Consider the following 57172-nt stretch of genomic DNA (forward strand, 5'->3'; position numbering starts at 1 on the left):
TCGGTGAAGTTTCGCAACTCCAGCCGTACCCCAACCAAGGGCGGCATGACCACGCTCATTTCATGGCCTACTGTCAGATGATAACCATCTCAGCACACTAAGCAGCCACCCCACCCCGCGCAACTGGGCCCGCCGTCCTGCACCAGCCGATTCCGCCCGCGTTGCTTGGCCTCGTACAGGGCCGTGTCCGCGCGTTCGATGAGCTGGGCGGGGGTGGCCAGGCCGCCAGGGTGGGTGGCGCAGCCGATGCTCACGGTGCAGGCGATGCGGGCCTCGCCCGTGTCGAGGATGTCCGTCTCCACGCGGCGGCGGATGCGTTCGGCGATGTCCCGGGCTGCCTCGGCCTGCGTGCCGGGCAACAGCACGGCGAACTCGTCGCCCCCGAACCGGGCAAGGCTGTCGCCCCGGCGCAGGCAGACCCGGCTGACCCCGGTGACGCGGCCCAGCGCGGCCAGCAGGTCGTGGACCCCGTCGGGCCAGCCCTTGCCCGAGGCCAGTTCCTCGGCGCTCTGGGCGATGGCCGCAAGCAGAGCGGCGTTGGTGCCGGTCTCGTAGTCCCGGCCCAATTCGTGAAACTTCCCGGTACGAATATTCATACGCCTATCGTGTCCTGAAGAAGGAACGGAAAGTCAAGGAACGAAAAATCACCCGGCCGATCAGCGTTTGCTCACCAGGGTTTCCACGCGGATGCCGTATTTGTCGATGCGCGCCAGGAGCGTGGGCCGCGACACGCCGAGCAGCCGCGCCGCGTGGGTGCGGTTGCCGCCCGTGAGCTGCAGGGCCTCCTCGATGGCCCGGGCCGCGAAGTGGTCCACGATGTCGTCCAGGGCCCCCTCCCCGCCCTCGCCCAGGCGGCGGCGGATGAAGCGGCCCACCTGGTCCTCGAAGCCGCCGCCCTCGGCCTCGTCCTCCATGCGCTCGCCGTGGATGGCGGCCAGGGCCTCGTCCGGGCCGATGGACGCCCCGCGCGAAAAGATCAACGCCTTGTGCATGGTGTTGGCCAGCTCGCGCACGTTGCCCGGCCAGGCGTGCCCGGCCAGCACGTCCCGCGCCCCGTCCGTAAGCGCGGGCGGCTCCAGGCCCATGTTCCGGGCGTGGCGGGCCAGGAAATGCTCGGCCAGGAGCACGGCGTCGCCCTCGCGCTCGCACAGCGGAGGCAGCCACACCGAGACCACGTCCAGGCGGTAGTAGAGGTCCCGCCGGAAGCGGCCCTCGGCCACGGCGGCCTCCAGGTCGCGGTTGGTGGCCGCCAGGATGCGCACGTCCACGGGGTTGGGCCGCCCGCCGCCCAGGCGCTCCACGCTCTTCTCCTCCAGCAGGCGCAAAAGTTTGGCCTGGATGGAGAGCGGCATGTCCCCGATCTCGTCCAGGAACACGGTGCCGCCGTCGGCCTGCTCGATCTTGCCCATACGGCTGGCCGCCGCGCCCGTGAAGGCCCCCTTCTCGTAGCCGAACAGCTCGCTCTCCAGGAGCGTCTCCGGGATGGCCACGCAGTTGATGACCACGAAGGGGCCGCCCGCGCGCGCGCTGTACTGGTAGATGGAGCGGGCCACCAGCTCCTTGCCCGTGCCCGAGTCCCCGCGCACCAACACCGTGGCCTCGGTGGCGGCCACGCGGCCGATGGCCTTGTACACGTCCTGCATGGCCGGGCTGCGCCCCACCAGGGCGTCCTCGCTGCCCGTCTCGGGCTCGGCGTCCACGTCCACCCGGCTGCGCATGGCCCGGCCCGCGTCCAGGGCCTGGTTGATGAGCGCCAGCACGTCGGGGATGTCGAAGGGCTTGAGCACGTAGTCGAAGGCCCCCAGGCGCGTGGCCTCGATGGCCGTCTCCGTGGTGCCGAAGGCCGTCATGATGATCACGGGCAGGCGCGGCTCGATGCCGTGCATGATCTTGAAGCCCTCCAGGCCGTCCATGCCCGGCAGGCGCACGTCCATGATCACCAGGTCCGGCAGGGCCTCGCGCACCGCGTCCACCCCGTCCTCGGCGGAGCTGGCCGTGTGCACCTCGTGGCCCTCCTGGGCCAGAAGCTTGCGGAAGCTGCGCCGAAGCTGCGCGTCGTCGTCCACGATCAGGATCTGCGCCACTCGCCGTCCTCCTTGCCCGGAAGGGTGATGACGAAGGTCGCGCCCTCGCCCTCCTGGGACTTCACGGTGATCCAGCCGCCGTGCTCCTCAACGATGCGCCAGGCGATGGACAGGCCCAGGCCCGTGCCCTCCTCCTTGGAGCTGAAGAAGGGCTGGAAGACCTCGTCCTTCATGGAGCGGGGGATGCCCGGGCCGTTGTCGGCCACGCGGATCACCGCCACCACCCCGGGGGGATTGATGAACCCGCCCTCCAGGGAGATGGTGATGCGCCCGCCCCCGGGCATGGCCTCGCAGGCGTTGACCAACAGGTTCACCAGAACCTCCTTCAACTGCTCGGGATCGGCGAGCACCCGGGGGAGCTGCGGGCCGCGCACCACCCGCGCCTCGACCCCGTAGGAATCCAGGCGGTGGCGCACCAGGGTCAGGGCGTTGTCCACCACGTCCCCGGGGTCCGTGTCCTGCATCTTGAGCTTGGGCGGCCGCGAAAATTCCAGGAAGTTGCGCGAGATGGCGTCGATGTGCGTGATCTCCTCGGTGATGACCTCGAAGTCCTCGCGCTGCTCGTCGTTCAGGCGCAGGCTGCGCCCCAGGGAAAAGAGCCGGATCTTCACCGAGGTCAGCGGGTTGCGGATGCTGTGGGCCACGCCCGCCGCCAGCTTGCCCGTGAGCGCCCATTTCTCGGACTGCTCCAGGTGTTCGCGGCTCTTCTGCAATTTGCTCTGGGCGAAGTCCACGTCCTCCAGCAGCGAATTCACGCGGCGGCCCAGGTTGCGCATCTCGTCGGCCAGCCAAAGCTCGCCGCCGTCCCCGAAATCGCCCTCCTCGGTCATGCGCCGGATGGGCGTGAGCACGTGGCGCACGAAGACCCAGGCCAACAGCCCGGAGAAGCCCAACACCAGGGGAACCAGCAGCACCGCCGCCGCGCCCACCATCTGCAGCCAGCGGTGGGCCTCGTCGCGGGACTCCTGGATGCGGGCCTCGTGCAGGGTCTTGTATTGGCGGCAGAGGTCGTAGAGCCGGGTGAAGGCCTCGCGCACCCGGCGGTGCAGCTCCAAGCCCTGCTCACGGTCCCCGCGCCGGTAGCGGTCGATGACCAGGGCGCGGTCGTGCACGTAGCCCCGGTACGCGCCCTCGATCCGGCCCAGGATTTCCCTGGACGCGGCCCCGTCCGCCGAGCCCCGGGCCCGCACCAGCCAGAGGCTGAACTCGGCCTCGCGCTCGGCCAGCTGCGCCAGCCACCCCGGGTCGCCGTCCTCCATGAAATAGGTGGTCAGGCCCTTCTGCTCCATGAGGGCGGAAGAGAGGTTCTCCGCGGCCTCGTAGGCCTTGAAATCGCCGTCCACCACCGTGGTCAGCAGATCGCCCACCCGGTACGAATACCACAGCACCACCGCGCCGCCCAAAAGGATGGTCAGGGTGGTGGCCGCCAGCAGCGTGAACACGTAGCCCTTGAGGGAAAGCCGTTTGAACATCGAGGTCCGATTCCCTTGGTTTCCGGTTGGTTGCGCGAGCCTGTACAGCAAACCCTCTGGCGGGAAATTTGGCAAGTGGAATTTTTCGTGAGTGGTCGCGGGGGACTGGCGAAAGTTGTCAAGCAAGGTTGCCGCATTCCCGGGGCCGCGCTATGCCCCGCGATGGAGGACCGACCCATGCATCAGATTCACCGCGAGGACCGCGCCCCCCTGGGGCGGCCCGCGCCCTTCGCGGCGCGCACCAGGCTCGCCGCGCCCCTGTACCTGGCGGCCGTGGCCGCTGGCTTTCCCTCGCCCGCCGACGACTACGTGGACAGGCCCCTGGACCTCAACGAGCACCTGGTGGCCCATCCGGCGGCCACCTTCTTCGTACGCGCCTGCGGGGATTCCATGCTCGGCGCGGGCATCCACCACGGCGACGAGCTGGTGGTGGACCGGGCGCTCACGGCGCGCGACGGCGACGTGGTCATCGCGGCCCTGAACGGCGAACTCACGGTGAAGCGCATCCGCCGCCGGGACGGGGCCGTGTGGCTCTTGCCCGAAAACCCGGCCTACCGCCCCCTGCGCGTGGACGAGGGCGCGGACTTCGAACTCTGGGGCGTGGTCACCTACGTGCTGCACAAGGTGCGGCCGTGAGCGGCGCCCCGGCCACAGCCCCAGGCGTAGCCCCGGGCATAGCCCTGGTGGACTGCAACAACTTCTACGCGTCCTGCGAGGGGGTCTTCGACCCATCGGTGCGCGGCAAGCCCGTGGTGGTGCTGTCCAACAACGACGGCTGCGTCATCGCGCGCTCGCCCGAGGCCAAGGCCCTGGGCATCGCCATGTGCGAGCCCGCGCACCTGCGCGAGGGCTTTTACGCCCGCCACGGGGTGCGGGTCTTCTCGTCCAACTACGCCCTGTACGGCGACATGTCGCGGCGGGTCATGGAGGTGCTCGCGCGCTTCTCGCCGAGCATGGAGGTCTATTCCATCGACGAGGCCTTCCTGCACCTGCCGCCCCGGCCGGGCCGCCCGCCCGAGGCCCAGGCCCGGGAGCTGCGGGCCATGGTGCGCCGCTGGACGGGCATCACCGTGTCCGTGGGCCTGGCCGCCACCAAGACCCTGGCCAAGATCGCCAACCACGAGGCCAAGAAAAGCCCCGCCCACGGCGGGGTCTATGCGCTGGACACGGCGGACGCCGACGCCCTGCTGGCGTCGCTGCCCCCGGGCGAGGTCTGGGGCGTGGGGCACAGGAGCGCACGCAAGCTCGCGGCCCACGGCGTGCGCACGGCCAAGGCCCTGCGCGACATGCCCGACGAATGGGTGCGGCGGCGCATGACCGTCACCGGGCTGATGACCGTGTGGGAGCTTCGCGGACGGCCCTGCATCGCCCTGGACCAGGGCCCGGCCCCGCGCAAGTCCATCGTCACCTCGCGCTGCTTCGGCCGCGCCGTGCGCACTTACGAACACATGGCCGAGGCCGTGGCCGCCTACACGGCCCGCGCCGCCGAGAAGCTGCGCGCCGAGGGCGGGGCCGCCTCGCAGGTCACGGTCTACCTCTTGACCAACCCCCACCACGGGGACCAGCCGCAGTATTCCAACTCCCGCGTGGTGGCGCTGCCCGCGCCCACATCCCAGACCCCGGCGCTCCTGGCCGCCGCGCGCCAGGCGCTTACGGCCATCTACAAGCCGGGGTTCGCCTACAAGAAGACGGGCATCATCCTCGCGGGCATCGAGAACGGCCCGGTGCGGTCCCTGTCCCTGCTGGACGCGCCCGGCCAGGACCCGCGCGGCGAGGCCCTGATGCAGGCCGTGGACGCGGCCAACCGCCGCTTCGGCCGCGACGCCGTGGCCTTCGCGGGCGCGGGCCTGGGCCGCCCCTGGCGGATGCGCCAGTCCCGCGCCTCCCCCCGCTACACCACCTGCTGGGACGAACTCGTCAGCATCGGGTGAAATCGGGGGCTCCCCTCAACCCGGCATCCGTTCACAGGCCAGATCCGGGCAGGGCACATATCCCGAGAGACATACCAGACGGTGAAATTTTCGAATTAAATATTAGAACAATCCGTTCTTATTGTGTTTTACTAATATATCTTGATTGGGATAATCTACGGAGCTATCCTCCCACCGCGCACATTTCATACGCGAAGGAGGAGACATGCTGCGTAATTATGTGGTCGCCTGCCTGCTGGCCATGGGAATGCTGGCCTCAGGCTGTGCAACGATGTCCAAGCCCAAGGTGGAAAAGATCCCCGCGACGGCGCCGGTGGTGAGCAAGACCATCAAGGCGGAACAGTCCCAGAAATATACGGGGCTGAAGCGGAAAGTGGCCATCGCCCGTTTCACCAACGAAACCAAGTACGGGCAGAGCTTCTTCCTGGACAAGGACAACAACCCCGTCGGCAAACAGGCGGTGGACATCCTGTCCCACGCGCTGTTGGCCTCGGAAAAATTCATCCTCTTGGAACGGGCCGACCTGGGCAAGATCGCGGACGAGCTCAAGATGGGGGACGCCTCGCCTCTGAAAAACATGGCCGACTACCTCATCGTGGGTTCAGTGACGGAGTTCGGCAGAAAGGAACAGGGCAAGGTTGGCATCTTCAGCCGTACCAAGGAACAGGTGGCCTTCGCCAAGGTGCACATCCGGCTCATTGATGTAGCCTCTGGCGCCATCCTCTACGCCGAGGAGGGCGAAGGGCTATCCTCATCCGAAGCGGGTAGCGTGTTCGGCGTGGGCGCACGGGCCGGGTACGACTCCACCCTGAACGACAAGGCCCTGGAAGCGGCCATCGTCAACCTGTCCTCCAACATCATCGAAAACCTCATGGACAAGCCTTGGCGGAGCTACATCATCGCCAAGGAGGAAGGAAACTTCATCATCGGGGGCGGTTCATCCCAGGGCATCAAGCCGGGCGACACGTTCGACGTCGTCCGCAAGGGCAAGACCATCGTCAATCCCCAGACCAACATGCCCGTGACCCTGCCGGGCAAGAAGATCGCCTCCCTGCGGGTGCTGGCCTCCGCCGGAGACACACCCCAGAACGAAGTTTCGTTCTGCGAGCTGGACAGCGGCTCCCTAGACGGCGTGACCGACTTCTCCCTGCTGTACATCCAGGAACCCAAATAAGGTGAATGAGTTATGAAAAAACTGGCACTGTTCATCCTGCTGGTCTTGAGTGCGGCCATGCTCAGCCTGGGCGGCTGCGGATACAAGGAAGCGACGCTCAATCCGGACCAGAAAGCCTATCTGTGGTTCTCGGGCAAGACCGAGGGGGTTTCGGCGTTCGTTGACGACCAAGGCCCCATCGACCTCGGTCCCCGGTACTACACAGATTCCATGGGCAACAAACAGGCGAAGACGTCCGAGATTCACTACGAAATCGAGCCCGGCAAGCACAGGGTGAAACTCGTGCGGGACGGGCAGACCATCCTGGATAGGATCTTCCTCATCGGCAACCACATGACCAGGGAGATAGAAGTCCCATGAAAAGCGCACAACAAATGATCTGCCTGGGAGCCGTCCTGTGTCTGCTTTTGCTCTGCGGCTGCCAGAAACAGGGGCTGTACTACTGGGGTGATTATTCCGAGACGTACTACGCCTACGCGCAATCCCCGGGAGAGGAAACCCTGGCGGCGCACTTGGCAAGCCTGGACAAGATCATTGAAATGTCGGGGAAGAAGAACAGGGCAGTTCCTCCCGGGGTATACGGGGAATATGGATATTACATGTTGAAGGCCGGAAAAACCGAACTGGCCGTGAGTATGTTCCGGAAGGAGGAGGCCTTGTATCCCGAATCCCACGTGTTCATGGACAGGCTCATCGCCTCGGCCGAAAGCGACGAGAACACGCCGGACAATCCAGAAAATGCGGCCGAGGTCGCACAAGACGGCACCCGGGCACACGACGAACCCAACACCCCGGCGGCCAACTAGGCTCCCAGGAGAAGCATCATGAAGATGAAGCCTTTCGCCATATTCATGCTGGTCGCGATCCTGTCCTGCGGGCTCGCCGGCTGCGCCAAGCAGGTGACAAAGTTGGAAGAGTTTCCTGGAATGTATGAGGAAGACCCGACTTCGATCCTGATCCTGCCGCCAATGAACGAAAGCACGGCCGCAGACGCCAAGCAATACTATTCCACCACCATCCAGGAACCGCTGGCCCAGAATGGATATTATACATTCCCCATGCCAGTGACAGACGAAATCCTGAGGCGGGAAGGCGTGTATGACACAGAGCTTCTGTACAACATGCCAGTGACAAAGTTCAAAGAATACTTCGGCGCCGACGCCGTACTCTTCACGACAATCAGAAAATGGGATTTGATGTACGCTGTTATCGCAGGAAACTTGACTGTTTCCTTTGACAGCGAAATACGTTCCACAACCAGCGACAGGGTCCTCTGGAAATACAACGGCACGGTGGTCGTGGATTTATCGGGTGGCAGTGGAGGCGGCGGGCTTTTTGGGTTGGTTGTAAAGGCCGTGGTCACGGCGGTGAACTGCGCGGCAGCAGACTACGTGCCCTATGCCAGGATGGCCAACTACCAGTCCTTTGCGGCCATGCCCGCTGGCAAGTACCACACCCGCCACATGCAGGACCAGAACGACAAGATCATCGACCAGACGACAAACACCAACGCGGCTGCGGGCAAGGACCAAGCTGCTGAGCCAAAAACCGCGGTCAACTGACCCGGCACCTCGAACACATGGACAACCAGGCCCGCCCCAGTGGGCGGCTGGTTGTCCATGTGTTCGGCCCCCTGAAACTATACGGCCACACGAGGTCAAAGCTCCCCCGACAGAGAGGCAGAAGGGATTATCCCCTTTGCCCGCCGGAGGCCATCTCCCCGCGCTCCGCGCCCAAGTGCGCCGTCCCGTCCCGGGCGATGCCGAAGCAATTGTCCGCGTCCCCGGCGGCGACCTCCACCACGGCCGCGTCCAGGTCGCTGTCCGCGGCCATCTCGCGCAGGATCCCGAAGACCTCGTCCCGGCCCATGCCCTTGCGGTAGGGGCGGTCCTGCACCAGGGCCTGCAGCACGTCGCACACGGCGATGATCCGGGCGGGCAGGGGCAGGTCGGACAACGCGGGGTGGAACGGATAGCCCGTGCCCGAGCAATTCTCGTGATGATAGGCCGCCCACAGGGCGATCTCGTCCAGGCCGCCGATGCGCCTGAGGATTTCGTATGTCTCGTAGCTGTGCTGGTTGATGACGGAGCGCTCCACCGCCGTCAGGGGCCCCGGCTTGTCCAGTATCCTGTCCGGGATGTGCAGCTTGCCCACGTCGTGCAGGTAGGCGGCCACCTCCACCTTGTCCACCTCCGGCGGGGACAACCCCATGCGCCCGGCCAGATACCGGGCCAGGGCGGCCACGGACCCGGAATGCCGGGCCGTGAAGGGGCTTTTCTGGTCCACGATGAAGGAAAATATCTCGGCCAGGCGCTTGAGGTCGTCCATGCTCAGCTTTTCCTGGTTTCCCGCGGCCATGTCCCAAACGAAATGGGCGATGTGGCGGCCTTCCAAGGCCAGCCAGAAGGCCTCGGGCTCCGAAACCGCCCGAAAGGCGTCGACGACGGCCGGATCGAAACAGTCGTCGCGCCCCTGGAGCACGAGCCTGCGGATGTCGCCCACGTGCAGCAGAATGTCGGGGCCGTAGTAGCGCGCCGCCGTGATGTCCACGCGGTCCACCAGATAGATGATGTTGGCCAGCCGCTTGTCGAGGAACGGAATGTCCAGTTCCTTGAGCTCTGACCAGTGGATGTGGTGGTACAGGATGGGCAGGGCGAGGTTCGCCAGGGGCCGGAAGTCCTTGAGCAGGTCGTGGCCTATGCGGCAATGCGCCTCGGCCCCCTCCCAGTCGAACTGGTTGACGAGATGGGTGTGCACGGAATCCGACGAGACCCCGCAGTCGTGCAGCAGCCCGAGGTCGAAGATGGTCTGCTGCTCCTCCTCGCTGAAACCCAGCTCGTGGGCCACCTGCATGGCCATGAAGCCCACGCGCTTGCCGTGGTTGGTGTCGTTCATGCCCACCAGGCTGACGGCCGTCTCGATGGCCACCACCATCTGCCTGAGGTCGACCAGCATTTCCGCCATGGCACCCCTCCTTCCGAAACTCCACTCCCGGAGCATCCGGCATGGTATCACGGATGCCGTCTCGAGAAAAGGTTGCCTCCTTTTTTACGCCCCCCTAGCCTGCCCGCCGAGGCCTCCCCCCGTGGACAGGCGGGCCACGACAGGGCATGGTGCCCCCCATGGCCGCGAACATCGAGATCAAGGCCCGGGTGCCGCACCTGGGCGAAGTGCGCAGGCTGGCCCAGGCCGTGGCGGGCGCGCCCCCCGAGACCTTGATCCAGCGCGACACCTTCTACCGCTGCCCGCGCGGACGTCTGAAGCTGCGGGAGTTCGGCGGCGGCGCGCGCGCCGAGCTCATCTGGTACGACCGCCCGGACACGGCCGGACCGCGCGCCTCGCGCTGGCTGCGCCTGCCCATGCCCCTGCCGCGCGCGGCGGATTTCCTGCTGGGACTGCTGCTGGGCCGCCGGGGCGTGGTGGCCAAGACCCGCCTCCTGTTCCTGGCCGGGCGCACGCGCATCCACCTGGACGAGGTCCTGGACCTGGGCAGCTTCGTGGAGCTGGAGGTTGTGCTGGCCCCGGGCGAGGACCCGGCAGCGGGCCGGGCCGAGGCCCGGGAGCTCATGCGGCGGCTGGGGTTGGAAGAAAGGGATCTGGTGGACTGCGCCTACGCGGATTTGCTGTTTGCGGAAGATGCGGGGCTCCGCCCCGCGCCCCGCTCAGGGGGATAATCCCCCTGAGAACCCCTCGAGTTGGAGACCCGGATTTGCCCATCCCCGTGGCCCTGACCCGCCAGCCGGATTACGAGCCCGCAGCGCTGCTTGAGGCCGTGGACCGGGCATTTTCCGCCATCGGCTTCGCGCCCTCACGCGGGGAGCGGGTGCTGGTCAAGCCCAACCTGGTGGCCGCGCGCGGGCCGGCCCTGGCCTGCACGGAGCCGGCCATGGCCCGGGCCGCGTGCTCCTGGCTCCTGGACCACGGCTGCGAGGTCGCGGCCGGGGATTCCCCGGCCTTCGGCTCGGCCCGGGGCGTGGCCGCCAAGGTCGGCCTGCTGGACGTGCTGGACGAACTGGGCGTGCCCCTGATGACCCTGGACACGCCCCAGGCCCTGCCCCTGACCCAGGGCGGCGGCGTGGGCCTGTCCTCGTTGGCCCTGGCCTGCGACCGCATCCTGAACCTGCCACGCCTGAAGGCCCACGGCCAGATGCGCGTGAGCGCGGGCGTGAAGAACCTCTTCGGCTGCGTCACGGGCATGCGCAAGGCCCTGGCCCATTCCCGGTTCGGGGACCAGGGCACGCGCTTCGAATCCCTGATCCTGGACGTGGCCATGGCCCTGCCCCCGGTGACCACGCTGCTGGACGCGGTGCGCTGCATGCACCGCGACGGGCCCATAGGGGGCGCGCCCCTGGACCTGGGATTCCTGGCCGCCTCTCCCGACCCCGTGGCCCTGGACACGGCCGTGTACGGGCTGCTCTCCCTGGCCCCCGGCGACGTGGCCCTGTGGCGCGAGGCCCGGGACCGGGACCTCCCCGGGGCCTTTGCCGAAAACCTGGCCTTCCCCCTGGACGCCCCGGACGGCCTGGATGCTTCGGCCTTCCAGGTGCCGCAGGCCCTCAGGCCCGTGACCTTCCACCCCCTGCGCCTGGCCCGGGGGGCCGTGCTGCGCCTGTTCAGCCGCTGACCACGGCGCAAGGGACGACGAACCCGCCCCGGGCATTGATTTTTTCCTCATACCGGGCCACCATCGGCCCTTGCCGCAAAACAGCCGCCCAGGCGCGGCTCCACTTGAGGACGATACGTGACCCGCAAGCGTTTCACCATCACCGGCGCGGTGCAGGGCGTGGGCTTTCGGCCCTTCGTCTACCGCCTGGCCCTGGAGGCCGGGCTCACGGGCAGCGTGCGCAACACGCCCGAGGGCGTGATCATCGAGGTCCAGGGCGGCGAGGGCACGGTGCGCGGCTTCGGCCACGACCTGCACGCCAAGCTGCCGCCCCTGGCGCGCATCGTGACCTGCGAGGAGCGCGGCCTGGACGCGGCCCCGGGCGAGGAGGCCTTCGAAATCGTCGCCAGCACGGGCGGCGAGGGCCACAGCGTGCTCATCAGCCCGGACACGGCCACCTGCGCCGACTGCCTGGCGGACATCATGGACCCGGCCAACCCGCGCCACCTCTACCCCTTCACCAACTGCACCAACTGCGGGCCGCGCTACACCATCACCCGCTCCATCCCCTACGACCGGGACAAGACCTCCATGGCCTGCTTCCCCATGTGCGAGTCCTGCGCCCGGGAGTACGCGGACCCGCTGGACCGCCGCTTCCACGCCCAGCCCAACGCCTGCCCGGACTGCGGGCCCGAGGTCCGGCTCACGGACCCGGCGGGGGCGGAGCTGGCGCGCGGGCCCGAGGCCCTCGTGGCCCTGGCCCGGGAGCTGGCCTCGGGCAAGGTGGCGGCGGTCAAGGGCCTGGGCGGGTTCCACCTGGCCTGCGACGCCACAAACCCCGAGGCCGTGCGCACCCTGCGCCAACGCAAGAACCGCTACGGCAAGCCCCTGGCCGTGATGGTCCCGGACCTGGACGCGGCCCGGGCCCTGGCCGAGATTCCCCCGGAGGAGGAGGCCTGGCTCACGGGATTGCAGAGGCCCATCGTGCTCTGCCCGTCCCTGGCGGGCTCGCCCCTGGCCCCGGAGGTCATGCCGGACACGCCCTTCATCGGGCTCATGCTGCCCTACACTCCCCTGCACCACGTGCTGTTCCTGCACTACGCCGAGGCCCTTGCCGGCTTCCGGGTCCCGGCCCTGGTCATGACCTCGGGCAACCTCTCCAGCGAGCCCATCAGCCTGGGCAACCGCGAGGCCCTGGCGCGGCTCTCCGGCATCGCCGACGTCTTCCTGCTGCACAACCGCGACATCCTCATCCGCTGCGACGACTCGGTGCTGCGCGTGGTGCGCGACGGCGGGGAGCCGAAGCCGCAATTCCTGCGCCGGGCGCGCGGGTTCACGCCCTCGCCCGTGTTCCTCTCCCAAGGCGGCCCCACGGTGCTGGGCACCGGGCCGGAACTGAAGACCACCCTCTGCCTGACCAAGAACGACCAGGCCTTCGTCAGCCAGCACATCGGGACCATGGAGAATCTGGAGACCTTCGGGTTCTACAAGGAGATCGCCGCGCACCTGGCGGACATCCTCCAGGTTGCGCCCAAGGCCGTGGTCTCTGACCTGCACCCGGACTACATGACCACGGAATTCGCCCGGGAGTACGCCCGGGACGCGGGGCTGCCCGTGTTCCAGGTGCAGCACCACGCGGCCCACGCCCACGCGGTCATGGCCGAGAACCGTTTCGAGGGCCGGGCCCTGTGCCTGTCACTGGACGGCACGGGCTACGGCGAGGACGGGACCCTCTGGGGCGGCGAGGCCCTGGTGGTGGACAACCGGGCCCTGACCCACGAGCGCGTGGCGCATTTCTCCCCCGTGGCCCTGCCCGGGGGCGAGGCCGCCATCCGCGAGCCCTGGCGCATCGCCCAGGCCTTTCTGCACAACCTGGGCATCCGCGAGCCCGGGGCGCGGCCCTGGCCCTGGCTGGCGGACCACGCCCGGGCCTCGGCCGTGGTGGCCCAGATGCTGGACAAGGGCGTGAACTGCCCCCTGTCCACCAGCTGCGGCCGGCTGTTCGACGCGGTCAGCGCCATGCTCGGCCTGAAGGTCACGGCGGCCTACGAGGCCGAGGCGGCCATCGCCCTTGAAACTGCCCAGTATGTCGCAGCCCAGTACGGCCTGGACCATGATGAATTCTACGCCCTGGAGATGGTTCCCCAGGCCCACGGCCCCGCGCTCCTGGACACCCGGGGGCTCTTCGAGCTGGCCTACCGGGACTGGGAGGCGGGCCAGGACCCCGCCGTCATCAGCCGCCGCTTCCACTGCGGGCTCGTCCACGGGCTGGCCGAGGCCTGCGCGGCCCTCTGCGCCGGGGAGGGGCTGACGCATGTGGGCCTGTCCGGCGGGGTGATGCTCAACCTGACCCTGGCCCAGTCCCTGCCCCGGGCCCTGCGCGCACACGGGCTCGCGCCCCTCACGCACACCGAGCTGCCCCCGGGGGACGGCTGCATTTCCCTGGGCCAGGCGGCCTACGGCCAGCGGCTCCTGGCACGCAATTGCCCCACAAATGCCCACGAACTGTTGCACTGACCGTCCGCACCCTGCTACCATCGGGTATGCCTAAAAGACTCCTGCTCCTCTTCTGCGCGCTGCTTCTGGCCCTCGCGCCCCTCGGAACCCCGCCCCGAGCCGAGACCCTGCGTCTGGCGACCCTGGAATGGCCGCCCTACATCGGGCACGACCTGCCCGAAGAGGGCTATGTCGCGGAACTGGTGCGCAAGACCTTCGCCCGCTCGGGGCTGGCCGTGGAATTCGTCTACCTGCCCTGGACGCGCGCCGTATCCGAGACCAGGGCCGGACGCTTCCACGGCTATCTGCCCGAATACTACTCGCCCGAACTGCACGAGGACTTCGTCCTGTCCCGGCCCTTCCCTGGCGGCCCCCTGCACCTGTTCACGCCCAAGGGCAGAATGGTGGCCTTCGGCTCCCTGAAGGACCTGGTCCCGTACCGCATCGGGGTGGTCAGAGGCTACGCGAACACCCCCGAGTTCGACGCCGCCGACTTCCTGAACAAATACCAGGCGGCCAACGACGTAACCAACCTGCGCATGCTGGCCCGGGGCCGCATCGACCTCATGGTGCTGGACCTGAACGTGGCGCGGTTCCTGGCGGCCCGGGAGCTGGGCTCGCCCGACGCCGTCCGCCCCCTGCTCCCGGCCCTGGGGGACAAGGCCCTGTACGTCTGCTTTCCCAAGTCCCGATCCGACCACGAGCGCCTGCGCGAGGCCCTGGACAAGGGCCTGCGCATCCTGGAGCAGAGCGGCGCGGCCGGCCGCATGGCGCTGCCCCGGGGCATGGTCCTGAGCCCGGTCCCGGAGACGCCCTGACCGTCCGCCGGAGGGCGAAATACGCGCCTTGCCATCCGTGCGACTCATACTTATAGTGATCGGTCCGTCAACCCTCCCCGAACAGAGGTCGGTAAATTCACCATGCCCTACAAAGGCCCCCATATTTCCATCCCCCCGGATCCGCTCGTGGAGCGCGTCCTCGGGGTCGCGGATAAAGAGTTCAAGCAATGGCCCGAGCATGTGCGCGAAGCCGCCCTGGACCTCACCGCCGAATTGTTCCTGATCCGATACAACCCGTTCATCGATCCCGAGCTGGTCTGGAAGAGCGTGCAGTCCTCCTTCGCCCAGACCAAGCTGGCCATGTCCGAGGAGTACTCCTCGGCCATCGCCACGGGCATGTTCCGCTTCTGGAACCGCTTCACCGACGACATGAAGTTCCGGGACGAGCTCATCAAGCGCCTGCAGCAGGTCCTGCCCCCCGACTGCATCGACCTGCGCCCCAACTCCCGCGTGGAATGCGCCACCGACGCCACGGACCTGCGCATGGAGCTGCCCATGCTGGTGCTGCATCCGGCCACCACGGAGCACATCCGCGACATCGTGCGCCTGGCCGGGGAGATGCATTTCGCCCTGGTGCCCCGGGGCGGCGGCTCCGGCCTCACGGGCGGCGCCATCCCGGCGGACAAGCGCAGCGTGATCCTGTCCCTGGCCAAGCTCGACGCCATCCTGGACATCGACACGGAAAACCGCGTGCTCTGCGTGCAGAGCGGCGTCATCACCCTGGACGCCATCAACGCCTCGGCCAAACAGGGCCAACTCTTCACCGTGGACCCGGCGTCCAAGACCGCGTCCAGCATCGGCGGCAACATCTCCGAGAACTCCGGCGGCCCCTTCGCCTTCGAATACGGCACCACCATAGACAACATCCTGTCCTACAAGATGGTCATGCCCGACGCCTCGCTCATCGAGGTGGTGCGCGTGGACCATCCCCGGCACAAGGTCCTGCCCGACGAGACCGCCGTGTTCGAGGTCCGGGGCGAGGACGGCGCGGTGCGCGAGACCATCGCCCTCAAGGGCACGGACCTGCGCGCCAAGGGCCTGGGCAAGGACGTCACGGACAAGTACCTGGGCGGCCTGCCCGGCGTGCAGAAGGAGGGCGTGGACGGCATCATCACCGAGGGCTGTTTCACCCTGCATCCCCTGCAGCCCCTGTCCAAGGTGCTCTGCCTGGAATTCTTCGGCCGCACCATGCGCCCGGCCATGCAGGTCATCAAGGACATCATCGCCCTGCGCAACACCATCCGCGAACAGGGCGACCTGGTGAAGATCTCGGCCCTGGAGGAATTCGGGGTCAAGTACGTCCAGGCCATCGAATACAAGAAGAAATCCGCCCAGTACGAGGGCGAGCCCATCAGCGTGCTCATCGTGCAGCTGGATTCCGGGGACGACGAGGCCCTGGATTCGGCCGTGCAGTCCGTGGTGGACATCGTCCAGCCCTACGAAAACGTGGACGTGTTCGTGGCCCGCGACCCGCACGAGGCCGAGGTCTTCTGGGAGGACCGCCACAAGCTCTCGGCCATCTCCAAGCGCACCTCGGGCTTCAAGATCAACGAGGACGTGGTCATCCCCACGGACGTGATCCCCGAGTTCTCGGACTTCATCGAGGAGCTCAACGTCCACTACAGCGCCCGGGCCTACCGCTCGGCCCTGCAGGACGTGGGCAGGCTCCCGGACTTCGGCGTCCAGGACAAGTTCATCAACATGGAGTTCACCTTCGCCTCCAAGATCATCAACGGCGAGGTGCCCGCGGGCGAGATCAGCGACCAGGAGCTGGAGGTCCAGTCCTACTACTTCTTCAGGGACCTGAAGCACCGCTATCCCGAGCTCGCGGAGCAGTTGGACGCCGTGTACGAGAACATGCGCGCCACGCGCGTGGTCATCGCCTGCCACATGCACGCGGGCGACGGCAACTGCCACGTGAACCTGCCCGTGAACTCCAACGACCCCAAGATGATGCGCCTGACCGAAGAGGCCGTGCACAAGGTCTCGGCCAAGGTGGGCGAGCTGGGCGGCGTGGTCTCGGGCGAGCACGGCATCGGCATCACCAAGATCGGCTTCGTGCCCCAGGAGCGCATCGACGCCCTGGCCGCGTACAAGCGCCGCGTGGACCCCGGGGACATCCTCAACCCCGGCAAGCTGGTGCGCCGCGAGCTGCCCGTGAAGCCCTACACCTTCTCCTTCAACAAGCTCATCGGCGACCTGGCCAGGACGGGCCTGCCCGACCGCCAGCGGCTCATGAGCCTGCTGACCAACGTGCAGACCTGCACCCGCTGCGGCAAGTGCAAGTCCGTGTGCCCCATGTACGAGCCCTCGCGCTCGCTCATCCACCACCCGCGCAACAAGAACATCAGCCTGGGCGCCATGGTGGAGGCCATCTACTACAGCCTGGTCACCAGCGGCGAACCCGACCAGAAGGTCCTCAGGCAGGTCCGCGACCTGGTGGACCACTGCACGGCCTGCGGCAAGTGCATGAGCGTCTGCCCGGTGAAGATCAACACCCCGGAAGTGACCCTGCACATGCGCACCTTCCTGGAGGACAAGGGCTCGGGCGGGCATCCCATCAAGAGCCGCGTCCTGGGATACCTGGCCAAGGACCCGGCGAAGCGCGTGCCCAAGGCGGCCAAGGCCGCGGCCCTGGGCCAGGCCATGAGCAACCGCACCGTGGGCCTGATCCCGGCCGCCTGGCGCAGGAAGGCCCAGAACCCCATGTTCCAGGGCAAGGGGCCGCTCCTGGGCCTCAAGCATCTCTCGGAGACCCTGCACCTGGACCGGGGCTCGTTCTTCGCGCCCGAGGCCGGGGCCGAGCACACGGTGCTCTACTTCCCGGGCTGCGGCGCGGGGCTGTTCACGCGCTCCATCGGCATGGCGTCCCTGTACCTGCTGCTCAAGACCGGCACCAGCGTGATCCTGCCGCCCGAGCACCTCTGCTGCGGCTATCCCCTGGTGGTCAGCGGCTGCGAGGAGGCCTTCAACACCAACCGCTCGCGCAACATGGAGGCCATGGCCGACCTGGTGCGCGCGGCGGCCGCCGCCGGGCTCACCCCCAGCCACGTGCTCACGGCCTGCGGCACCTGCCGCGAGGCCCTCAAGGAATACCACCTGGACACGTTCTCCTCGCCCATGGAGCACATGGACGTGACCCAGTTCATCCTCAAGAAGGCCGGAGGCATCAACGCCGAGGCCGAGGGGCCGCTCTTGTACCACGCGGCCTGCCACGCGGAATGGACCGGCGTGCCCGCCTCCAAGTCCAGCGCGGCCTACGCCACGGCCCTGTCCCAGCTCACGGGCCACAAGGTCGCGGTCAGCCCCGGCTGCTGCGGCGAGTCCGGCATGGGCGCCATCACCACCCCGGGCCTGTACAACAAGCTGCGGGCCCAGAAGCAGATGGTGCTCGGCAGGGAGCTTGCGGACTATCCCGAGGACAGGCCCATCGTGGTGGGCTGCCCCTCCTGCCGCATCGGCATCGAGCGCAGCCTGATGGGCATGCACGAGAACCGCAAGGTCCTGCACAGCGTGGAATACCTGGCGGGCCTCGTGGGCGGCAGGAAGTGGAAGAAGGAACTGGCCTCGGCCCTGCGCGGCGCCGCGGACCAAAACGGGGTGCGCACGGTCGCCCTGGCCCCGATGTAGGCGGCCGCCGGGCATGCGCATCCTGGGCATCGACTTCGGACTCAAGCGGGTGGGCCTGGCCCTGACCGATGGTCTTGGGACCATGGCCTTTCCCCACGCCACGCTCACCCGCACCACCCGGGACGCCCTGTTCGAGGAAATCCTGCGCGTCATCGAAGCCGAGGGCGTGGAGGAGATCGTGGTCGGGCTGCCGCTGCTCCTTGACGGCGGCGACTCCCTGACCACGCGCCAGGCGCGCAACTTCGCCGCCAGCCTGGCCCGGCGCACGGACAGGCCCGTGGTCCTGGTGGACGAACGCCTGTCCTCCGAAGCTGCGGAGCAGGACCTGCTGCAGGCTGGCATGGGCAGGCGCGCCAAGCGCAAGGAGGTCCTGGACCAGCAGGCCGCCGTGCGCATCCTGGAGACCCGCCTGCAGCAGACGAGGGAAGCCCGGTGAAGGACCCCCTGCTCAAGGACGGCCTGCTGCGGGCCCTGGCCGCCACGGCCACGCGCCGCCGCCTGCTCTACGCCCTGGCCGGGGCCCTCGTCCTGTGCCTGGCCGTGTCGGGCTGGGTGGTGCACCGGGCCCACGATTTCCTGACCACGCCCCCGGAGGTCCCGGGCCGCGAGGTGGTCCTGGACATCGCCCCGGGCAGCAGCTTCGACCAGGTGGCCGCCACCCTCCGGGCCAAGAACCTGATCACCGACACGGACAAGTTCCGCATGCTCGGCCGCTGGGAGGACAAGATCGCCTCCATCAAGGCCGGGGAGTTCCTGCTGAACACCAACTGGAGGCCCCTGCAGATTCTGGACGTGATCACCTCGGGCCGGGCCGTGCTGCACAGGCTGTTCGTGCCCGAGGGCCTGACCTGGTGGCAGATCGGGCGGCTGGTGGAAAAGGAGGGCCTCGCGGACTTCGAGAGCTTCGAGCGCGCGGTGCACGACCGCGAGCTGCTGGACCGCTTCCAGATTCCCTTTGCCGACGCCGAGGGCTTCCTGTTCCCCAACACCTACCTCCTGCCCCGGCCGCGCGGGGGCGACGCCGCCCCGGTGGTGCGCACCATGCTCTCGGCCTTTTTCGAGCACGCCGCCGAACGCCTCTGGCCCGACGGCCCGCCCGAGCCCGCGGAGATGCGGCGCATCGTGACCCTGGCCTCCATGGTGGAAAAGGAGGTCGGCGTGGACGCCGAACGCGAGCGCATCGCCGGAGTCTACGCCAACCGCCTGAAAAAGCGCATGCTCCTGCAATGCGATCCCACGGTGATCTACGGCCTGGGCACGGCGTTTGACGGCAATCTGACCCGCGCGCACCTGCGCGACAAGGCCAACCCCTACAACACCTACCGCCACAGGGGCCTGCCCCCGGGCCCCATCTGCTCGCCGGGATTCAGATCCCTTGAGGCCGCCATGGCCCCGGAAAAGAACAGCTTCCTGTATTTCGTGGCCAAGGGCGACGGCACCCACCACTTCAGCCGCTCCCTGGCCGAGCACAACCGGGCGGTGCGCATCTACCAGTTGCGCCGCTAGCTCCTCCCCCGCTCCCGCTTCTCACGCCTCCTTATCCACATTCGCACGCGCCCGCGTGCGAAAATGCTTGCCGCTTTTGCCGGCAACGCATATACAATAAAAGAATAGCAATATCCCAACATCTTCCGGGAGCGTGTACGAATTTGCCGCGCATTGTCCGGCATCTGATATCTCAGATGCACACACAAATCGGCGCGGCGACAGTCGGCAAGGAGGCCGTGATGCAAAAATCAATTGTCGTCAGAATGATAGCTGCCGCAGCCGTCGCCCTTGTTCTTGAAGCCCTGTTCTTCTACGCCTACCTCTCCTACGACTTCAAAAGCTTCTCCGCCAAGCAGGCCGAGGAGACGAAGCAGTTCATATACCAGACCGAGCAATTCAGCCTCAAGGACATCGTCCAGATGGCCTACACGACCATCGAGATGTTCCACGAACAGGCCACGAACATCGACGAGCTCAAGATCCAGAAGGCCGACCGCCTGAAGCAGGTGGTGGACACGGCCTACAGCCTGATCATGCGCCATTACAGCCACCTCAAGGGTGAAATCTCCAGGGAGAAGCTCATCGAGGACCTCAAGGACCTCGCCGCGCATATCCGCTACGAGGGGGACAACTACGTCTGGATCAACGACCTGACCCCGCGCATGGTCATCCACCCCACGAACCCCGGCCTCAACGGCAAGGACCTTTCGGACTACAAGGACCCCAACGGCAAGCGCCTGTTCGTGGAAATGGCCAAAATAGCCAAGGAAAAGGGCGAGGGCATGGTGGACTACCTCTGGGCCAAGCCCGGGGAGACAACGCCCAAGCCCAAGGTCTCCTACGTCAAGCTGATCCCCGAGCTGAACTGGGTCGTGGGCACGGGGGCCTGGATCGAGGACATCACCGCCGCCCTCCAGCGCCAGGCCCTGGACCAGATATCCAAGATGCGCCTGGGCGACGGCAACTACCTCTGGGTGCAGGACACGGACACGCGCATGGTCATGCATCCCATGAACCCGGGCCTGGACGGCAAGGACGTGTCCCAGTCCACCGACGCCAAGGGCAACCGCTTCTTCGCGGAAATGACCAAGAAGGCCACCCAGGACGGAGAGGGCTACGTCACGTACTGGTGGACCAAGCCCGGCCAGAGCGGGGACTTCCCCAAGCTGTCCTACATCAAGCTGTTCAAGGCCTGGAATTGGATTCTGGGCATGGGCGTGTACATGGACGACGTGGACGCCACGGTGAACAAGAACCGCGAGGAGTTCGACAGCGCCATGCGCACCCTGCTCAACAACGCCATGCTGTTCGGCGGGATGTTCATGATCCTCTGCGTCGCGGCCATCACCCTGCTCATGCGCCGGGGCCTGAAGCGGCCCATGGACACGGTGGTGGGCTACGCGGACAGCGTGGCCTCCGGCGATCTGGACGCGTCCATGAGCGGCACCTTCAAGGGCGAGATCCTGAAGCTCAAGCTGTCCATCGAGACCATGGTTGAGAGCCTCAAGCAGAAGATGAAGGAGGCTCAGCAGAAGAGCGAGGAGGCCGCCGAGGAGGCGGACCGCGCGCGCGTGGCCCAGGCCGAGGCCGAGGAGGCCCGGCTGCGGGCGGAAAGCGCCAAGCGCGAGGGTATGCTCCAGGCCGCCGGAACCCTGGAGGGCATCGTCACCAGGGTCTCCACGGCCTCGGACGAGATGTCCTCCCAGGCCGAGGAGATCAACCAGAGCACGGGCATGCAGAAGCAGCGCATCGGCGAAACCGCCACGGCCATGGAGGAGATGAACGCCACGGTCCTGGAGGTGGCGCGCAACGCCTCCAGCGCGGCGGAGAACGCCGAATCCGCCAAGCAGAAGGCCCTGGAGGGGCGCGAGGTGGTGGCCAAGTCCATCGAGGCCATCTCCTCCATCCACGAAATGGCCATGGTCCTCAAGGCGGACATGGACGTGCTCGGCGGCCAGGCCGAGGCCATCGGCCAGATCATGACCGTGATCACGGACATCGCCGACCAGACCAACCTGCTGGCGCTCAACGCCGCCATCGAGGCCGCGCGCGCGGGCGACGCCGGGCGCGGCTTCGCCGTGGTGGCCGACGAGGTGCGCAAGCTGGCCGAGAAGACCATGAGCGCCACCAAGGAGGTGGGCGACTCCATCGCCGCCATCCAGGGCTCCACGGAAAAGAACACCCAGAACGTGGACCGCGCGGTGCAGGCCGTGGAGCAGGCCAACGAGCTGGCCGACATCTCCGGCAAGTCCCTGCAGGAAATCGTGTCCCTCTCCGAAAGCACGGCCGATCAGGTGCGCAACATCGCCACGGCCTCTGAGGAGCAGTCCGCGGCCAGCGAGGAGATCAACAGGGTCGTGGAGGAGGTCAACGAGCTGTCCACCTCCATCGCCGAGGCCATGGACCAGTCCTACCAGGCGCTCAACGAGCTGGCCGCCCAGGCCAGCGAGCTCTCGGGGCTGATCCAGAACATGAAGGACGACAACACCTAGCCCACCTACCTTGGGGGGGAGGACAGGCGCGGGGCGGAGAGGGGTGCAGCCCTTTCCGCCCCGTGTCACGTCCGGCGGCGGGCAAGCGGCCGGGCGGCCCTATGCGGCGGGGATGTAGTCGCGCCCCAGCACGAAGCCCCGGGACTCCAGGAAGACGCGGATGTCGTTGCGCGCGCCCACGCTGGCCACAAAGGGCAGGGCGAAACAGTCCCCGGGGCCGGGCATGTCCTCGCGGGCGATGACGGGCAGCCCCCGGATGGGTCGGCCGATCTTGTTCTGGTCCACGTCCACGTAGGCCGTGATGCGCACCCCGAAATCCTCCAAGAGGTCCGCCCGCTTGCGGGTGGTGCGGCCCGAGCCCATGACCACCACCTCGGGATGGCGGGGGTTGGCGCGCTCCAGCCAGCGGGCCAGCCAGCGGGCCTTGACCCGGTAGAAGGCCTCGGGGCTGTAGCGGGGGTCCGTTCTCGTGGCGCGGTCCGGCGGGTCGTTCCAGACCAGCAGGGCCTCGGGCACCTTCTCCATGACCACGCCCTCGTCCAGCCAGCGCAGCCACATCTCGTAGTCCTCGGGAAAATCGCCGGACAGCGCCCCGCCGTGGCGGGCCACGAGTTCGCGCCGGAACATGACCGAGGGATTGGGAACCGGAGAGTCCACGAACCGGGCCAGGGAGATGTCCTCGGCGCAGACCAGGGAGTTGGCCCAGTCCACGTGGCGGGCGTATCCGGCCTGGGCCGAACGGTCCCCGCCGAAGGCCACCAGGCAGCTCACCAGCCCGGTGCCCGGGTGCGCGTCGAGGTGCGCGGCCTGCAGCTCAAGCCTGCGCGGCAGGCTCACGTCGTCGGAGTCCATGCGGGCCACGAACTCGCCCCGCGACACGGCCAGCCCGGCGTTGAAGGCCTCGGCCACGCCCCTGTGGGCCATGAACAGGGGCCGCACCCGGGCGTCGCGCGCGGCGTAGGCCGCGAGGATGTCCGCCGTGGCGTCGTCCGAGCCGTCGTCCACGGCCACTATCTCGAAATCGGGATGCGTCTGGGCCAGCAGGCTGTCCAGGGCGGCGGCCAGGCCGGAGGCGGCGTTGTACGCGGGCAGGACGACGGAAATCCGAACGGGATTGGTGAGCATCGAAATATCCCCTCGCCTCCCCCCGGCAAGACAAAGGCCCCCTCGCCGCATGGCGTGGGGGCCCGTTTTGATCGACGGCGCCTTCTAGATGAAGGACATGTTCTTGCGGATCTCCTCCAGGAGGCCCGACAGCTTGTACTTGTCGATGCGGTCCTCGGAGAAGAACCGGATCTCGGACACGTCCACGGTGCGGAAGCTGATGGTGATGCGCACGCTCTCGCCCTCGGACGTGAAGGTCTGGAGCACGGCCACAAGGTTGTCCTTCTTGTCGTAGGACACGGGCAGCTCAAGGCTTTCGAGGGCCTTGAGGGTGGCATCGTGAATCTCGGTGATGGTGCCGGATTCCTCCGAAACCAGGGAACCGGTGAAGAAGGAATAGTCGGCCCCCTCGGGCACCACGTCCCCGGCGCACGCGGCGAGCATGAATGCCATGGACACGGCCGCCAACAGATAAGCGATTGCCTTGCGCATCGTTCCCCCCCTTGGGACACTACTCATGTTCTAGCGGAAACCAGAAATTTCCCTTTGGATATTCTAACGCAGTACATGAAAAACCAAAGCCAAGCAAGATGCGGCGGGCAAAAAGGAGCGGCCGCCCCGCTCAGCCCTCCCCGGAGTCCCCGAGCATCTCGCGGACCCTGCACAGGCCGCATATTTCCGCGGACGTGGGGTAGCCGCACCGTTCGCAGGGGGCGAGTTCCGGGCCCTGCTCCTTTTCCGCCGCCTCGAACACGGGCCTGCCCTGCTTGAGGAAGGCCTCGTAAAAGGACAGCTTGGAGCCCGGGCTCTCGCGCTCCAGGCGGTTCATGAGTTGTTTGCGCACCGTGAAGCTCGCGCCCTTGGAATAGGGGCATTCGGCCTTGTGGTGGTCGATGCCCGCGAAAAAGCAGTACGCGGCGGTCTCGAATTCCGTGAGCCGATACAGGGGGCGGCAGCGGGCCGCGAACCCGTCGCGGGCGGCCAGCACGGGCCCCTGGTCCGAGAGGTAACCCACGTCCCAGCGCAGGGTGTTGGCCAGCAGCCGCCCCACCTCGTCGTCCAGGTTGTGGCCGGTGCACAGGGCCGCGTAGCCCCCGTCCAGGGCCGCCTTGTTGAAGAAATAGCGCTTGATCTTGCCGCACATGGAACAGATGGGGCGGCGCACCCTTTCCTTCACCAGGGGAATGGGCAATCCCTCGCTGGCCAGATCCAGGACCTCCAGCCTGCCGCCCGCCTCGCGGCAGAAGGCCTCCACCTTGGCCCGCGCCGCCGGGGACGACTGCGGGATGCCCAGGTCGATGTGCAGGCCCGTGACGTCGTAGCCCTGGACCACCAGCTCCCGGAACAGGGCCAGGGAGTCCTTGCCCCCGGACAGGGCCACCAGCACCTTGTCCCGCTTGGTGAACATCTTGTGTTTGCTGACGGCCCGCTCCACCTGGCGCGAGAAAAAGAGCATGAAGCAGTCCGGGCAGAACCCGCTGTGGTGCCCGGGCAGGGCCACCTGGGCCACGTCCTTGCAGCGCGAACATTTCATGGCCTAGCCCCTGGAGACCACGGTGCGCACCGTGATCTCGTCCCCGGGGGCCAGCTTGCGGTCCGGGGTCAGAAGTTCATCGCCCCGGATGACCAGGGCGTCGTTGTCCGCCAGATCCAGCTTGTTCAGCAGCTGGCGGGCCGTGTTCAGGCGGGGAAAGACCAGGGTCTCGCCCTCCCGTTCCAGAATCACCGTCACCGGCAAGAATGCGCTCATCCAGGGCCTCCGCCCGTATCCCCCGGCATGCGAACCCGTTTTCCGGCGGGGGAAAACGCCTTGGGGGTTGCCATTTCTGTTTATACGTACCAATATATGATTGTTGGGTACATCCCGTGCCGGGCCGGCGCCCGGGCCACGGATGCTAAACGTTTCCCTCCCGGGCCGCAACGCTTTCCGGGCGGGGACGGACAGACGGGGACGGCATATGCAGCAGCACAAGATCCTAGTCGTGGACGACGAGAAGCATATCCGCATGCTCTATCAGGAAGAGCTGCAGGCCGACGGCTACGCGGTGGGCACCTCCGACGGCACCGAGGACATCCTCGAGGCCCTGGACCGCGAGAAGCCCGACGTGGTGATCCTGGACATCAAGCTCGGCCCCAACATCTCGGGCCTGGACCTGCTGCAAAAGATACGCAGCCGGGAGCAGGACCTGCCCGTGATCCTCTGCACGGCCTACGACAGCTTCCAGCACGACCTGAAGTCCATCGCCGCGGACTACTACGTGGTCAAGACCGTGGACCTCACGGAGCTCAAGTCCAAGGTGGCCGCGGCTCTGCTGCCGTCCTGAGCGCGACCCGCCCCGGACGCTCCCTTGCCCGGCCCCTGGGCTTGTGGTAATCCGCAAGGCCCATGCACGACATATCCACAAGCGTCATCCGCATCACCATCATGGCCGTGCCCTTCCTCCTGGCGGTCACCTGCCACGAGGTCGCCCACGGCCTGACCTCATACTGGTTCGGCGACCCCACGGCCAAGATGTCCGGGCGGCTGACCCTGAATCCCATCAAGCACCTGGACCCCATGGGCACCCTGGTCTTTTTGATCACCGCCTTCACCGGGGGCTTCATCATCGGCTGGGCCAAGCCCGTGCCCATCGACCCGCGCTACTACAAGAACACGCGCCTGGGCGTCATCGTGGTCTCGGCTGCCGGGGCGGCGGTGAACTTCCTCCTGGCGGCCCTGTTCTGGCTGGGCTACCAGTACATCGTGGTGCAGCCCGTGGCCCCGGGGGGCATGGAGGCCTATTTCCTGGAACCCGCGTACCTCATCTGCCGTTTCGGCGTGGTCATCAACGTGGTGCTCGGCGTGTTCAACCTGCTGCCCGTCCCGCCCCTTGACGGGAGCAGGATTCTGGCGGAACTTCTTCCCCCGAACATGGCCCGCGCCTACATGAGCGTCGAGCGCTACGGCTTCATCATCCTCATCGTGCTGATCATGACCGGAGCCCTCAGGTTCGTGTTCGCCCCCGTGTGGCAGATCCTGGCCGCCATCCTTTAACATCCTTCGGACCTTGAACATGAATACTAAGAAAAGAATCGTCTCCGGCATGCGCCCCACCGGCCCCCTGCACCTGGGCCACTACTTCGGCGTGCTCGTGAACTGGGTCGAACTCCAGGACCAATACGACTGCTTCTATTTCGTGGCCGACTGGCACGCCATGACCAGCGAATACGCCGACCCCAGGCGCATCAAGCAGTTCGTGCCCGAACTGGCCAAGGACTGGCTGGCCGCGGGGCTGGATCCCGAGAAGTGCACCATCTACCAGCAGTCGCACGTCAAGGAGATCGCCGAGCTGCACCTGATCCTGTCCATGGTCACGCCGCTGGGCTGGCTGGAGCGCTGCCCCACCTTTAAGGACCAGAAGGAGCAGCTGGCCGCCAAGGACCTGAACACCTACGGGTTCCTGGGCTATCCCGTGCTCATGACCACGGACATCATCATGTTCAAGCCCCACGCCGTGCCCGTGGGCGAGGACCAGCTGCCCCACCTGGAGCTGAACCGCGAGATCGCGCGGCGCTTCAACTTCCTGAACTGTCCCGAGGACAAGCCCTTCTTCCCCGAGGCCCAGGCCCTCTTGACCAAGGAGTCCAAGCTCCCGGGCCTGGACGGGCGCAAGATGTCCAAGAGCTACGGCAACGCCATCGGCCTGGGCGAGGACATGGACTCGGTGAAGACGAAGGTCATGAGCATGCTCACGGACACCAACCGCATGCGCAAGTCCGACCCCGGCGATCCCAAGATCTGCAACCTCTTCCCCTACCACAAGATCATGACCGACGCCGGCCGCCTGCCCGAGATCGAGGAAGGCTGCCGCAACGCCTCCTGGGGCTGCGTGGACTGCAAGCGCCTGCTCCTTCAGTCCATGGAGCGCTTCCTCACGCCCATGCAGGAGCGCCGCAGCGTGTACGACAAGGACCCGGACCTGGTCATGGACGTGCTCAGGCAGGGCACGGACAAGGCCCGCGAAAAGGCCCAGGCCACCATGGAAGAGGTGCGCGCCCTCATCGGCTTCTAGGCGCAGGCCGCCTGGAGCACGCCGTCTGCGGCGTTGCTGCGAAAAAAAGACAAGTTGGAAGGACGGAAAGAAACGCCGTCTGCGGCGTTGCCGCGATACAACCGAAACGCCCCCGCGACGCATGTGTCGCGGAGGCGTTTTTCGCGCCCGGGGACCGCGTCCTCAGGCCAGTCGGACCGAAAGCTTGTGCAGCCGCCACCAGTACACGGCCCAGCAGGCCACCAGGACCACGCAACCGATGGTCTTGATGCTCGGGATCTGGGCGATGAGCATGGCCGCGGCGTAGGCCAGGCCCAGCTCCTTGGTGGACTTGAACAGGTCGAGGATCTGCCGCGTGGAATACTCCGCGCGCAGGGAGGCGTCGACCTTCAGGGCCAGATAGAAATTCCAGAACCAGTTGAAGTACGGGATGAGCACGAGCCAGGCTTCCCAGGGCCTGAGTTTCCTGCTGACCGGGGAGCAACGCGATATGGCCTTGTACAGGGTGTAGGCGTAGAGGACGGAGAGGACGAAAAAGGCCATCACGATGGTGACGATGGTCGACGTGGCTTCCGGCGTGGCGTCCATGGGGCTTCCTTGCTGGCTGGCTTACGTAGTGCGTTGTTTTGCAAACATTTTCCGGGCTAGGGATTGCACAGGCCCGCAGGCAAGTCAACAGGCCCAGCCACGGTTTCCGCATCCGGCCCCGTTTCCGTGCGCATCCGCCCGGGGGCCCATTTTCGTGCACAGAAACGGCCGCTCGTGCTATGCTGGGGAAAAAGAGGGGACTCCATGCATAGAATCCTTGTATTCGCGGCCGTTCTGGCTGCGCTCGCGCTGCTCGCCCCTTGGGCCCGGGCCCAGGACGCGGCGCCCGAACCGATCCTGGCGGGCAAGGTCACCCGCCTGCAGGGCCAGGCCTTCGCCCTGCGCGGGCGGGACCGCCTGCCCCTGTTCGAGGACGACTCGGTGTTCGTGGGCGACGCCCTCTCCACCGGGATCGAGACCCGGCTGGAACTGGAGCTCAAGGACGGCACCATGCTGACCCTGTCCGACGACACCGGATTCCGCATCGACGCCCTGGAGCACACGCCGGGGGCCTTCGGGGGCCGCGCCCTGCTCGACCTGGCCAAGGGCGCGTTCCGCGCCGTGACCGGACGCATCACCCAGACGGAGAATCCGGACTTCACGGTCCGGACCCCGCTGGCCGAAATCGGCATCCGGGGCACGGATTTCTGGGGCGGCTTTCTCGCGCCGGACGCCCTGGACGTGTTTCTGCTCTCGGGCGGCGACGTGGCCGTACGCAACGCCAGGGGCGTCACGGTACTGGCCGAACCCGGCCAGGGAACCACCGTGTCCTCCGCGGACGAGGCGCCGGGCCAGGTCAAGGTCTGGCCCCAGGACAAGGTGGACCGCGCCATGGCCACCGTGGCCTTCAACGACTAGCCCGCGCGCCGCCCCGGCCTCAATCGTCCGGCCCGAGCACGGTCTCGATGCGCGGGGAACTGTCCGGCGCGGTCCAGGCCAGGCCGATCTGCCCGCACGCGGGAGTGTCCAGCACCGGGACGCCCCGCCCGGCCAACGCGGCCAGGACCTCGGGGGCGGGGCAGCCCAGATGGTTCATGAACCCCGCCGAGGCCAGGGCCAGGCGCGGGGCGCAGGCCCGGTACAGGGCGGGGCTCAGGGCGTCGCGCGAACCGTGGTGGGGCAGCACCAGGACCTGGGCGTCGAGCGCCGGAGCGCGGGCCAGCAGGGCCTCGATACCCCGGGCCTCCACGTCCCCGCAGATGAGCGCCAAGCCCCTGCCCCGCCAGGTCAGGTGCAGCACCAGGGACGCGTCGTTGTCCGCGAGGCCCCTCCCTCCCGGGTCGGGATGCAGGACCTCCAACACGATTCCCGGGGCCAGTTCATGGCGCTGGCCCGCGCTCCAGACCTCCACGGCCGCCCCGCTTTCCTCCACGGCGGCGCGCAGGGCCCGCCCGCCCGGCCCGTCGGGCCAGCGCCCGTTGTGCGCGAACAGGCCCACGCGGCCATGGGACAAGGGCTGGATCAGCCCCAGGTAATGGTCCCCGTCCGGGTGGCTCAGGACCACGCGGTCCAGGCTCGGCCACCTGCCCCGGGCCAGGGCCGGGAGCACCACGGCCCGGCCCACGTCGAAGGTCGGCGACCAGGGCCCCCCGCCGTCCACCAGGGTGCGCCCGCCTCCCGGGACCTCGATGAGCACGGCCTGGCCCTGGCCCACGTCCAAGAGGGTCAGGCGCAGGGCGTCCCCGTCCAGGATGCGGGCGGCCAGGGGCCAGACCAGCAGCCCCAGGGCCAGCCCCCCGGCGATCAGGGCCGCGCGGCAGCGCGCACGCAGGAACACCGCCGCCGCGGCGGCCAGGGCGTAGAGTCCCAGGATCTGCGGCCCCAGGGGGCGCGGCAGCGTGAACACGGGCAGCAGCCCGGCCCGGTGCAGGGCCAGGACGCCGTCCGCGCCCAGGGAAAGGGCGGCCGCGTCCGCCGAAAGCAGGGCCTGCCCCGGTCCGCCCAGCCCCGGAACGACCGACAGCAACGCCCCCACCAGCCCCACGGGCACGGCGAACAGGCCCAAAAGCGGCAGCCAGAGCACGTTGAGCCAGAGACTCGCGGCCGACTGGCCGAAATACCACGCGGTCAACGGCCACAGGGCCAGCACCGCGCACAGGCTCACGCCCAGGGTGCCCAGCACGGCGGCGCAAAGGCGCGCGGCAAGGCGCATGACCGGCCCCTGCCCGCGCCGGGGCCATGGCAGGAAGGGCCAGAACACCGGCCCGAGCACGGCGATGCCCGCCACGGCCAGCACCGAAAACTGCAAACGCATGTCGTACAGGGACAGGGGCGACGCGGCCAGGATCAGGAGCACGGCCAGGAACAGCCCGTCCAGGAGCGGCCGCTCCCGGTCCAGCCAGAGGAACAGGCCCCAGGAGGCCAGCATGACCCCGGCGCGCACCAGGCTGGGCCCGGCCCCGCCCAGCCAGAGGTACAGCCCGGCGCAGGGCGCGGCCAGCAGCACCCCCAGCTTCAGGCGCGGCAGGCGCAGGTACAGGGACGGCCGCGCGCGCCCGGCCAGCCAGGCCAGGCCGAAGCCCAGGGCCGCCGCGAACCCCAGATGCAGCCCGGACAGGGCCAGGCTGTGCCCCAGGGAGGCGGCGCGCAGGGCCTCGCACAACTCCGGGGCCAGGTGCAGGCGGTCCCCCAGGACCAGGGCCGCGAGCAACGCCCGGCCCTGATCGTGCGGGTCGTCTCCGGCCACGGCCACGCGCACGGCCTCGCGCAGGCGGACCGGGCCGGGGGCGGAGCGGGAAAGAAGCTCCGGGCTCCCCCGCCCGCCCCGGGACCAGCCGCGCAGGAACACGCCCTGCCGCCGCCAGTGGAAGGCCGTGTCCCAGCCGCCCTGGTTGGCGAACCCGCGCACCGGGCGCAGGCGCAGGCGCACGCGCACCCGGTCCCCGGGCAAAGGCCGCGACGCGGGGCGGCTCCAGTTCCAGAGCACCAGCCCGGGCAGCGCGCCCCGCTCCCCGTTCTCCAACTCGTAGGACGCGTCCTCCAGGAACACGCGCAGCACCCGGTCCGGCCGGGCCTCGGTGCGCGCCACCAGCCCCCGGACCTCGGCCCCGGCGCGGGCACGCGTCCAGGGCGGCAGGTCCGGCGTCCCGGGCAGGACGCGCACCGCAAGGGCCCAGCCCGCCAGGAAGCACAGGGCCACGCCCAGGCGGCCGCGCACGCCCAGCCCGGCGCAACGGGAAAACAGGAAGACGAGGATCAGGCAGATGCAGGCGGGAATCGGGAAGCGCAGGGCCAGGATGCCGGCAGCCAGGCCCAGCACCCCGAACTGCCAGGGCAGGAGCCCGGGCGGGCCCGAACGCCGGTCCGACGGGCGTGATGCGCGCATGGCTCCCCCCCACAGAAATTCCGCCCCTGCCAACGCAAGGCCGGTCCTGCGCATGTCGCACCCGCTCCAGGCTGTTCAGAAATGTGCGAGTGCAAGGCGCAAGGGAAATGCAAGACCGACGCGTATCCCTATACGCGAGGGTTTGCATTTTCCGCAGCAACGCAGCAATCGTGCGTTTATGGACAGCCTGCTAGGCCCCCTCAAGGTCACTCAGGATGATGTCGGCGGCGCGGCCCGGAGCCCCGGGCTCGCCCACCATGCGCGCCAGGCGTTCCAGGCGCGCGCGCACGGCGGCCATGGCCCCGGCGTCGGTGAGCCAGGTCAGGGCCGCGGCCGCGATGTCCGCGCCCCGGGCCCGGTCCTGGATCAACTCGGGGAAGACCTCCTCCCCCAGGATCAGGTTGGGCAGGCTGATGAAGCGCGCCTTCACCACGAGCCTGCCCACGGCATAAGACAGGGGCGAGACCTTGTAGGCCACCACCGTGGGCGCGCCCAAGAGCGCCGTCTCCAGGGTCACGGTGCCCGAGGCGGCCAGCAGCGCGCCGCAGGAGCGCATGGCCTGGTAGCGTTCCTCGGGCGGCACCACGGTCACGGGCACGTCGTCCGGCAGGTACGGGGCCAGGCGCTCGTCCGTGACCCCGGGGGCGCGCACCAGGGTGAATTCCGTGTTCGGCAGGCGGATGCGGATGCGCCGCGCCGCGTCCATGAACTCGGGCAGCAGGGACTCGATCTCCCGGCGGCGCGAGCCGGGCAGGATGCCCACGCGGTTGGGCTCGGGGGCCAGGGCCCGCAGCTCGTCCAGGGGCACCTGGTCCAGGAGCGGATGGCCCACGTAGTCCGCGTCCAGCCCGCGCTCGGCCAGGAACGGTTTCTCGAAGGGCAGGATGCAGAGCACGCGGCGCACGTATTTCTTGAGGAATTCCACGCGCCCGGTGCGCCAGGCCCAGACCTGGGGGCAGATGTAGTAGTAGACCGGGATGCCAAGGGAGCGCGCCATGCGGGCCACGAAGAAATTGAAATCCGGCGAGTCGATGAGCACCACGGCGTCGGGCCGGACCTCGGCCAGCCGCCGCTTGATGCGGCGCATGAGCCCCAGCACGCGCGGCAGGTGGACCAGCACCTCGGTGATCCCCACCAGGGACAGCTCGGAAATGTCGAATTCCCCGGCGAAGCCCGCCTCGGCCATGGCCGGGCCGCCCATGCCCAGGCACTGAAGGCCCGGCACGCGCCCGATGAGCGCCCGCACCAGGAGGGCCCCGTGCATGTCACCCGAGGCCTCGCCCGCGTTGATCCAAATGCGCTTGGTGTCCATCAGACCGCTGTTCGTTGGGGTGACGCCCCGCCCTAGGGCCGCAGGGCCATATTTGCTCTTTGGCAGGCGGGCCGAAATGTGCTAATCCGCCTCGCAACGTAAGCCAAACACCGGCCGGAGGCAACGGACCTTTGTCCCCGGCCGCCCCTCATGAGGACTCCAGCATGCAAACGGACAAGAACCTGAACGTCGGCGTCATCGGCCTGGGAGCCATGGGCCGCCTGCATCTGCGCGTGTATTCCGAACTCGCCGGGACCACGGTCACGGGCATCATGGACACGGACGCCGCCCGCCTCGCCGAAACGGGCGCTCAGTACGGCGCGCCCACCTTCGACAGCCTGGACGCCTTCCTGGACCAGCCCCTGGACGCGGTGAGCGTGTGCGTGCCCACTGTGCTGCACGAGGACGTGGGCCTGGCCGTGATGGAACGCGGCATCGCCCTGCTCATCGAGAAGCCCCTGGCCGCCTCGGCCGCCGAGGGCCGCGCCCTGCTGGAGAAATCCCGGGAAAAGGGCCTGCCCCTGATGGTGGGTCATATCGAGCGCTACAACCCGGCCGTGCGCCGCGTGAAGGAGCTGGTGGCGGACTCCGAGGTCCTGTCCATCCAGATCGAGCGCGTGGGCCCGTATCCGCCGCGCATCCAGGACGTGGGCGTGCTGCGCGACCTGGGCTCCCACGACATCGACCTCATCCGCCACATCACCGGTTCGGAGTTCAAGAAGGCCTACTGCGTGACCTCCACCAGCATCGGCAAGCACGAGGACACGGCGCTGATTACCGCCGAGATGGAGAACGGGGTCCTGGCCCACATCAACACCAACTGGGTCACGCCCTACAAGTCCCGCTTCATCCACGTGGCGGCCAAGGACAAGTACATCGAGGCCAACCTCATCACCCAGCAGGTCCGGGCCTACAGCAAGTTCGAGGGCTACGACGCCAACTATTCCATCAAGGAATGGCCCGTGGTCTACAAGGAGCCCGTGGTGGAGGAGCTCAAGGCCTTCATCGCGGCCGTGCGCCAGGGAACCCCGGTGCCCACCAGCTGCGAGGACGGCCTGAAGGTCCTGGAGACCATCGAGCGCCTGGAAAGCTGCGCCTGCTGACGGATCGTCCAGAGCGACACAAATCAAGCCGCCCTTCCCCCTCGGGAAGGGCGGCTTTTTCGCGCCCGGCTAGTCCTCGAAAGCCGCGGGCTCCAGGGGCAGGAGCATGTTGAAGGCCGCGCCCTGGCCCGGGGCCGAGTCCACGGTGAAGGAGCCCCCGTGCTTGGAGGTCACGATGAAGAAGGACACGGACAGGCCCAGCCCCGTACCCATGCCCGCCTCCTTGGTGGTGAAGAAGGGCTCGAAGACCCGCTTGCGCGTGCCCTCGTCCATGCCCGGGCCGTTGTCCGCCACCCGGATGCGCAGCCAGTCCCCCTCGCGCCTGGTGGACAGGGTGATGGTGGGCACGCCGTTCCCAGACTCGGCCCCGAACATGGCGTGGGCCGCGTTCTTGAGCAGGTTCAGGACCACCTGCTCGATCTCCGTGCGCGCGCAGATCAGCGGAGGCAGGCCCTGCTCGTAGTCGCGCTCGATGCGGATATTCCGGAAATCGTACTTCTTCTTGAGGTCGTAGTCGCTGGAGGCCAGTTCCACGGCGTTGTCCAGCACCTCGTTGATGTCCACGCTGCTGCGTCCGGCCTCGTTGCGGCGGCTGAAGTCCAGCATGTTGGCCACGATCTCGGCCGCGCGCAGGCCCGAGGCGCGGATGCCGTCCACCATGTCCAGGATCCTGCGCCGCCCCAGGTAGCCGCGCACCTGGGCCAGGGTGCAGCCCTCGGCCTCGGCGGCCTGTTCGTTGGCGGGCAGGCCGTCGGCCAGGCGGCGGCCGATGTTCTGCACGGACTGCAGGATGCCGCCCAGGGGATTGTTGATCTCGTGGGCCATGCCTGCGGCCAGCCCGCCCACGGACATCATCTTCTCGGTCTGGATCATCATCTCTTCCATCAGCACCCGCTCGGTGACGTCGTCGATGCGCACCACCACCTCCCGTGTCCCGCCCGAGGTCAGGGGAAAGACCATCACGTCGCGGTAGCGGGTCTCGCCCCCGCCGACGACGGCCAGCTTGCCGAGCCGCTGGGGCTCGCCCGTGTCCAGGGCCTCTTCGAGGATCCTGGCCACGGGCGCCAGGTCCGGATGCGCCTCGGCCAGGGGCCTGCCCTTGGCGTCGTCGGCCAGTCCCAGGACCTCGGCGGCCGCGCGGTTCCAGTTGGTCACGGCCCCGGCCCCGTCCACGCCCACCATCACCGAGGGCATGGAATCGATGATGTCCTGCACGTAGCGGTTGGCCTTGCGCAACTGGTCCTCGGCGCGCTTGCGGTCCTCTATGTCCTCCAGGATGCCCTCCAGGAGGATGATCCGCCCGTCCTCGCCGCGCACCACATGGGCGTGCAGCCCGCCCCAGCGGGGCGTGCCGTCGCGGCGGCGGAAATTGATCTCGTACCCGGACACGCCGCCGTATTTCTCCAGTTCGCGCAGCAGCACCTCGCGCTGCGACGGGTCCATGTACAGCTGTTCGGAGACGTTGAGCACCTCGCCCAGGAGCTGTTCCGGGCTGTCGAAGCCCAGGAAGCGGGCCATGGCCGGGTTGGCGCTGATGAGCCTGCCTTCCATGGTGCTCTGGAACAGGCCCTCCAGGGCGTTCTCGAAGATGCTGCGGTACCTGCTCTCGGCCTTGTAGGCCTCCACCTCGGCCCGGCGGCGCTCGGCCACCTCCTGGCGCAGCCTGCTGTTGGCCGAGAGCAGCTCCTCGGCGTGGCGGGTGAGCATGGCCTCGCGTTCCTGGTAGTAGTCCACGCGCTGGGCCAGATCGTCGGGGGACAGCTTGAGCTCGGCCAGGAGCCCCGCATAGACCTCGGAGAGCTCCATGGTTTCGCGGGCGGTGTAGAGGTCCGCAGTGCGCAGGGCCCTGTACGCGGCGGCCGTGCCCACCATGCCGGCCAGCAGGCGCTCGGCCTCGGCGTAGAGGTCCATGAGCTGGCGGATGTTGATGCGCTCCGCACCCTCGATCCCGGCCGTGGACACGCAGCGGTCCGCCAGTTCCTGGGCCCTGGGGCGGGGGTGGTAGCTCGCGAACAATTCCGTGAGCCTGCCCCGCTTGTTGACCAGATGGATATGCGACTCCCACTCGCCGGCCTTTCCGGGGCCGCGCCGCTCGGTGGGCATGTCGCCGAAGCCCATGGGCCGCTGTTCGCCAGCCAGGCCGGTGGTGCACAGGGAGACCACGGCGTAGGCCCCCGCGTTGCAGAGCAGGGACCAGAACACGGAATGCGTCAGGGGATCCATGGCGTCCAGCCCCAAGAGGGCCTCGGGCCGCAGGAAGCCCAGGCCCCACGGCCCCTCGGACTGGAGCGAGGACGGCAAGAGCCCGCTGTTCACGAAGGCGGGCAGGAGCAGGGTGTAGCCCCAGACCACGAACCCCGTGCCCAACCCGGCCAAGGCCCCCTGGGGCGTGGCGTCGCGCCAGAGCATCCCCCCCACCACGGCCGGGGCGAACTGCAGCACGGCCGAAAACGAGATGATGCCGATGTTCACCAGCAGGTAGCTCTCGCCGAGCAGCAGGTGGAACACGTAGCCCAGGCAGAGGTACGCCGCCACCACGCCCCAGCGGCACTGCAGGATGAACAGACGCAGGCCCCGCAGCCCGGGCGCGGCCTCGGCCAGGGGCAGGACGATGTGGTTGGTGATCATGGTGGCCATGGTCATGGCGCTGACCATGATCATGCTCATGCCCGCGGAAAAGCCGCCGATGAATGCCAGCCCGCCCAGCCAGTGCGCCCCGTGCATCATGGGCAGGCGCAGCACGAAGGTGTCGGCCTGGGACCGGGGCAGCCCCAGGGCCAGGCCGCCCATGGCTATGGGCGTGACCACCACCTGCAGGAGCACGGCGAAGAGCGGGAACAGCCACATGGCCGTGAGGATGTGGCGCTCGTCGGAGTTCTCCACCACGGCCACGTGGAACTGGCGCGGCAGGAACAGCACCGCCCACACGGCCAGCAGCATCATGGTGGTCCAGCGCATGTAGGCCACGTTGCCGCCGTCGCCCACGCCCCGGTTCACGTGCCAGGGCAGGGCCAGGTTCTTGGCGTGGATGTCGTTGGGCCCGTCGTAGATCACCCAGATCACGTACACGCCCACGGCCAAGAGGGCCACGAGCTTGACCACGGACTCCACGGCCACGGCCGCCACCATGCCCTGGTGGCGCTCCGTGGGGTCCAGGCGGCGCACGCCCACCAGAATGGTGAACACCGTGGTGAAAATGACCAGGAACGGGCCGCTGACTTCCAGCAGCATCGCGGCCAGGGGGGCGGGGTCGCCCTGCAGGGGCACGACCACGACGCGCAGGGACGAGAGGATGGCCCGCATCTGCAGGGCCACGTAGGGCAGGGAGCCCACCAGGGCCATGACCGTGACCAGCACGGCCACGGACTGGGAGTTGGCGTAGCGCGCGGAGATGAAATCCGCGATGCTGGTCACGCGGCGCTCGGCCTTGACCCGCACCATGCGCCTGAGCACCACCCACCACAGGGTGGCGGAAAGCACCACGCCGAGGGTGATGGGCATGTACATGAATCCCGACTGCGCGGCCAGGCCCACGCTGCCGTAGAAGGACCAGGTGGAGTTGTACACGGCCAGGGACAGGGCGTAGACCACGGCGCTGTTCTCCACCGCCTTGCGCAGCGAGGCCGTGCGCTCGACGAGCAGCGCCACGCCCAGCACGAAGGCCGCGTACAGGGCGACGATGCACAGGAACAGGACCGGCTGATCCATGCGCGCCCCCTACCCGTCCTTGCGGCCGGAAGCGCCGCGCGACAGGGCCGTGACCAGCAGCGCCAGGATCACGGCCACGGCGCTCAAAAACAGTTGCAGGAACAGGCCGCGGCCCTCGGACAGCGTGATCAGGGGCCAGTTGAAGAGCAGGCAGGCCCAGATGAACAGCACGCAGAAAAATCCGCCCTGCCCCGTGATGCCCCTGAACGGTCCCCGTGAGTCGTTGCCCATCCGCGTTCCCTCCCCGGAGCCCCCCGCCCGCGCGCCGGGCCCGTTCCGAGACCTGAAGTTTCCAGTTCACCGCACTGTAAGTATAACCACTTTTGGCCGTCCCGCGTCAACGTCCGGGATGAAAACCAAAACGCCCCGGCCTCCTCAACGGAGGCCGGGGCGCTCGGGAATCGGCTTGGGCCGGGCTATTCGCTTTCGCGCCTGATGTCCGCGCCAACGGCCTGGAGTTTCTCCTCGATGCGCTCGTAGCCGCGATCCAGGTGGTAGATGCGCTGGACGTGGGTCTCGCCGACCGCCGCCAGCCCGGCCAGCACCAGGGAGGCCGAGGCCCGCAGGTCCGAGGCCATGACCGGCGCGCCCGTCAGGGACTTCACTCCGCGCACCAGAGCCGTGCGCCCGTCCAGGGTGATGTGCGCGCCCATGCGCGCCAGCTCCTGCACGTGCATGAAGCGGTTTTCGAAGATGGTCTCCTTGATCATGCCCGCGCCGCCGGCCACGCACATCAGGGCCATGACCTGGGCCTGCATGTCCGTGGGGAACCCGGGGTACGGCAGGGTGGTGACGTTGACGCCCGTGAGCGCCGTGCCCCGGCGGCAAAGGACGCCGTCGTCGCGCTCCTCGATCCAGACGCCCATCTCCCGGAGCTTGTGGGCCACGGCCTCCAGCTCGAACAGCGGGCAGTCCTCCAGGATCAGCTCGCCGTCGGTGATGGCCGCGGCGCAGAGGAAGGTCCCGGCCTCGATGCGGTCGGGCATGATGCGGTATTCGCAGCCCGTGAGGCGCTCCACGCCCTCCACGGTGATGACGCTGGTGCCGTGGCCGCTGATCTTCGCGCCGCAGGCGTTGAGGAACTCGGCCAGGTCCTGGACCTCGGGCTCGCGCGCGGCGTTGACCAGCACGGTCTGCCCCTCGGCCAGGGCGGCGGCCATGAGCAGATTCTCGGTGCCGCCCACGGTGGGAAAGTCGAACTGGATGTGCGCGCCCTTCAATCCGTCGCAGGTGCCGTGGATGTAGCCCGCGTCCAGGTCGAAGGCCGCGCCCATGGCCTCCAGGGCCTTCAGGTGCAGGTCCACGGGCCGCGCGCCGATGGCGCAGCCACCGGGCAGGGCCACCTTGGCCTCGCCCAGGCGCGCCAGGAGCGGCCCCAGGCAGAGCACCGAGGCGCGCATGGTCTTGACCAGGTCGTAGGGGGCCTCGGGTCGCAGGTCGCACATCTCCACCCGGGCGGTGTGGCCCTCGAAGGAGGTCTCGCAGCCCAGGATGCCCAAGAGTTTCAAGGTGGTGCGAATGTCGCGCAGCACCGGGACGTTGGTGTAGGTGATGGGCCCCTGAACGGCCAGGGCCGCCAGCAGGATGGGCAGGGCCGCGTTCTTGGAGCCGCCCACGCGGATGCGCCCAGACAGGGGCGCGCCGCCCTTGATAACGAGTTTGTCCATTCACTCCGCCTTGCTAGGTTTCTCAGTCTGAAAAAGGCTTGACCGGGGAACGCTCCTCGGTTAAACCAACCTTCCTTTCACGGTGGGTGTAGCTCAGTTGGTAGAGCACTTGGTTGTGGCCCAAGTGGCCGTGGGTTCAAGTCCCATCACTCACCCCATTGCAAGGCAAGCCCCGCCCATGGCGGGGCTTTTTTCGTGCTTCGGGGCGGGCGCGCCGGACGCCCGGGGCCACGGTCCCCAGTGTACCCCGAGGCGGGCCAAAACAAAAGCTTCGGATTTGTCGCCGAACCGCTCCATAAACGTCTCTTGCCCCCGCTCTGGGCATCGAGTATCCTTTCTCCATCGATATATCACTATTCCGGGATTCGACAGGCGGGCCGGTTTTGCCCGCCATACGATATGAAAACGTTTTTCTACTGTCTGGCCGGCGGCCTCATCGCAGCCTCCCTGGCCATCGCCGGTTTCCGGCTGTCCTCCAATATTTCCGTGGGTACCCTCCGCAAGGCGCCCCGCGCCTCGGTGACATACCTCACCTCCAACGAACCCTCGGGCGCCGTGCGCCTGGGCCAGTCCGACCACGACAAGCTGGCCGGGTGCCTGAGCCGGTACGACGGGCTCATCAAGAACGCGGAAGTCATGTTGGACGGCCGTGCTCCGGCCCTGGCCGGGCCCGAGGAGGGGCAATCCGTGGCCTACTGCCTGCGCCTGACCCTGGACAACGGCGTCATGCTCACGTCCAGGAAGGGCAGGGCCGGACGCGGCATCCTGGGGGAACGGCTCACGGAATGCGTGCGCCGCTGCATGCGGCGCTACGAGGAACTCACGGCCGCGGGCCACGAGTTCCAGCGCTGCGACAACATCTGATCAGCACTCTTCCTCCTCGCGGCAGCAGAGGTTCTTGCCCCTGTGCTTGGCCCGGTACAGGGCCTGGTCCGCGCGGGCCGTGAGGGAGGCGAACTCCTCGCCCATGCGCAGGGTGGCCACGCCCAGGGACAGGGTCCGGCCCACGCCCTCCTCCCCGCCCGGGGGCTGGAAGCGCTCGACGGCGAAGGCCGTGCGGATGCGCTCGGCGATGCCCAGGGCCGTGGCCCCGTCCGAGCCGGGCAAGAGCAGGGAGAATTCCTCGCCCCCGTAGCGGAAGGCCTGGTCGTCCTCGCGCAGCTCCGAGCCCACCACGCGGCCCAGGCGGCGCAGCACCTCGTCCCCGGCGGGATGGCCGTAGGTGTCGTTGAAGTCCTTGAAGTCGTCCACGTCCATCATGACCATGGAGAGGTCCTTGCCCGTGACCTCGGCGGCCCGGACCTCCTCCACCCCGCGCAGGGCCAGAAACCGCGAGTTGAACAGGCCCGTCAATTCGTCGCGGTAGGACAGGTCGCGGAAGCGGCGCTCGCTCCTGCGCAGGGCGTCCTCCTCGCGCTTGCGGGCGGTGACGTCGCGGAACAGCACCAGGTCCGCGGGCTCGCCCTCGTAGGTGATGACCCCCGCGTTCATCTCCACGGGCACCTTGCCCCCCGTGCCCGTGAGCAGCCCGGTCTCCAGCCTGCTCAGGGACTCGTCGCCCTCCATGCGCCGGGAATGGAACAGGCGCACCCGCTCGCGTTCGCTCTCCGGGAACAGCACGGCCATGCTGTTGCCCACCAGGTCCTGGACAGTGGTGTGCAGCAGCCGCGCCAGCACGGGGTTGGCGTAGCGCACCATGTCCCGCTGGAAGATGGCGATGCCGTCGTTGGCCATCTCCACCAGGTGGCGGTACTTGCGCTCGGAGTCGGCCAGGCCCTGCTCCGCGTCGGCGCGCACGCGCATCTCCGAGGCCAGACGCGAGTTGACCATGGCCAGCTCGCGGTTGCGCTGCAGGATGATCCCCGCGCCCACGCCGATGACCGAAAGCAGAAAGGCCATGATGATGCCCAGGAAGCGGCTCATGGCCACGCTGGCCTGGAGGTTCCTGGCGCGGATGTCCATGCCCACCACGCCGAGGATGGCCCCGTACTCGTCGCGCACCGGGGCGAACCCGGATATCCAGGAGCCCCAGCGGTCCGTGTACGGCCCCACCAGGTCGGTCTTGCCGCTGGAGAAGATGGCCAGCAGCTCGGGCGGGGCCTCCTCGTAGGGCTCCCCGGCCACGGCGTAGTCCACGGAGGTGGGCGGCTCGGTGTCCAGGGTGATCACGGCCTTGCGCCCGGGGCCCAGGCCCACCATGTACACGAAGCGCAGGTCCGGGTTGGAAAGCCTGATCTTGGTCAGCTGCATGAGCAAGCGCTTGTACGGTTCGCTGTCCTCGGCGCCTCCGGCCACGGGCAGCTGGGCCACCTCCTCCGGTGCCAGGGCGTTGCCCACGGCGCTCACGCGCATGAACAGCTCGTCCTTGATGGAATCGCTGGCCCGGCGGCCCAGGAGGTCCGTGATGGCGAAGCCCACGAACACGGCCACCACCACGGCGGTCAGGCCGAAGGTGTAGGCCAGGCGGCCGGGGCGCTTTCCCGCGGCCAGGTCCATGCAGAAGGCCGAGGACCGGGCCAGGGCGGCCACCACGGCCACGCAGGTCACGGCCCCGGCCACGGCGTGGGGCACGGTGGGCAGGGCCGCGCCCAGCTCCGCGCGGTGCAGCGCGGCGCGCGCCAGGGCGTGGGCCAGGGGCCCCAGCTCCACCACGGCCAGATACAGGCCCAGCAGCGGGGCAGAGGCGGGCACCAGGCTCAGCTCCTCCCGCCACTGCCCGGCGTTGCGCCGCAGGGAAACCAGGGCCAGCAGCCCGGCGCAGGGCGCGAAGCCCAGGGTCACGGCCAGGTGGAAGCCCCGGCTCTCCAGGAACACGGCCCCGGCCACGGGCAGCACGCCCAGGCCCGCGGCCAGGAGATAGCCCAGGCCGCGCAGCCGGGAGCCCACCAGCCCGTGCAGGGCGAAAAGAATCAGGAAGAAGCCCGACAGGGCCTGCACGGCCTCGGCCATGTCCACTAGGCCGCCGGGATCGGGCATGGCCTGGGCCACCACCCGCAGCCCCAGGGCCAGGGACAGGCTCACCGCGAACAGGGCCAGCCAGCACCAGGTCAGCCTGCGGCCGCAGACGAAGAAATGCGCGCAAAAGGCGGCCATGAAGAACAAACCCAGGGCGTGGATGAACAGCAGGTAATCCAGCCTGGGAGCGAAGAAATCGAACAGCACTCTCCCCCCTCACATGCTACTGAATGCAAGCCTGCATGGCCCTGGCAAATAGTTGTACAGCCATTGTTCGCAGGCCGTTCAAAAATAGTGAGATGCAAGGCGCAAGAAACATTCAAGACCGACGCGTACTCCTCGTACGCGAGGGTTTGAATTTTTCGCAGCAACGCAGCAGATCGCTGTTTTGGGGCGGCCTGCTAGCCCTTGCGCAGTACGCGCTTGTCCCCCACGCGCACGGTGAACTTTTCCTTGTCGAAGAACTCCAGGAGCGGAATACAATACTTGCGCGACAATCCGGTGAACTCCTTGAAGTCCTTGGCCTCCATCTCGCCCTTCTGGCCGATGAAGGCGGCCGTGGCGTCGCGGATTCCGGCCAGGGCCGGGGCGTGGAAGAACATGTCCTCCTTGACTTTGACCAGCAGGCCCTGCTCCTGCAGCAGGCGGAAGACCCCGGCGGCCTCCTTGAACTCCAGGCCCAGGGGGTCCAGCACGTCGCGCACGTTGGGCGGGGTTTGGCCCCCGGCCTCGTAGGCCGCCAGCACCTCGGCGCGGAGCTTTTCCTGGTCCGCGGCCAGGCTGACCTTGTGCCCGGCCAGGCGCAGGACCTCGGCCACGGCCACCAGGTCGCCGCGCTTCAAGAGGCGCTCCACCAGAAAATGGAACAGCTTTTCCGCCAGGCCCCGCCCCCAGGACGAGGCCAGCTCGCCCCGCGACAGGCCCTGCTTCATGGGCTCGCGCTTGTGGAAGGCCTCCACGGCGGCCAGGGCCGAGGCGCAGAGGTCCTCCACCACCGCGCCCGAGGCATAGGCCCGGTTCTCGCGGTCGAAGAGAAAGGCCTGGCCGCGCGCGCACAGCCCCTGCACCATCTTGTCCAGCTCCTTGGCCTCCAGCTCGGCCATGGTGCGCAGCATGGCCAGGGACACGCCCTCGCTCCCGGCCAGATCCAGCTGCGCGGCGAGCACGGCCTCCTGGTCCTCCCCGGCCAGGAGCGCCAGGCGCGCCAGGGCCTCGTCGTTCTTGCGGCGGACCTTGCGGCCCAGGGGGTTGACGACGCGGCCGCCCGCGATGGTGCGCAGGGGCGAGAAGGACCTCAGCACCACCCGGTCGCCGTAGACCCCGGGCAGGGGCTCGGGCAGCAGGATGCGGCACAGCGCCGTGTCCCCGGGGCGCAGGGCGTCGCGGTCCAGGAGGTGGACCCGCGCCAGGACCTCGCTGGTGCCGTGGTGGAAATGGACCTGCTTGCGGTGCTTGAGCTCGCGCCCGGCCGTGGAGAGATAGGTCAGCTCCAGGTCCCAGACCTGGGCCGGGAACAGGGTCCCGGGCCGCGCCAGGACCTCGCCGCGCTCCACGTCCTCCACCTCCAGGCCCGCGAGGTTCACGGCGGTGCGGCGGCCCGCCGGGGCCAGGGCCACGGACTCGCCGTGGGACTGCAGGCCTCGGACCTTGGTGCGCGTACCGCGCGGTTCGAGGACCACGTCCTCGCCCTCGGCGATGGAGCCCGAAACCAGGGTGCCCGTGACCACGGTGCCGTGGCCCTTCATGGAAAACACGCGGTCCACGGGCAGGCGGAAGAGGTCCGAGCGGCGGCGGGCGGCGCAGGCCTGCGCCAGGTCCGCGATGGCCGCGCGCAATTCGGGGAGGCCAGCGCCGTCGTGGGCGGACACGGGCAGGATGGGCGCGCCCTCCAGGAAGGTGCCGTCCAGGAACCCGGCCACGTCGTCGCCGACCATGTCCAGCCAGTCGGGCTCCACCATGTCCGTCTTGGTCAGGGCCACCAGCCCGGCGCGCACGCCCAGCAGCGAGCAGATCTCCAGATGCTCCCGGGTCTGGGGCATGACGCCCTCGTCCGCGGCGATGACCAGAAGCACGAAGTCCACGCCCCCGGCCCCGGCCACCATGTTCTTCACGAAGCGCTCGTGGCCGGGCACGTCGATGACGCCCAGGCGCTCGCCGTCCGGGAGGTCCAGGAAGGCGAATCCCAGCTCGATGGTGATGCCGCGCTTCTTCTCCTCCTTGAGGCGGTCGCAGTCGATGCCCGTGAGCGCCTTGATGAGGGTGGTCTTGCCGTGGTCGATGTGCCCCGCGGTACCCATGATGAGCGGCATGGTCTGACTCCTTTGTTGTCCCCTGAAAGACTCAGCCTTTTGTAGGGGAAAACAGCCCCCGGCTCAAGCGCGCCCAAACCCCGGCTGGCCCCCGGAGAATGAAACCGCTATGCTTGCGCCGCGACGAATCCAAGGAGGGCCGCAGCATGAGCATCCGTTTCGAGGGACCGGCGATTTTCGTGGCGGACATGGCCGCGTCCCGCGCATTCTACGAAGGGCTGCTGGACCAGGAAACCCTGTTCGGCGTGGGCGAAAACTACACCGCCTACAAGGGCGGGCTCTGCCTGTGGGAGGCTGGCTGCGCCCTCGGCGCGGTGCACGGCGTGGACGGAGGCGGCCCGGCCGCCCCCCAGGGCCGCGACAACTTCGAGCTGTATTTCGAATCCGAGGACCTGGACGCGGCCTGGGCGCGCGCGCAGGAGGCGGGCGCGGCGGCGGTGCACGGGCCGCGCGAAATGCCCTGGACCCAGCGCTGCTTCCGCATCCAGGACCCGGATGGCCACCTGGTGGAGGTGGGCGAGCCCATGCCCCTGGTCATCCGCCGCCTGCTGGACTCGGGCCTGTCCCCGGAAGCGACCGCCGAACGCACCATGACGCCCCTGGCGATGGTGCAGGCCGTGGCCCAGGACCGCTGAGACCACCCCCCTCCCCCCTGACATAAAAAAGCCACCTCCCCAGGGAGGCGGCTTTTCATACAGGGATTCTCAAGGGGGTAACCCCCTTGAGCGGGGTGCGGGGCGGCGCCCCGCCTCCCCCTAGCTCTCCAGAAACGCCGCGTAGGCCTTGGCCGTGGCGTAGACGTCGGCCTTGGAGGCCACCTCGAAGGGGCTGTGCATGGCCAGGACGCCGGGGCCGAAGTCGATGATGTCCATGCAGTACTCGGCCAGGTATTTGGCCACGGTGCCGCCGCCGCCGAGATCCACCTTGCCCAGTTCGGCCATCTGCCAGGGCACGCCCGCCTTGTTCAGCAGCGTGCGCATGAAGCCCACGTATTCGGCGTGGGCGTCGTTGGCCCCGACCTTGCCGCGATGGCCCGTGAACTTGCAGAACACCGGCCCGAAGCCCAGAAGCGAGCTGTTCAGCTTCTCGTGCACCTCCTGGTAGTCCGGGTCCATGGCCCCGTGCACGTCGGCGGACACGGCCTTGGTGTTCAGGAAGACCTCGGAGAGGCGCGTGTCCGGCTCCCAGGCGCGGACCACGTCCTCCACGCAGTATTCGAAGAACCGGCTCTTGGCGCCGGTTGCGCCCTCGGAGCCGATCTCCTCCTTGTCCCAGAACAGGGCCACCTGGGTGTGCTCGGGCTCGGCGGAGTTCAGGAAGGCCTCCAGGGCGGTGAAGCAGCAGATGCGGTCGTCCTGGCCGTAGCCGCCGATGAGGGAGCCGTCCAGGCCCACGGGCCGCGCCGGGCCGGCGGGCACCACCTGCATCTCCGCGGAGAAGAGGTCCTCCTCCACGATGCCGTACTTTTCGTTGAGCAGCTCCAGCACGCGCTGCTTCACGGGCTCCTTGGCCTTGTCCTCGCCCTTGGCGGGAACGGCCGGGGCGTGGCCCAGGACGATGTTCAGCTTTTCGGCCTCGAAGGCCTTGGAGACCTTCTTCTCCACCTGCTCGTAGGCCAGGTGCGGCAAGAGGTCGAGGACCGTGAGCACGGGGTCGCCCGGGTCCTCGCCGATGTTCACGCGCACGGTCTGGCCGTCGGCACGCACCACCACGCCGTGCAGGGCCAGGGGCCGCGCCAGCCACTGGTACTTGCGGATGCCGCCGTAGTAGTGGGTCTTGGCCAGGCCCACGGAGCAGGCCTCGTACAGGGGGTGCTGCTTGAGGTCCAGGCGCGGGGTGTCGGCGTGGGCCCCGATGAGGCGCAGGCCCTCGGACAAGGGACGGCGGCCGCGCCGCACAAGGCAGACGCTCTTGCCGCGCATCACGCGCACGGCGGCCTTGTCGCCCACGCCCTCCTGGAACCCGGCGGCGCGGGCCCGCTCCAGGATGTAGTCCACGGTCTCGCGCTCGGTCTTGCACTGGGTCAGGAATTCCATATAGCGCCTGGCCAGCGCGTCCATGGCCTTGCGGTCCTTCGCGGAGGAATAGGCCTCCCAGCAGCTGGAGGGCTCGTAGTTCAATTCGGGTTTCTTCTTGGTCTTGGCCATGGGAAAGGCTCCTTGTTCTGCTCAATGGTTGTCGTGTGCGAAAAGCCGTCTCACAGGCCCAAGGCTTGCGCCAGGGCCCCGGCGGCCAGGGAAAATTCCGTGTCGTCCAGGGTGCGCGGGTCCAGGAGCAGGCGGTCGTCCTCGATGCGCGCCACCAGGGGCGGGTCCGTGTTCAGGAGCCGGGCGCGCAGTTCGTCCGCGCCGGTGCCATCGGACGGCTCCACCGCCACCAGGGTGGTGGGCAGGCCGCATTCCGGGAAGGATCCGCCGCCCACGCGGGATTCGCCGGGCACCAGGGCCAGGCGCGCGGCCGGGCCCAGGGCGCGGGCCAGGCGGCGCTTGAGGCGCGCGGCGCGGGTCCTGAGCTCCCCGGGCGCGGCCCCGATCATGCGCAGGGTGGGCACGCGCTGGCGCGCGGCCTCGGGGTCCAGGTACAGGCGCAGGGTGGCCTCCAGGGCCGCCAGGGTCATCTTGTCGATGCGTAGGGCCCGGTTCAGGGGGTTGGACTTGATGGGGTCGATCCACTGCTTGCGGCCCACGATGACGCCCGCCTGGGGCCCGCCCAGGACCTTGTCGCCGGAGAAGGTGACCACGTCCAGACCCTCGGCCACCACCCGGGCCACCACGGGCTCGTCCAGGGGGCCGCCGCCGAATTCGTTGAAATTGCCGCTGCCCAGGTCCTCGATGACGGGCAGGCCGCGCTCGCGGCCCAGGGTGCAGAGTTCCGCCCCGCTCACCGCCGAGGTGAAGCCCACCACGCGGAAATTGGAGCAATGGACCTTCATCAGCGCGCCCGTGTCCTCGGTGATGGCGTTCTCGTAGTCGCGCAGGTGCGTGCGGTTGGTGGCCCCCACCTCGCGCAGCACGGCCCCGCTCTTGGCCATGACGTCGGGGATGCGGAAGGACCCGCCGATCTCCACCAGCTCGCCGCGCGAGACCACCACCTCGCGGCCCTTGGCCATGGTGTCCAGCACCAGCATGACCGCCGCGGCGTTGTTGTTCACCACCAGGGAGGCCTCGGCCCCGGTGAGGCGGCAGAGCAGGTCCTCCACGTGGCTGTAGCGGCTGCCGCGCTTGCCCGTGTCCAGGGCGAACTCCAGGTTGGAATAGTGGGCGCAGGCGTCGCGCACCGCGTCCATGGCCTCGGGGGCCAGGATGGAGCGGCCCAGGTTGGTGTGGATGACCACGCCCGTGGCGTTGAGCACGCGGCGGAAATGCGGGCGCACGCCCGCGCGCACGGCGGCCCGCAGCCCGGGCAGGAGCGCGGGCAGCCCCAGGGCCTCGGGCCCGGGCACGCGCCCGGCGCGGATGTCGTCGCGCAGGGAGTCGAAAAAGCCGTTCACCAGGTCCCTGACCAGGGCGCGCGGCGCGGCGGGCAGGGTTTCGTCGGCGTCCAGGGCCGCCAAAGCGGCGTCCACGGACGGCAGATGCCGGAACAGGTTTTCCATCGTCGCCTTCCGGTTGAGGTGCGGGCGGACAATTATAAAAACGACCGAAACGGAAAACTAACCATTCCAACGACGCCTAGCAAGTCCGCTCAGGCTGTCCCACGACGCGCGTCTGCTGCGTCGCTTCGCCGCGTGGCGGCTACGCTGCTGCGAAAAACGCAAACCCTCGCGTAGCGGAAGCGTTGGAATACGCGTCGGCCTTGCGTTTTCCTTGCGCCTTGCATCCACGCATCGTGGAACAGCCTGAGCTATAGCCAGCTATTTTTATTAAAGTTCCAGATCAGAGGCATCGTAGCCCAGGAGGTCGGGACGCAGGGCGAAGAACTCGCCGAGGAGGTACAGGGAGCCGCAGATGAGCACGGGGCCGGGGTCCCGGGACAGGAGGGGCAGGGCCCGGCCCATGTCCGCCACGGGGGTTGCACGGGGGCCCAGGGCGGCGGCCAGGTCGAAGGCGGGCATGGCGCGCTCGTTGTGGGGCATGCCCACGGCCAGGATGGGGCCCCGGCCCAGAGCGGCCACCTGCGGGGCCATGGTGGCGAGGTCCTTGTCCGCCATGCAGCCGAAGGCCACCAGGGAGGGGGACATGCCCAGCTCTTGCAGGGCCGCAGCCAGGGCGGCCAGGGCCGGGGGGTTGTGGGCCCCGTCGAGGATCAGCTCGGGCGGACCGGGAACGCGCTGGAACCGTCCGGGCAGATGCGCCCCGGCCAGGGCCCGGGCGCAGGCTTCGGGGTCCACGGCGCGGCCCAGGACAGGAGCCAGCGCGCGCCACGCTGCCAGGGCCAGGCGGGCGTTGGCTTCCTGGTGCGGGCCGGGCATTCCCGGACGCAGAGGCTCGGGCAGCGGGCCGGGCACGTCCTCGGGTAGGCGCAGGGCGACGCCCAGGGCGCGGGCCTCGGCGGCCAGGGCGTCGCGGGCTTCGGGAACCTGAGGCGTGGTCAGGGCGGGCGCGCCCGGGCGCAGGGCCCCGGCCTTGTCCCGGGCGATGTGAGCCAGGGTCGGCCCGAGTATGGCGGTGTGGTCCAGGCCGATGGAGGAGAAGGCCACGAGGTCCGCGCCCAGGGCGCGGGTGGCGTCGTGGCGGCCGCCCAGCCCGGCCTCCAGCACCGCGAATTCCACTCCGGCGCGGGCGAAGGCCAGCGCGGCCAGCACGGTGACGAACTCGAAATAGGTCAGGCCGTCGGGCCCGGACGCGGCCAGGACCTCGTTGCCCAGGCGCACCCAGGTCTCCTCGCCGAGCATGCGCCCGTCCACCTGCACGCGCTCGCGCACGGACACGAAATGCGGCGAGGCGTACAATCCCGTACGCAGGCCGTGGGCGCGGGCGGTCTCGGCCAGATACAGGGACACGGAGCCCTTGCCGTTGGTGCCCACCACATGGGCCGCGCGATACGGCTGCGCGGCCAAGCCCAGGCGCTCAAGCGCCTCCTCCACCCGGGACAGGCCCAGATCCATATGGTACATGCCCAACCCGGCCAGATGGGCCTGCACGTCGGCGAAGGTATCGAATGCGGAACTCACACAATCACCTTCCGGCACAGGATGGCGCGGCAAGACGCGCGCGCCCCCGGCGCAACCGCCGGGAGGCATCCTCTAGCACAGCCCCGCGCAAAGACCAACGGGCAAGGAGGCAGCCCCACCGGGACAAAGGGAACAGCCCCGCCTCACCCTGATGCCGCCGCGCCCGCAAATCACCATTGAGCAACGCGCTGCGATGGCGTATCACAACCCCAGCAACCGGGCCCCAGGCTTGACCCCCTGCCCGGTCCTAACGTATATGACCCAACCTTTCACGCGCCAGTAGCTCAGGTGGATAGAGCATCGGCCTTCTAAGCCGACGGCCCCGGGTTCGAATCCTGGCTGGCGCACCAAAGATTTCAAAGGGTTACGAGCACCGCTTGTAACCCTTTTCTCATTTCTGGATAAGTTATGGATAAGTAAGTTGCACGCCGGATGCGCTTCGCTTATCCACGGGGCATGGCTTCCCGCAAATTTCTCAAGACCCGCTTCAGAGGCGTCTACTACAGGGAATCCGCCACCAGCCGTCACCGCGGCAAGGCGGACCGCTGCTACGTGATCTGGTACGAGGGCGCAGACGGCAAGGGTCACTGGCAGACCATCGGTTGGGCCTCCAGAGGCATCACGCCCGAGTACGCCAGCCAGAAGCGCAACGACCTGGTGAACACCATCCGCGAGGGCAAGCCCGTGCCCTCCCCCATGTCCAGACGCTTCACTGTGGGCCAGGCCGTGGAATCCTACGAGGACTGGGCGCGCAACGAGGGCAAGTTCATCGACAAGGAGATGAACCGCTGGGAAAAGCACATGCGCGCCACCTTCGCCGCCCTGCCCATCGAGGCCGTCACCGTGGCCATCCTTGCGGCGCACAAGGCCAAGCTCGGCCGCCGCATGTCCGAACAATCCGTCAATCATTGCTTCTCCTTCGTGCGCCGGGCCATCAACCACGCCATCGGCATGGAGCTCTACACCGGCCCCAATCCCCTGCGTTCCCGACGCAACTCGAAATTCTCCCTGCCCCAGCCGGACAACGAATCCGAACGCTATCTCACGCCCGAGGAGGCCAAGGCCCTGCTCGCGGAGCTGAAGAACCGCTCCGTGCAGCTCCACGACATGAGCCTCCTGTCCCTGAAGACCGGACTGCGCGCCACGGAGATTTTCACCATCACGGGCGCCGACGTCGACGCCCGGGCGGGCGTCATCCGCTTCACGGCCAAGGGCGGCAAGCGCGACTCCATCCCCGCCCCGCAGGACATGATAGAACTCCTGCAATCCTACGGCCGCGCCCCCGGGGAATACATCTTCCAGGCCCGCAAGGGCGGCCCCATCACCAGCGGCGTGAGCGCCAGCTTCGGCCGCGCCGTGGAGGCCCTGGAGCTCAACGAGGGCTGGCCGCGCGCCTGCGACCATGTGATCTTCCACACCCTGCGCCACACCTTCGCCAGCTGGCTGGCCCAGTCGGGCAAGGTCACGCTGCAGGAGCTCAAGGAAATGATGCGCCACGAGAAGATCAGCATGACCTTGCGCTACGCCAAGCTCATCCCCGGGCGCGAACGCGACCGCCAGGCCATCATCGCGGACGTCCTGGCCGCGGTGGAGGACGGCGGGGACGAAGAGTCCTAGCCTAGAGCAGCCCATCGTCGTCCACCGTCAGGACAGCCTGCTTCACGAAGAAGTTGTCCAGGGCCGCACGCGGATAGAGCACCTGCTTGCCGTGGCGCGTGTAGCGGGGCCCGCGCCCCTCCTTGCGCCACAGCTCCAGGGTCCGCCTGGGCACGCCGTAGAGCTCGGCCACCTCCTGCGAGGTGAAGGCCTGGCGATGCCGGTACGGATCCTCGGCCTCGCGCACGAACACGATCTGCCCGTTCTCCGCCAGGGCCGACAAAGCGTCCTGGATCGCCGCCGTGGCGATGTCCCGGAATCCCCTGCCCAGAAAATCCTCGCCGCTCATTTCGTTCCCTCCATCTGTTCGTCGTCCGCCGCCAGAACGCCCGGCAGCACAGTCTGGAATCCCTCGGGTACGCGCACAGCCCGGACGTCGTCGCCGCGGAAGGTCCGCAGATGGTCCGGCCGCACGCGCCCGTGCACATGCTGAAATCCTATCCAGAAGCCCCGCGAGTCGTGGCGGTGAACCCGCACCACCACGGGCAGATGCCTGCCGCGCTGCATCACGATGTCCATGCCTGGCCGCAGCATCTCAGAACTCCCCGCTCCCCTGACCAGGACGCGGCGTATCGCTTTCCGAGGCATCCGCACTGCGGGCAGCCTCGTATCGGTCGCACTGTTCGGGCATGGTCCAGGAGTCCACCACCACGCCACGCGCCCGGCAATCTGCCTCCTCCATGGGATGCGCGAACAGATGGCGCCAGGGGCCGCGATGGGCGCAGGTCTCGCACAGGCCGGGCTTCATGACCGCCCTCCCCCACCGCAAAGATTTTCCAGGGTCTCCAGCTCGGCGGTCAGAAGCTCCGCGCGGCGGCGCAAGGACACGGCCTCGGCGGCATCGCCCGAGAACCGCCGCAGGGCGTTGCTCAGGCCCAGCGCAGCCATGGAGGCGCACAAGGCAACGGCTTGGCGCTCCCGCTCGGCAATGCCGGGATCCAAGGCCCGCCTTGCGCCTTCCAGGGCGCGCACGATCCCGGGGGAAACAGCGGAGCCGTTCATCGTCCCCCCCTCCCCAGCATCCGGCGAAGCACCAGGACCAGCGCGTAGGCCAGCGCCGCAGCCGTCCACAGGCCCCAGGCGAACACGCCCAACGCCACCAGGTCCGCCACCGCCGCGCCGCTCATCCCCGCAGCCTCCGCAGGACTAGGCCCCGGTAGCCGCAAGAATCCAGGTCCGTCAGCAGTTCCCTGAACGAGGACAGGCCGGGCTCCATGACCAGGCGGCGCGTCACCACGCGGCCTTCCCGGTCCTCCGCCACCAGCTCCACGCGCACGGGCCAGACTGCGCCCGCAGGCGCGGCAGGAACCGGGGGAGCAATGCGTCCTTCCGCATCCGCCAGCATGACGGCCTCCTACCTGTCCCCTGCGGGGAGCTGACGTTCGCGCCAATCCGCGCCCGTGGACGCGGAGACCGGGCCCCGCGAAACCTCGCAGCGAACCCGGCGCCCGACCATCTCCAGCATGGCCAGGGCCGCGGTCGCGCCGGAGACGTCCTCCGGACGGCAGACGCACCGGCCACGCAGATCGAGCACGGCCTGCTTCATCCCGCGCAGGGCCTCGTCGAATCCATCGAGTGCATTCATGGCTTCCTCCGTGGTGGTTGCGGGGGCGGAGCCGGAACGGCCCGCGCCCCCTGTTGTGGAGGTGACGAAAATTCGTCGCACCGGGGGATGCGGGGAGACCAAGCCGCGGCAAGACAGCCCGGCCTCCCCGCCCAGGATGGGGGACACTCCCCGGGTACGGCGAAGAAAGGCGAACATCAGTTCCGCTCCGCATCGCGCACGGCGTGCAGCCCGGAGAGAGCCGCCGTGGCCTCCTCGATGACGTCGTAGAGCTCGCGGATGAGCCTGCGCGCCTCGTCGGGACTGACCCTGCCGTCGGCCACGCTGCGCTCGCCGATGCGGGCCACGTCGCCCAGCTCGCGAAACATGCGCCCCATGGACAGCACCAGCGCGGCGGCGTCCATGGGCTCCGGATCGAACAGCAGGCCGCCCTGGCGCACCTGGGAATGCAGCCAGTCCAGGAGCAGCGTGTTGCCGCAGGCCACGCAGAAGCGGGCGATGGTCGGCAGGCTTGGCCAGTAGTTCTCGGTGGAGAAGATGCGGTTAGCGTTGGACGCGGCCCAGCCCACCTCCGCGGCGATCTCGTCCCGCGTCTTGCCGGACTTGGTCACGGAAAGCTGGATGGCGTCGTACAGACTCAGCTTGTCGAGCTTCAGGGTCATGATGCAATTTCCTCCCGTTTCTCATGTTGTCGGTGCGCCAAAATGCGGCCACACAGATAGACGCACAAACGCGTCAAGCCGCCGGATGCGTCGTCGAGGGCTTGGGGCCGCGCTTGCCCTCCGAAGGCTCTGGCAGCAGATCCCGTGGAACACCGGCGGCCACGAGCCGCTCGATGCGTTCCCTGGGAGCCCTGCTCCCGGATATGATCATGGACATCATCTGAGGACTGACCCCTGCGGCCTGCGCCAAAGCCCGCGCCTCGATGCCGAACTTGACCATCCAGGCCTTGAGCCGCGCTTGACGCGTGGGTTTTCGGGGGTGTAACGATTCACTACATTTCCTAATCTCGTCACTCATTTCCGTATCTCCGAGATTGGGGGAATTTGGGATTCACCCGGTTGCTGAGTGAACCACTAAATCAAAAACTCAAACTCAGTCAACGTTTTTCGTTGATCAGGTATTATTTTTTATGGGAGCTGGCGATTTTAGACAAAGGCTACAGGATGTTATCCATGAGCTCAGGGTTGAGCATCAGGATTTCGCACGCGCAGGCGGGATCACGAAGGCAACCTTGTCCGGCTACATCCAAAATGATCGCCAACCCAAGGTCGATACCCTCGCGAGATGGATCACGGCCTACGAGATCAATGCCGATTGGCTGATCACCGGCCGAGGGCCCATGTTTGGCAAGGAATCCACAGAAAATACGGGGCCGCAAACGTTGCCCGGCAAGGAACTTGCCGAAATCAAATTTGCGCTCCAGGAAATCGGAGCAAGCGAAGAAGAAATCAGACTGGCATTGCTTGACTATGTCAGAGGTGGCCGAAGCTCCCGGGACTCCCCCACCGGCACCGACGACGACTCGCGTTGATACCCGGTCATGCAAGAGGCGACGGCAAACCAAGAGGCAAGCTGAAGCCTCTTTTTTAGGGCGTCACGATACAGCAAAACTATACATACAACTCAATAAAGCGACGATATTAAGAAATACATTCTAACATTTAAGATATGTAAATGCGCGCAGCCGTACTTTTCTTGCCCTCTCCCTCGCCCATTCATCAACAAAGGAAAAAACTGAATAAAACTGAAGCAGGCCAGAACTTTCCGCACCATGCACCATGCGAAATTTAAAAAAAGAAATACCAGATGGGGGCCTTTTTAGACTTTTCTCATGGCAACCTGACATTCAAGAATATCAGAATTAAACGAGCATAACGCCGATCGAGAAACAAATAAAACCTGTCCCCATTGTTGACGTTTTAAGTGCCCAAGGTGTAGCAATTAACCAATTAACAATGCGAAAGACATCTAAAATTGGCAAGCAACAGCCAGCCCCTTAGTTAGCAAACAATATATTTTTAAAAATAACACATCAGGTAGAACGCAATATGGAAATCATCGACAACACAAACCGATTGTTAGGCGATGATATCAAGTCATCAATTGCAAAGAATTCAAAGCTCAAAATAGCAGCATCGTGCTTTTCTATATACGCTTATGAAGCCATGAAATCTGAACTCGGGAAAATAGAGAGTTTAGAATTCATATTTACTGCACCGACATTCACCCCGGATGAAGTGACGGATAAAGCAAGAAAAGAAAGGCGAGAATTTTATATACCGAAGCTCAATAGAGAAATGAGCCTTTATGGCTCAGAATTTGAGATTCATTTACGCAACAAGTTAACACAAAGGTCCATCGCAAGGGAATGTGCAAAATGGATACGAGCAAAAGGCACATTCAAATCAAACACGACATGCGCTCCAATGCAGCAATTTGCATGCATTCAATCTAAAGAAACAGACATTGTCTACACACCTTTGCAAGGATTAACCGCTGTTGACCTTGGGTATCAGCACGGCAATGCACTTTCAAACATCGTCAATAAAATTAACGAGGCAACCCACACCAAAACATATATCGATTTATTTGACCAAATCTGGAACGACAAATCTAAACTTAGCGACGTCACTTCTTTAATCTGCGATTACATCGACTCTGTATACAAAGAGAACTCACCAGAGCGAATTTACTTCTTTATCCTTTACAATATTTTCAAAGAATTTCTGGAAGATATCAACGAAGACATCCTCCCCAATGACCGAACTGGATATCTCGACACACTCGTTTGGAAAAAACTTTTCAACTACCAAAGAGATGCGGCTGTTGGAATCATCAATAAGCTGGAAACATATAATGGATGTATACTCGCTGATAGCGTCGGGTTAGGCAAAACTTTCACTGCGTTAGCTGTCATTAAATATTATGAATTAAGAAACAAATCCGTCCTCGTGCTTTGCCCAAAGAAACTTGCTGACAACTGGCTCAACTACAACAGCAATCTAACTACAAATATTTTCATCAAAGACAGATTCAGCTACGATGTCTTATGCCATACAGATCTCTCCCGCACGACGGGAGAGTCGTTTGGTCTGCCATTAAATCGCATCAACTGGGGAAACTATGACCTGGTTGTCATCGATGAATCCCACAATTTTCGCAACAATGAGGCCGTCAAAGACAGAGAGACTCGTTACCAAAAACTCATGAACCAGGTGATCCGGCAAGGCGTGAAAACAAAAGTGCTCATGCTCTCGGCAACACCGGTCAACAACCGCTTCAACGACCTTCGCAATCAGCTTGCCCTGGCCTATGAAGGAGATTCAGAAGCCCTCAGCAAAAAGCTACGCGTCGGAAAATCCATCGAAGAAATTTTCCGCAATGCCCAAACCGTATTCAACCAATGGTCAAAGCTCCCTCCAGAAGAACGCACAGTTCAAGCAATCCTGCAGGCCTTAGACTTCGACTTTTTCGAACTACTGGACAGCGTGACCATCGCCCGCTCGCGGAAGCACATCCAAACTTTTTATGACACTAAGGATATCGGACAATTCCCCGAACGGCTCAAACCACTTTCATTCCGTGCGCCCCTGACCCAACGCACGGACGTTCTGGGGTTCAACGACATCTTCGAGCATCTTTCTCGTCTTAAGCTCGCTGTTTATGCCCCCCTAAGTTATGTCCTGCCCAGCCGTCTCAAAAACTATGAGGACCTATACGACACCAAGGTCGATGGCGGCGCCCGCAGACTTCGCCATGCCGACCGAGAGCGAAGCCTTCAGGCCCTCATGACGACCAATCTGCTAAAACGCCTTGAAAGCTCGGTGGAAGCGTTCCGGCTCACCTTGCGATGCCTGCACGGCAACAATTCGCGAACGCTTAACACTATCGAATCATTCAAAAGCTCGGGAAAAAACGGAAGCATCTCGGATTGGACCGAACGCCTCGACTCTCTGGAGGCGGACGATGATGACATCTTCACAGACTCCAACGAGTCCGCCCCCACCGAAATTGGGACAAAGGTAAAAATCCGTCTGGCGGATATGGATCTCCCGTCTTGGGAGTACGACCTCAAGGCAGACCTTGCCATTATCGAGGTCCTTCTTGATTCCATGGCCAAAGTCACGCCTGAGCATGACGCCAAACTCCAGCACCTAAAAAAACTTATTGAAGACAAAATCGATCACCCCATCAATCCGGGGAATAAAAAAATTCTGCTTTTCACGGCTTTTGGCGATACAGCCAATTATCTCTATGACAATCTGGCCCAAGATCTTCTGACGGCGAAAGGCATCCATACCGGCGAGGTCACAGGCGGAAACGGTTCCAAAACCACCATAGAAAAGAGCTACGATTTCCAGTCAATTCTGACATTGTTTTCGCCTCGTTCCAAAGAGAAGGCTTTGGTGCTCCCAAAGGAACTTCACGAACTGAATCTCCTCATCGGAACGGACTGCATTTCCGAAGGACAAAACCTCCAGGACTGCGATTACCTTATCAACTACGATATTCATTGGAACCCCGT

49 protein-coding genes and 2 tRNA genes (1 of these 51 cut by a window edge) are annotated in these 57172 nt (G+C 66.9%); 26 read left to right on the plus strand and 25 right to left on the minus strand.

The features are described 5' to 3' along the window. Positions 1-89: 89 nt before the first annotated feature. The 3 genes from ACYYG1_RS10845 to ACYYG1_RS10855 are packed head-to-tail and all read right to left on the minus strand — an operon-like array spanning position 90 to position 3556. Entirely contained in the window at positions 90-596 is a 507-nt protein-coding gene (locus tag ACYYG1_RS10845) for a GGDEF domain-containing protein (RefSeq protein ID WP_461210328.1), read from the minus strand. A 60-nt stretch (positions 597-656) separates the two neighbouring features. Continuing rightward, on the minus strand, positions 657-2084 hold the full coding sequence (locus ACYYG1_RS10850) for a sigma-54-dependent transcriptional regulator (RefSeq protein ID WP_461210329.1): 1428 nt from the start codon (positions 2082-2084) through the stop codon (positions 657-659). After that, positions 2069-3556, minus strand: a complete 1488-nt coding sequence (locus ACYYG1_RS10855) for a sensor histidine kinase (protein ID WP_461210330.1) — start codon at positions 3554-3556, stop codon at positions 2069-2071. The genes ACYYG1_RS10850 and ACYYG1_RS10855 overlap by 16 nt, the downstream gene beginning before the upstream one ends. 177 nt (positions 3557-3733) lie before the next feature. Here ACYYG1_RS10855 and ACYYG1_RS10860 point away from each other — a divergent pair, with 177 nt between their 5' ends. The 6 genes from ACYYG1_RS10860 to ACYYG1_RS10885 all read left to right on the plus strand — a co-directional run bounded on the left by ACYYG1_RS10860 (position 3734) and on the right by ACYYG1_RS10885 (position 8223). After that, the gene (locus ACYYG1_RS10860; protein WP_461210331.1) at positions 3734-4192 is read left to right on the plus strand and encodes a LexA family protein; all 459 of its coding nucleotides are present in this window, start codon (positions 3734-3736) and stop codon (positions 4190-4192) included. Continuing rightward, the gene (locus tag ACYYG1_RS10865; RefSeq protein WP_461210332.1) at positions 4189-5487 is read left to right on the plus strand and encodes a Y-family DNA polymerase; all 1299 of its coding nucleotides are present in this window, start codon (positions 4189-4191) and stop codon (positions 5485-5487) included. Before ACYYG1_RS10860 ends, ACYYG1_RS10865 begins: the two co-directional genes overlap by 4 nt. Positions 5488-5692: 205 nt before the next feature. After that, the gene (locus ACYYG1_RS10870) at positions 5693-6661 is read left to right on the plus strand and encodes a CsgG/HfaB family protein (RefSeq protein WP_461210333.1); all 969 of its coding nucleotides are present in this window, start codon (positions 5693-5695) and stop codon (positions 6659-6661) included. 12 nt (positions 6662-6673) lie between these two features. Next, entirely contained in the window at positions 6674-7021 is a 348-nt protein-coding gene (locus tag ACYYG1_RS10875; RefSeq protein ID WP_461210334.1) for a hypothetical protein, read from the plus strand. After that, positions 7018-7467, plus strand: a complete 450-nt coding sequence (locus ACYYG1_RS10880) for a DUF4810 domain-containing protein (RefSeq protein ID WP_461210335.1) — start codon at positions 7018-7020, stop codon at positions 7465-7467. Before ACYYG1_RS10875 ends, ACYYG1_RS10880 begins: the two co-directional genes overlap by 4 nt. An 18-nt stretch (positions 7468-7485) precedes the next feature. Further along, complete coding sequence (locus ACYYG1_RS10885; RefSeq protein ID WP_461210336.1) at positions 7486-8223, plus strand: GNA1162 family protein; 738 nt, start codon at positions 7486-7488, stop codon at positions 8221-8223. Positions 8224-8350: 127 nt separating this feature from the next. Here ACYYG1_RS10885 and ACYYG1_RS10890 read toward each other — a convergent pair whose 3' ends face one another. After that, positions 8351-9625 carry an HD domain-containing phosphohydrolase gene (locus tag ACYYG1_RS10890; RefSeq protein WP_461210337.1) on the minus strand — a complete coding sequence of 425 codons (1275 nt, stop codon included), beginning with the start codon at positions 9623-9625 and terminating at the stop codon, positions 8351-8353. Positions 9626-9783: 158 nt separating this feature from the next. Here ACYYG1_RS10890 and ACYYG1_RS10895 point away from each other — a divergent pair, with 158 nt between their 5' ends. The 8 genes from ACYYG1_RS10895 (at position 9784) to ACYYG1_RS10930 (ending at position 22209) form a co-directional block, all read left to right on the plus strand. After that, positions 9784-10335, plus strand: a complete 552-nt coding sequence (locus ACYYG1_RS10895) for a class IV adenylate cyclase (protein WP_461210338.1) — start codon at positions 9784-9786, stop codon at positions 10333-10335. Between the two features lie 35 nt (positions 10336-10370). Next, entirely contained in the window at positions 10371-11285 is a 915-nt protein-coding gene (locus ACYYG1_RS10900; protein WP_461210339.1) for a DUF362 domain-containing protein, read from the plus strand. A 117-nt stretch (positions 11286-11402) separates the two neighbouring features. Then, a complete protein-coding gene (gene hypF, locus ACYYG1_RS10905) occupies positions 11403-13781 on the plus strand; it encodes a carbamoyltransferase HypF (RefSeq protein WP_461210340.1) in 2379 nt (792 codons plus the stop codon). A 26-nt stretch (positions 13782-13807) separates the two neighbouring features. Then, entirely contained in the window at positions 13808-14578 is a 771-nt protein-coding gene (locus ACYYG1_RS10910; RefSeq protein ID WP_461210341.1) for a substrate-binding periplasmic protein, read from the plus strand. A gap of 102 nt (positions 14579-14680) precedes the next feature. Beyond that, positions 14681-18229, plus strand: a complete 3549-nt coding sequence (locus ACYYG1_RS10915; RefSeq protein WP_461210342.1) for an FAD-binding and (Fe-S)-binding domain-containing protein — start codon at positions 14681-14683, stop codon at positions 18227-18229. Positions 18230-18242: 13 nt separating this feature from the next. Beyond that, a complete protein-coding gene (gene ruvX, locus ACYYG1_RS10920; RefSeq protein ID WP_461210343.1) occupies positions 18243-18665 on the plus strand; it encodes a Holliday junction resolvase RuvX in 423 nt (140 codons plus the stop codon). Further along, the gene (gene mltG, locus ACYYG1_RS10925; protein ID WP_461210344.1) at positions 18662-19735 is read left to right on the plus strand and encodes an endolytic transglycosylase MltG; all 1074 of its coding nucleotides are present in this window, start codon (positions 18662-18664) and stop codon (positions 19733-19735) included. The genes ruvX and mltG overlap by 4 nt, the downstream gene beginning before the upstream one ends. A gap of 221 nt (positions 19736-19956) precedes the next feature. Then, complete coding sequence (locus ACYYG1_RS10930) at positions 19957-22209, plus strand: methyl-accepting chemotaxis protein (RefSeq protein ID WP_461210345.1); 2253 nt, start codon at positions 19957-19959, stop codon at positions 22207-22209. A gap of 99 nt (positions 22210-22308) precedes the next feature. On the opposite strand, the gene ACYYG1_RS10935 is transcribed toward ACYYG1_RS10930, so the two are convergent. From ACYYG1_RS10935 to ACYYG1_RS10950, 4 genes are all read right to left on the minus strand, one after another. Then, positions 22309-23334: a glycosyltransferase gene (locus ACYYG1_RS10935; protein WP_461210346.1), complete on the minus strand. Its 1026-nt coding sequence runs from the start codon at positions 23332-23334 to the stop codon at positions 22309-22311. A gap of 84 nt (positions 23335-23418) precedes the next feature. Beyond that, a complete protein-coding gene (locus ACYYG1_RS10940; protein WP_461210347.1) occupies positions 23419-23805 on the minus strand; it encodes a DUF3568 family protein in 387 nt (128 codons plus the stop codon). Between the two features lie 130 nt (positions 23806-23935). Then, complete coding sequence (locus ACYYG1_RS10945; RefSeq protein WP_461210348.1) at positions 23936-24847, minus strand: PP-loop family protein; 912 nt, start codon at positions 24845-24847, stop codon at positions 23936-23938. 3 nt (positions 24848-24850) lie between these two features. Continuing rightward, positions 24851-25063 carry a ubiquitin family protein gene (locus ACYYG1_RS10950; RefSeq protein WP_461210349.1) on the minus strand — a complete coding sequence of 71 codons (213 nt, stop codon included), beginning with the start codon at positions 25061-25063 and terminating at the stop codon, positions 24851-24853. Between the two features lie 208 nt (positions 25064-25271). On the opposite strand from ACYYG1_RS10950, the gene ACYYG1_RS10955 reads away from it, so the two are divergent. From ACYYG1_RS10955 to trpS, 3 genes are all read left to right on the plus strand, one after another. Further along, complete coding sequence (locus tag ACYYG1_RS10955) at positions 25272-25637, plus strand: response regulator (protein ID WP_461210350.1); 366 nt, start codon at positions 25272-25274, stop codon at positions 25635-25637. Between the two features lie 62 nt (positions 25638-25699). After that, positions 25700-26347: a site-2 protease family protein gene (locus ACYYG1_RS10960; RefSeq protein WP_461210351.1), complete on the plus strand. Its 648-nt coding sequence runs from the start codon at positions 25700-25702 to the stop codon at positions 26345-26347. A gap of 19 nt (positions 26348-26366) precedes the next feature. Next, positions 26367-27365 carry a tryptophan--tRNA ligase gene (gene trpS, locus ACYYG1_RS10965; protein ID WP_461210352.1) on the plus strand — a complete coding sequence of 333 codons (999 nt, stop codon included), beginning with the start codon at positions 26367-26369 and terminating at the stop codon, positions 27363-27365. Positions 27366-27527: 162 nt separating this feature from the next. Here the strand turns inward: trpS and ACYYG1_RS10970 are convergent, their stop codons facing one another. Beyond that, positions 27528-27932, minus strand: coding sequence for a hypothetical protein (locus ACYYG1_RS10970; protein WP_461210353.1), 405 nt, complete (start codon positions 27930-27932; stop codon positions 27528-27530). A gap of 204 nt (positions 27933-28136) precedes the next feature. Between ACYYG1_RS10970 and ACYYG1_RS10975 the strand changes: the two genes are divergently transcribed. Further along, on the plus strand, positions 28137-28790 hold the full coding sequence (locus tag ACYYG1_RS10975; RefSeq protein ID WP_461210354.1) for a FecR family protein: 654 nt from the start codon (positions 28137-28139) through the stop codon (positions 28788-28790). Between the two features lie 19 nt (positions 28791-28809). Here ACYYG1_RS10975 and ACYYG1_RS10980 read toward each other — a convergent pair whose 3' ends face one another. Both ACYYG1_RS10980 and lpxB read right to left on the minus strand, forming a co-directional pair. Next, positions 28810-31257 (minus strand): ComEC/Rec2 family competence protein, encoded by a 2448-nt coding sequence (locus ACYYG1_RS10980; RefSeq protein WP_461210355.1) that lies wholly within the window; start codon positions 31255-31257, stop codon positions 28810-28812. Between the two features lie 190 nt (positions 31258-31447). Continuing rightward, positions 31448-32569: a lipid-A-disaccharide synthase gene (gene lpxB / locus ACYYG1_RS10985; protein ID WP_461210356.1), complete on the minus strand. Its 1122-nt coding sequence runs from the start codon at positions 32567-32569 to the stop codon at positions 31448-31450. Positions 32570-32733: 164 nt separating this feature from the next. Between lpxB and ACYYG1_RS10990 the strand changes: the two genes are divergently transcribed. Then, on the plus strand, positions 32734-33672 hold the full coding sequence (locus ACYYG1_RS10990) for a Gfo/Idh/MocA family protein (RefSeq protein ID WP_461210357.1): 939 nt from the start codon (positions 32734-32736) through the stop codon (positions 33670-33672). Between the two features lie 69 nt (positions 33673-33741). On the opposite strand, the gene ACYYG1_RS10995 is transcribed toward ACYYG1_RS10990, so the two are convergent. From ACYYG1_RS10995 to murA, 3 genes are all read right to left on the minus strand, one after another. After that, a complete protein-coding gene (locus tag ACYYG1_RS10995) occupies positions 33742-37380 on the minus strand; it encodes a PAS domain S-box protein (RefSeq protein ID WP_461210358.1) in 3639 nt (1212 codons plus the stop codon). Positions 37381-37389: 9 nt separating this feature from the next. Next, positions 37390-37611 (minus strand): hypothetical protein, encoded by a 222-nt coding sequence (locus ACYYG1_RS11000; RefSeq protein ID WP_461210359.1) that lies wholly within the window; start codon positions 37609-37611, stop codon positions 37390-37392. A 185-nt stretch (positions 37612-37796) separates the two neighbouring features. Further along, on the minus strand, positions 37797-39047 hold the full coding sequence (gene murA, locus ACYYG1_RS11005) for a UDP-N-acetylglucosamine 1-carboxyvinyltransferase (RefSeq protein ID WP_461210360.1): 1251 nt from the start codon (positions 39045-39047) through the stop codon (positions 37797-37799). Positions 39048-39129: 82 nt separating this feature from the next. Between murA and ACYYG1_RS11010 the strand changes: the two genes are divergently transcribed. Continuing rightward, positions 39130-39205: transfer RNA gene (locus ACYYG1_RS11010), tRNA-His, on the plus strand. A 241-nt stretch (positions 39206-39446) separates the two neighbouring features. After that, entirely contained in the window at positions 39447-39911 is a 465-nt protein-coding gene (locus ACYYG1_RS11015) for a hypothetical protein (RefSeq protein ID WP_461210361.1), read from the plus strand. Here ACYYG1_RS11015 and ACYYG1_RS11020 read toward each other — a convergent pair whose 3' ends face one another. Both ACYYG1_RS11020 and selB read right to left on the minus strand, forming a co-directional pair. Next, positions 39912-42209 carry a sensor domain-containing diguanylate cyclase gene (locus tag ACYYG1_RS11020; RefSeq protein WP_461210362.1) on the minus strand — a complete coding sequence of 766 codons (2298 nt, stop codon included), beginning with the start codon at positions 42207-42209 and terminating at the stop codon, positions 39912-39914. 194 nt (positions 42210-42403) lie between these two features. Beyond that, positions 42404-44311: a selenocysteine-specific translation elongation factor gene (selB, locus tag ACYYG1_RS11025; RefSeq protein ID WP_461210363.1), complete on the minus strand. Its 1908-nt coding sequence runs from the start codon at positions 44309-44311 to the stop codon at positions 42404-42406. A gap of 146 nt (positions 44312-44457) precedes the next feature. Here selB and ACYYG1_RS11030 point away from each other — a divergent pair, with 146 nt between their 5' ends. Beyond that, a complete protein-coding gene (locus ACYYG1_RS11030) occupies positions 44458-44946 on the plus strand; it encodes a VOC family protein (RefSeq protein ID WP_461210364.1) in 489 nt (162 codons plus the stop codon). A gap of 120 nt (positions 44947-45066) precedes the next feature. Here ACYYG1_RS11030 and ACYYG1_RS11035 read toward each other — a convergent pair whose 3' ends face one another. The 3 genes from ACYYG1_RS11035 to ACYYG1_RS11045 all read right to left on the minus strand — a co-directional run bounded on the left by ACYYG1_RS11035 (position 45067) and on the right by ACYYG1_RS11045 (position 49424). Next, positions 45067-46458 (minus strand): aminopeptidase, encoded by a 1392-nt coding sequence (locus tag ACYYG1_RS11035; RefSeq protein WP_461210365.1) that lies wholly within the window; start codon positions 46456-46458, stop codon positions 45067-45069. 50 nt (positions 46459-46508) lie between these two features. Beyond that, positions 46509-47906: an L-seryl-tRNA(Sec) selenium transferase gene (selA, locus tag ACYYG1_RS11040; RefSeq protein ID WP_461210366.1), complete on the minus strand. Its 1398-nt coding sequence runs from the start codon at positions 47904-47906 to the stop codon at positions 46509-46511. Between the two features lie 267 nt (positions 47907-48173). Next, positions 48174-49424 (minus strand): bifunctional folylpolyglutamate synthase/dihydrofolate synthase, encoded by a 1251-nt coding sequence (locus ACYYG1_RS11045; protein ID WP_461210367.1) that lies wholly within the window; start codon positions 49422-49424, stop codon positions 48174-48176. 273 nt (positions 49425-49697) lie between these two features. Here ACYYG1_RS11045 and ACYYG1_RS11050 point away from each other — a divergent pair. Both ACYYG1_RS11050 and ACYYG1_RS11055 read left to right on the plus strand, forming a co-directional pair. Then, positions 49698-49774 (plus strand) — tRNA-Arg (locus tag ACYYG1_RS11050). A 106-nt stretch (positions 49775-49880) separates the two neighbouring features. Continuing rightward, a complete protein-coding gene (locus tag ACYYG1_RS11055) occupies positions 49881-51041 on the plus strand; it encodes a tyrosine-type recombinase/integrase (RefSeq protein WP_461210368.1) in 1161 nt (386 codons plus the stop codon). 1 nt (position 51042) lies between these two features. On the opposite strand, the gene ACYYG1_RS11060 is transcribed toward ACYYG1_RS11055, so the two are convergent. From ACYYG1_RS11060 to ACYYG1_RS11085, 6 genes are all read right to left on the minus strand, one after another. Beyond that, on the minus strand, positions 51043-51369 hold the full coding sequence (locus tag ACYYG1_RS11060; protein ID WP_461210369.1) for a helix-turn-helix domain-containing protein: 327 nt from the start codon (positions 51367-51369) through the stop codon (positions 51043-51045). Next, positions 51366-51614 carry a hypothetical protein gene (locus ACYYG1_RS11065; protein ID WP_461210370.1) on the minus strand — a complete coding sequence of 83 codons (249 nt, stop codon included), beginning with the start codon at positions 51612-51614 and terminating at the stop codon, positions 51366-51368. The genes ACYYG1_RS11060 and ACYYG1_RS11065 overlap by 4 nt, the downstream gene beginning before the upstream one ends. A gap of 210 nt (positions 51615-51824) precedes the next feature. Next, positions 51825-52082 (minus strand): hypothetical protein, encoded by a 258-nt coding sequence (locus ACYYG1_RS11070; RefSeq protein ID WP_461210371.1) that lies wholly within the window; start codon positions 52080-52082, stop codon positions 51825-51827. Between the two features lie 121 nt (positions 52083-52203). Next, entirely contained in the window at positions 52204-52425 is a 222-nt protein-coding gene (locus ACYYG1_RS11075) for a hypothetical protein (protein WP_461210372.1), read from the minus strand. 9 nt (positions 52426-52434) lie between these two features. Further along, positions 52435-52665: a hypothetical protein gene (locus tag ACYYG1_RS11080; protein WP_461210373.1), complete on the minus strand. Its 231-nt coding sequence runs from the start codon at positions 52663-52665 to the stop codon at positions 52435-52437. A gap of 176 nt (positions 52666-52841) precedes the next feature. Continuing rightward, complete coding sequence (locus ACYYG1_RS11085; RefSeq protein WP_461210374.1) at positions 52842-53306, minus strand: phage regulatory CII family protein; 465 nt, start codon at positions 53304-53306, stop codon at positions 52842-52844. A gap of 470 nt (positions 53307-53776) precedes the next feature. Between ACYYG1_RS11085 and ACYYG1_RS11090 the strand changes: the two genes are divergently transcribed. Both ACYYG1_RS11090 and ACYYG1_RS11095 read left to right on the plus strand, forming a co-directional pair. After that, a complete protein-coding gene (locus ACYYG1_RS11090; RefSeq protein WP_461210375.1) occupies positions 53777-54178 on the plus strand; it encodes a helix-turn-helix domain-containing protein in 402 nt (133 codons plus the stop codon). 517 nt (positions 54179-54695) lie between these two features. Further along, positions 54696-57172: the 5' portion of an SNF2-related protein gene (locus tag ACYYG1_RS11095; RefSeq protein ID WP_461210376.1), read on the plus strand. Its footprint extends 808 nt past the window's final position; the window shows 2477 of its 3285 coding nt (coding positions 1-2477); the start codon lies at positions 54696-54698; its stop codon lies beyond the right edge, outside the window.

The sequence above is a fragment of the Desulfocurvus sp. DL1XJH-121 genome, assembly GCF_054819825.1.

Coding starts and splice junctions, on each gene's coding strand:
- ACYYG1_RS10845 (WP_461210328.1), bottom strand. CDS start 596: ATGAATATTCGTACCGGGAAGTTTCACGAATTGGGCCGGGACTACGAG.
- ACYYG1_RS10855 (WP_461210330.1), bottom strand. CDS start 3,556: ATGTTCAAACGGCTTTCCCTCAAGGGCTACGTGTTCACGCTGCTGGCG.
- ACYYG1_RS10860 (WP_461210331.1), top strand. CDS start 3,734: ATGCATCAGATTCACCGCGAGGACCGCGCCCCCCTGGGGCGGCCCGCG.
- ACYYG1_RS10870 (WP_461210333.1), top strand. CDS start 5,693: ATGCTGCGTAATTATGTGGTCGCCTGCCTGCTGGCCATGGGAATGCTG.
- ACYYG1_RS10875 (WP_461210334.1), top strand. CDS start 6,674: ATGAAAAAACTGGCACTGTTCATCCTGCTGGTCTTGAGTGCGGCCATG.
- ACYYG1_RS10880 (WP_461210335.1), top strand. CDS start 7,018: ATGAAAAGCGCACAACAAATGATCTGCCTGGGAGCCGTCCTGTGTCTG.
- ACYYG1_RS10885 (WP_461210336.1), top strand. CDS start 7,486: ATGAAGATGAAGCCTTTCGCCATATTCATGCTGGTCGCGATCCTGTCC.
- ACYYG1_RS10890 (WP_461210337.1), bottom strand. CDS start 9,625: ATGGCGGAAATGCTGGTCGACCTCAGGCAGATGGTGGTGGCCATCGAG.
- ACYYG1_RS10895 (WP_461210338.1), top strand. CDS start 9,784: ATGGCCGCGAACATCGAGATCAAGGCCCGGGTGCCGCACCTGGGCGAA.
- ACYYG1_RS10910 (WP_461210341.1), top strand. CDS start 13,808: ATGCCTAAAAGACTCCTGCTCCTCTTCTGCGCGCTGCTTCTGGCCCTC.
- ACYYG1_RS10915 (WP_461210342.1), top strand. CDS start 14,681: ATGCCCTACAAAGGCCCCCATATTTCCATCCCCCCGGATCCGCTCGTG.
- ruvX (WP_461210343.1), top strand. CDS start 18,243: ATGCGCATCCTGGGCATCGACTTCGGACTCAAGCGGGTGGGCCTGGCC.
- ACYYG1_RS10930 (WP_461210345.1), top strand. CDS start 19,957: ATGCAAAAATCAATTGTCGTCAGAATGATAGCTGCCGCAGCCGTCGCC.
- ACYYG1_RS10935 (WP_461210346.1), bottom strand. CDS start 23,334: ATGCTCACCAATCCCGTTCGGATTTCCGTCGTCCTGCCCGCGTACAAC.
- ACYYG1_RS10940 (WP_461210347.1), bottom strand. CDS start 23,805: ATGCGCAAGGCAATCGCTTATCTGTTGGCGGCCGTGTCCATGGCATTC.
- ACYYG1_RS10945 (WP_461210348.1), bottom strand. CDS start 24,847: ATGAAATGTTCGCGCTGCAAGGACGTGGCCCAGGTGGCCCTGCCCGGG.
- ACYYG1_RS10950 (WP_461210349.1), bottom strand. CDS start 25,063: ATGAGCGCATTCTTGCCGGTGACGGTGATTCTGGAACGGGAGGGCGAG.
- ACYYG1_RS10955 (WP_461210350.1), top strand. CDS start 25,272: ATGCAGCAGCACAAGATCCTAGTCGTGGACGACGAGAAGCATATCCGC.
- ACYYG1_RS10960 (WP_461210351.1), top strand. CDS start 25,700: ATGCACGACATATCCACAAGCGTCATCCGCATCACCATCATGGCCGTG.
- trpS (WP_461210352.1), top strand. CDS start 26,367: ATGAATACTAAGAAAAGAATCGTCTCCGGCATGCGCCCCACCGGCCCC.
- ACYYG1_RS10970 (WP_461210353.1), bottom strand. CDS start 27,932: ATGGACGCCACGCCGGAAGCCACGTCGACCATCGTCACCATCGTGATG.
- ACYYG1_RS10975 (WP_461210354.1), top strand. CDS start 28,137: ATGCATAGAATCCTTGTATTCGCGGCCGTTCTGGCTGCGCTCGCGCTG.
- ACYYG1_RS10980 (WP_461210355.1), bottom strand. CDS start 31,257: ATGCGCGCATCACGCCCGTCGGACCGGCGTTCGGGCCCGCCCGGGCTC.
- lpxB (WP_461210356.1), bottom strand. CDS start 32,569: ATGGACACCAAGCGCATTTGGATCAACGCGGGCGAGGCCTCGGGTGAC.
- ACYYG1_RS10990 (WP_461210357.1), top strand. CDS start 32,734: ATGCAAACGGACAAGAACCTGAACGTCGGCGTCATCGGCCTGGGAGCC.
- ACYYG1_RS10995 (WP_461210358.1), bottom strand. CDS start 37,380: ATGGATCAGCCGGTCCTGTTCCTGTGCATCGTCGCCCTGTACGCGGCC.
- ACYYG1_RS11000 (WP_461210359.1), bottom strand. CDS start 37,611: ATGGGCAACGACTCACGGGGACCGTTCAGGGGCATCACGGGGCAGGGC.
- murA (WP_461210360.1), bottom strand. CDS start 39,047: ATGGACAAACTCGTTATCAAGGGCGGCGCGCCCCTGTCTGGGCGCATC.
- ACYYG1_RS11015 (WP_461210361.1), top strand. CDS start 39,447: ATGAAAACGTTTTTCTACTGTCTGGCCGGCGGCCTCATCGCAGCCTCC.
- selB (WP_461210363.1), bottom strand. CDS start 44,311: ATGCCGCTCATCATGGGTACCGCGGGGCACATCGACCACGGCAAGACC.
- ACYYG1_RS11030 (WP_461210364.1), top strand. CDS start 44,458: ATGAGCATCCGTTTCGAGGGACCGGCGATTTTCGTGGCGGACATGGCC.
- ACYYG1_RS11035 (WP_461210365.1), bottom strand. CDS start 46,458: ATGGCCAAGACCAAGAAGAAACCCGAATTGAACTACGAGCCCTCCAGC.
- selA (WP_461210366.1), bottom strand. CDS start 47,906: ATGGAAAACCTGTTCCGGCATCTGCCGTCCGTGGACGCCGCTTTGGCG.
- ACYYG1_RS11055 (WP_461210368.1), top strand. CDS start 49,881: ATGGCTTCCCGCAAATTTCTCAAGACCCGCTTCAGAGGCGTCTACTAC.
- ACYYG1_RS11060 (WP_461210369.1), bottom strand. CDS start 51,369: ATGAGCGGCGAGGATTTTCTGGGCAGGGGATTCCGGGACATCGCCACG.
- ACYYG1_RS11065 (WP_461210370.1), bottom strand. CDS start 51,614: ATGCTGCGGCCAGGCATGGACATCGTGATGCAGCGCGGCAGGCATCTG.
- ACYYG1_RS11070 (WP_461210371.1), bottom strand. CDS start 52,082: ATGAACGGCTCCGCTGTTTCCCCCGGGATCGTGCGCGCCCTGGAAGGC.
- ACYYG1_RS11075 (WP_461210372.1), bottom strand. CDS start 52,425: ATGCTGGCGGATGCGGAAGGACGCATTGCTCCCCCGGTTCCTGCCGCG.
- ACYYG1_RS11080 (WP_461210373.1), bottom strand. CDS start 52,665: ATGAATGCACTCGATGGATTCGACGAGGCCCTGCGCGGGATGAAGCAG.
- ACYYG1_RS11085 (WP_461210374.1), bottom strand. CDS start 53,306: ATGACCCTGAAGCTCGACAAGCTGAGTCTGTACGACGCCATCCAGCTT.
- ACYYG1_RS11090 (WP_461210375.1), top strand. CDS start 53,777: ATGGGAGCTGGCGATTTTAGACAAAGGCTACAGGATGTTATCCATGAG.